The organism is Modicisalibacter tunisiensis (assembly GCF_020148005.1).
GTDB classification, from domain to species: domain Bacteria; phylum Pseudomonadota; class Gammaproteobacteria; order Pseudomonadales; family Halomonadaceae; genus Modicisalibacter; species Modicisalibacter tunisiensis.
The window spans coordinates 2614237-2671048 of sequence record NZ_JAGXFD010000001.1; the positions used below are offsets into that span (position 1 = coordinate 2614237).

Annotated in this window: 52 protein-coding genes and 1 pseudogene (2 of these 53 running past the window's edge); 35 read left to right on the forward strand and 18 right to left on the reverse strand. The window is 66.9% G+C overall.

The features are described from left to right. From tolA to KGQ91_RS12250, 5 genes are all read left to right on the forward strand, one after another. Positions 1 to 126, forward strand: partial view of a cell envelope integrity protein TolA gene (gene tolA / locus KGQ91_RS12230; protein ID WP_224421083.1) — the 3' end only. It extends 966 nt beyond the left edge of the window; only the last 126 of its 1092 coding nucleotides appear in the window; its start codon lies off the left edge, out of view; its stop codon occupies positions 124 to 126. After that, complete coding sequence (tolB, locus tag KGQ91_RS12235) at positions 126 to 1412, forward strand: Tol-Pal system beta propeller repeat protein TolB (RefSeq protein WP_224421084.1); 1287 nt, start codon at positions 126 to 128, stop codon at positions 1410 to 1412. Before tolA ends, tolB begins: the two co-directional genes overlap by 1 nt. A 61-nt stretch (positions 1413 to 1473) precedes the next feature. Beyond that, the gene (gene pal / locus KGQ91_RS12240; RefSeq protein WP_224421085.1) at positions 1474 to 2025 is read left to right on the forward strand and encodes a peptidoglycan-associated lipoprotein Pal; all 552 of its coding nucleotides are present in this window, start codon (positions 1474 to 1476) and stop codon (positions 2023 to 2025) included. 61 nt (positions 2026 to 2086) lie between these two features. Further along, the gene (ybgF, locus tag KGQ91_RS12245; RefSeq protein ID WP_224421086.1) at positions 2087 to 2884 is read left to right on the forward strand and encodes a tol-pal system protein YbgF; all 798 of its coding nucleotides are present in this window, start codon (positions 2087 to 2089) and stop codon (positions 2882 to 2884) included. A 30-nt stretch (positions 2885 to 2914) separates the two neighbouring features. Next, entirely contained in the window at positions 2915 to 3676 is a 762-nt protein-coding gene (locus tag KGQ91_RS12250; RefSeq protein WP_224421087.1) for a YciK family oxidoreductase, read from the forward strand. A 22-nt stretch (positions 3677 to 3698) separates the two neighbouring features. Here the strand turns inward: KGQ91_RS12250 and KGQ91_RS12255 are convergent, their stop codons facing one another. Together KGQ91_RS12255 and ubiG are read right to left on the reverse strand one after the other, a co-directional pair. After that, positions 3699 to 4370, reverse strand: a complete 672-nt coding sequence (locus KGQ91_RS12255; RefSeq protein ID WP_224421088.1) for an HAD-IA family hydrolase — start codon at positions 4368 to 4370, stop codon at positions 3699 to 3701. Next, the gene (gene ubiG, locus KGQ91_RS12260) at positions 4367 to 5098 is read right to left on the reverse strand and encodes a bifunctional 2-polyprenyl-6-hydroxyphenol methylase/3-demethylubiquinol 3-O-methyltransferase UbiG (RefSeq protein ID WP_163648669.1); all 732 of its coding nucleotides are present in this window, start codon (positions 5096 to 5098) and stop codon (positions 4367 to 4369) included. Before ubiG ends, KGQ91_RS12255 begins: the two co-directional genes overlap by 4 nt. A 370-nt stretch (positions 5099 to 5468) precedes the next feature. Here ubiG and galU point away from each other — a divergent pair, with 370 nt between their 5' ends. Continuing rightward, positions 5469 to 6356 (forward strand): UTP--glucose-1-phosphate uridylyltransferase GalU, encoded by an 888-nt coding sequence (galU, locus tag KGQ91_RS12265; protein ID WP_163648668.1) that lies wholly within the window; start codon positions 5469 to 5471, stop codon positions 6354 to 6356. A gap of 3 nt (positions 6357 to 6359) precedes the next feature. Further along, the gene (locus tag KGQ91_RS12270; RefSeq protein ID WP_224421089.1) at positions 6360 to 7646 is read left to right on the forward strand and encodes a nucleotide sugar dehydrogenase; all 1287 of its coding nucleotides are present in this window, start codon (positions 6360 to 6362) and stop codon (positions 7644 to 7646) included. A gap of 107 nt (positions 7647 to 7753) precedes the next feature. On the opposite strand, the gene KGQ91_RS12275 is transcribed toward KGQ91_RS12270, so the two are convergent. After that, entirely contained in the window at positions 7754 to 8332 is a 579-nt protein-coding gene (locus KGQ91_RS12275; RefSeq protein ID WP_224414946.1) for a superoxide dismutase, read from the reverse strand. A gap of 197 nt (positions 8333 to 8529) precedes the next feature. Here KGQ91_RS12275 and KGQ91_RS12280 point away from each other — a divergent pair, with 197 nt between their 5' ends. Genes KGQ91_RS12280 through tamB form a run of 3 tightly spaced genes read left to right on the forward strand, consistent with a single transcriptional unit; the run spans position 8530 to position 15313 of the window. Continuing rightward, positions 8530 to 9324 (forward strand): hypothetical protein, encoded by a 795-nt coding sequence (locus KGQ91_RS12280; protein WP_224414945.1) that lies wholly within the window; start codon positions 8530 to 8532, stop codon positions 9322 to 9324. Positions 9325 to 9380: 56 nt separating this feature from the next. Next, positions 9381 to 11237: an autotransporter assembly complex protein TamA gene (tamA, locus tag KGQ91_RS12285; RefSeq protein ID WP_224421090.1), complete on the forward strand. Its 1857-nt coding sequence runs from the start codon at positions 9381 to 9383 to the stop codon at positions 11235 to 11237. Then, complete coding sequence (gene tamB, locus KGQ91_RS12290; protein ID WP_224421091.1) at positions 11201 to 15313, forward strand: autotransporter assembly complex protein TamB; 4113 nt, start codon at positions 11201 to 11203, stop codon at positions 15311 to 15313. Before tamA ends, tamB begins: the two co-directional genes overlap by 37 nt. On the opposite strand, the gene KGQ91_RS12295 is transcribed toward tamB, so the two are convergent. Next, on the reverse strand, positions 15282 to 15644 hold the full coding sequence (locus KGQ91_RS12295) for a YchJ family metal-binding protein (RefSeq protein WP_263478956.1): 363 nt from the start codon (positions 15642 to 15644) through the stop codon (positions 15282 to 15284). The two genes, tamB and KGQ91_RS12295, sit on opposite strands and share 32 nt — an antisense overlap. A 42-nt stretch (positions 15645 to 15686) precedes the next feature. Continuing rightward, positions 15687 to 15761, reverse strand: a pseudogene (locus tag KGQ91_RS16860) (SEC-C metal-binding domain-containing protein); the annotation flags it as partial. A 14-nt stretch (positions 15762 to 15775) separates the two neighbouring features. On the opposite strand from KGQ91_RS16860, the gene msrA reads away from it, so the two are divergent. Then, positions 15776 to 16411, forward strand: coding sequence for a peptide-methionine (S)-S-oxide reductase MsrA (gene msrA / locus KGQ91_RS12300; RefSeq protein ID WP_224414941.1), 636 nt, complete (start codon positions 15776 to 15778; stop codon positions 16409 to 16411). Here the strand turns inward: msrA and KGQ91_RS12305 are convergent. The 9 genes from KGQ91_RS12305 to can form a co-directional block, all read right to left on the reverse strand. Then, positions 16392 to 17420, reverse strand: a complete 1029-nt coding sequence (locus tag KGQ91_RS12305) for a hydrolase (RefSeq protein WP_224414940.1) — start codon at positions 17418 to 17420, stop codon at positions 16392 to 16394. The genes msrA and KGQ91_RS12305 overlap by 20 nt on opposite strands. A gap of 67 nt (positions 17421 to 17487) precedes the next feature. Continuing rightward, on the reverse strand, positions 17488 to 18798 hold the full coding sequence (gene pepQ, locus KGQ91_RS12310; protein WP_224414939.1) for a Xaa-Pro dipeptidase: 1311 nt from the start codon (positions 18796 to 18798) through the stop codon (positions 17488 to 17490). After that, a complete protein-coding gene (locus KGQ91_RS12315) occupies positions 18776 to 19705 on the reverse strand; it encodes a LysR family transcriptional regulator (protein WP_163648659.1) in 930 nt (309 codons plus the stop codon). Before KGQ91_RS12315 ends, pepQ begins: the two co-directional genes overlap by 23 nt. A gap of 127 nt (positions 19706 to 19832) precedes the next feature. Continuing rightward, on the reverse strand, positions 19833 to 20888 hold the full coding sequence (locus KGQ91_RS12320; protein WP_163648658.1) for an ABC transporter ATP-binding protein: 1056 nt from the start codon (positions 20886 to 20888) through the stop codon (positions 19833 to 19835). Then, the gene (locus tag KGQ91_RS12325) at positions 20885 to 21919 is read right to left on the reverse strand and encodes an ABC transporter ATP-binding protein (RefSeq protein WP_163648657.1); all 1035 of its coding nucleotides are present in this window, start codon (positions 21917 to 21919) and stop codon (positions 20885 to 20887) included. The genes KGQ91_RS12320 and KGQ91_RS12325 overlap by 4 nt, the downstream gene beginning before the upstream one ends. A 4-nt stretch (positions 21920 to 21923) precedes the next feature. Then, entirely contained in the window at positions 21924 to 22871 is a 948-nt protein-coding gene (locus KGQ91_RS12330; protein ID WP_163648656.1) for an ABC transporter permease, read from the reverse strand. Continuing rightward, positions 22868 to 23914, reverse strand: coding sequence for an ABC transporter permease (locus tag KGQ91_RS12335; protein WP_224414938.1), 1047 nt, complete (start codon positions 23912 to 23914; stop codon positions 22868 to 22870). Before KGQ91_RS12335 ends, KGQ91_RS12330 begins: the two co-directional genes overlap by 4 nt. Positions 23915 to 24045: 131 nt before the next feature. Further along, complete coding sequence (locus tag KGQ91_RS12340; RefSeq protein WP_224414937.1) at positions 24046 to 25635, reverse strand: ABC transporter substrate-binding protein; 1590 nt, start codon at positions 25633 to 25635, stop codon at positions 24046 to 24048. A gap of 235 nt (positions 25636 to 25870) precedes the next feature. Further along, positions 25871 to 26527, reverse strand: a complete 657-nt coding sequence (gene can / locus KGQ91_RS12345) for a carbonate dehydratase (RefSeq protein WP_224414936.1) — start codon at positions 26525 to 26527, stop codon at positions 25871 to 25873. Positions 26528 to 26667: 140 nt separating this feature from the next. Between can and gorA the strand changes: the two genes are divergently transcribed. From gorA to yidD, 16 genes are all read left to right on the forward strand, one after another. Beyond that, on the forward strand, positions 26668 to 28029 hold the full coding sequence (gene gorA / locus KGQ91_RS12350) for a glutathione-disulfide reductase (RefSeq protein WP_224414935.1): 1362 nt from the start codon (positions 26668 to 26670) through the stop codon (positions 28027 to 28029). A gap of 298 nt (positions 28030 to 28327) precedes the next feature. Continuing rightward, positions 28328 to 28906 carry a diaminobutyrate acetyltransferase gene (gene ectA / locus KGQ91_RS12355; protein ID WP_163648651.1) on the forward strand — a complete coding sequence of 193 codons (579 nt, stop codon included), beginning with the start codon at positions 28328 to 28330 and terminating at the stop codon, positions 28904 to 28906. An 89-nt stretch (positions 28907 to 28995) separates the two neighbouring features. Continuing rightward, positions 28996 to 30261: a diaminobutyrate--2-oxoglutarate transaminase gene (gene ectB, locus KGQ91_RS12360; protein WP_224421092.1), complete on the forward strand. Its 1266-nt coding sequence runs from the start codon at positions 28996 to 28998 to the stop codon at positions 30259 to 30261. 81 nt (positions 30262 to 30342) lie between these two features. Further along, positions 30343 to 30738, forward strand: a complete 396-nt coding sequence (locus KGQ91_RS12365) for an ectoine synthase (protein WP_224414933.1) — start codon at positions 30343 to 30345, stop codon at positions 30736 to 30738. A 216-nt stretch (positions 30739 to 30954) separates the two neighbouring features. Continuing rightward, a complete protein-coding gene (gene pdhA / locus KGQ91_RS12370) occupies positions 30955 to 32043 on the forward strand; it encodes a pyruvate dehydrogenase (acetyl-transferring) E1 component subunit alpha (protein ID WP_224414932.1) in 1089 nt (362 codons plus the stop codon). Between the two features lie 3 nt (positions 32044 to 32046). After that, positions 32047 to 33027, forward strand: a complete 981-nt coding sequence (locus KGQ91_RS12375) for an alpha-ketoacid dehydrogenase subunit beta (protein WP_224414931.1) — start codon at positions 32047 to 32049, stop codon at positions 33025 to 33027. 13 nt (positions 33028 to 33040) lie between these two features. Next, a complete protein-coding gene (locus KGQ91_RS12380; RefSeq protein ID WP_224414930.1) occupies positions 33041 to 34465 on the forward strand; it encodes a dihydrolipoamide acetyltransferase family protein in 1425 nt (474 codons plus the stop codon). Between the two features lie 28 nt (positions 34466 to 34493). Continuing rightward, entirely contained in the window at positions 34494 to 35921 is a 1428-nt protein-coding gene (lpdA, locus tag KGQ91_RS12385; protein WP_224414929.1) for a dihydrolipoyl dehydrogenase, read from the forward strand. A gap of 344 nt (positions 35922 to 36265) precedes the next feature. Beyond that, positions 36266 to 37774, forward strand: a complete 1509-nt coding sequence (locus KGQ91_RS12390; RefSeq protein WP_224421093.1) for a glucan biosynthesis protein G — start codon at positions 36266 to 36268, stop codon at positions 37772 to 37774. A 76-nt stretch (positions 37775 to 37850) separates the two neighbouring features. Continuing rightward, on the forward strand, positions 37851 to 39119 hold the full coding sequence (locus KGQ91_RS12395) for an acyltransferase family protein (protein WP_224421094.1): 1269 nt from the start codon (positions 37851 to 37853) through the stop codon (positions 39117 to 39119). A 123-nt stretch (positions 39120 to 39242) separates the two neighbouring features. Beyond that, on the forward strand, positions 39243 to 40049 hold the full coding sequence (locus tag KGQ91_RS12400; RefSeq protein ID WP_224414926.1) for an ATP-dependent zinc protease family protein: 807 nt from the start codon (positions 39243 to 39245) through the stop codon (positions 40047 to 40049). 9 nt (positions 40050 to 40058) lie between these two features. Then, complete coding sequence (locus KGQ91_RS12405; protein ID WP_224414925.1) at positions 40059 to 41561, forward strand: UUP1 family membrane protein; 1503 nt, start codon at positions 40059 to 40061, stop codon at positions 41559 to 41561. 4 nt (positions 41562 to 41565) lie between these two features. Continuing rightward, on the forward strand, positions 41566 to 42558 hold the full coding sequence (locus KGQ91_RS12410; RefSeq protein ID WP_224414924.1) for an alpha-L-glutamate ligase-like protein: 993 nt from the start codon (positions 41566 to 41568) through the stop codon (positions 42556 to 42558). Between the two features lie 33 nt (positions 42559 to 42591). Then, positions 42592 to 43044, forward strand: a complete 453-nt coding sequence (locus KGQ91_RS12415; protein WP_224414923.1) for a transcriptional repressor — start codon at positions 42592 to 42594, stop codon at positions 43042 to 43044. Between the two features lie 36 nt (positions 43045 to 43080). Continuing rightward, positions 43081 to 43524, forward strand: a complete 444-nt coding sequence (gene hisI, locus KGQ91_RS12420) for a phosphoribosyl-AMP cyclohydrolase (RefSeq protein ID WP_224414922.1) — start codon at positions 43081 to 43083, stop codon at positions 43522 to 43524. Next, complete coding sequence (gene yidD, locus KGQ91_RS12425; protein ID WP_224414921.1) at positions 43508 to 43876, forward strand: membrane protein insertion efficiency factor YidD; 369 nt, start codon at positions 43508 to 43510, stop codon at positions 43874 to 43876. The genes hisI and yidD overlap by 17 nt, the downstream gene beginning before the upstream one ends. A 10-nt stretch (positions 43877 to 43886) precedes the next feature. Here the strand turns inward: yidD and KGQ91_RS12430 are convergent, their stop codons facing one another. Continuing rightward, a complete protein-coding gene (locus KGQ91_RS12430) occupies positions 43887 to 44300 on the reverse strand; it encodes a SufE family protein (protein WP_224414920.1) in 414 nt (137 codons plus the stop codon). A gap of 62 nt (positions 44301 to 44362) precedes the next feature. Beyond that, positions 44363 to 45547, reverse strand: a complete 1185-nt coding sequence (locus KGQ91_RS12435) for a tyrosine-type recombinase/integrase (protein WP_224414919.1) — start codon at positions 45545 to 45547, stop codon at positions 44363 to 44365. Positions 45548 to 45766: 219 nt separating this feature from the next. Here KGQ91_RS12435 and KGQ91_RS12440 point away from each other — a divergent pair, with 219 nt between their 5' ends. After that, the gene (locus tag KGQ91_RS12440) at positions 45767 to 46732 is read left to right on the forward strand and encodes a DNA-binding protein (RefSeq protein ID WP_163648636.1); all 966 of its coding nucleotides are present in this window, start codon (positions 45767 to 45769) and stop codon (positions 46730 to 46732) included. Positions 46733 to 46811: 79 nt separating this feature from the next. Here the strand turns inward: KGQ91_RS12440 and nfuA are convergent, their stop codons facing one another. Then, positions 46812 to 47402, reverse strand: a complete 591-nt coding sequence (gene nfuA, locus KGQ91_RS12445; RefSeq protein ID WP_163648635.1) for a Fe-S biogenesis protein NfuA — start codon at positions 47400 to 47402, stop codon at positions 46812 to 46814. Between the two features lie 265 nt (positions 47403 to 47667). On the opposite strand from nfuA, the gene metH reads away from it, so the two are divergent. The 4 genes from metH to KGQ91_RS12465 all read left to right on the forward strand — a co-directional run bounded on the left by metH (position 47668) and on the right by KGQ91_RS12465 (position 55038). Then, positions 47668 to 51378, forward strand: coding sequence for a methionine synthase (gene metH, locus KGQ91_RS12450; RefSeq protein WP_377172818.1), 3711 nt, complete (start codon positions 47668 to 47670; stop codon positions 51376 to 51378). Beyond that, complete coding sequence (locus KGQ91_RS12455; protein ID WP_163648633.1) at positions 51375 to 52697, forward strand: MATE family efflux transporter; 1323 nt, start codon at positions 51375 to 51377, stop codon at positions 52695 to 52697. The genes metH and KGQ91_RS12455 overlap by 4 nt, the downstream gene beginning before the upstream one ends. 165 nt (positions 52698 to 52862) lie before the next feature. Next, the gene (locus KGQ91_RS12460; RefSeq protein WP_163648632.1) at positions 52863 to 54515 is read left to right on the forward strand and encodes a nitrite/sulfite reductase; all 1653 of its coding nucleotides are present in this window, start codon (positions 52863 to 52865) and stop codon (positions 54513 to 54515) included. Further along, positions 54508 to 55038, forward strand: a complete 531-nt coding sequence (locus tag KGQ91_RS12465; RefSeq protein ID WP_163648631.1) for a DUF934 domain-containing protein — start codon at positions 54508 to 54510, stop codon at positions 55036 to 55038. The genes KGQ91_RS12460 and KGQ91_RS12465 overlap by 8 nt, the downstream gene beginning before the upstream one ends. 41 nt (positions 55039 to 55079) lie before the next feature. On the opposite strand, the gene smrA is transcribed toward KGQ91_RS12465, so the two are convergent. Then, positions 55080 to 55673, reverse strand: coding sequence for a DNA endonuclease SmrA (smrA, locus tag KGQ91_RS12470; RefSeq protein WP_163648630.1), 594 nt, complete (start codon positions 55671 to 55673; stop codon positions 55080 to 55082). 128 nt (positions 55674 to 55801) lie between these two features. Between smrA and KGQ91_RS12475 the strand changes: the two genes are divergently transcribed. From KGQ91_RS12475 to wrbA, 3 genes are all read left to right on the forward strand, one after another. Next, positions 55802 to 56230, forward strand: a complete 429-nt coding sequence (locus KGQ91_RS12475) for a gamma-glutamylcyclotransferase family protein (RefSeq protein ID WP_224414915.1) — start codon at positions 55802 to 55804, stop codon at positions 56228 to 56230. Positions 56231 to 56307: 77 nt separating this feature from the next. Next, a complete protein-coding gene (arsC, locus tag KGQ91_RS12480; protein WP_163648629.1) occupies positions 56308 to 56661 on the forward strand; it encodes an arsenate reductase (glutaredoxin) in 354 nt (117 codons plus the stop codon). A gap of 39 nt (positions 56662 to 56700) precedes the next feature. Then, positions 56701 to 56812, forward strand: partial view of an NAD(P)H:quinone oxidoreductase gene (wrbA, locus tag KGQ91_RS12485; RefSeq protein WP_163648628.1) — the start only. 509 nt of this gene lie beyond the right edge of the window; only the first 112 of its 621 coding nucleotides appear in the window; the start codon lies at positions 56701 to 56703; its stop codon lies beyond the right edge, outside the window.

The following is a 56812-nucleotide window of genomic DNA, read 5'->3' on the forward strand; positions in this document are numbered from 1 at the left end:
GATCGCTCGGTGCTGCAGGCCGTGGAGCGGGCGGCTCCCTTCCGCGAGATGCAGTCGCTGCCGACCGCCGCCCAACGCCAGTTCCGCGAGTTCAATCTCGACTTCAACCCTGAGGATGTGCGCTGATGAAACGACTGACTCCCCTCCTGTTCGGCTGGCTGCTGTTGTTCAGCAGCCTGGCCAGCGCCGACCTGACCATTCAGATCACCAAGGGCAGCGACCAGGCGATCCCCATCGCCATCGTGCCGTTCGCGACCGATGGCGCCCAGCTCCCCGAGGACCTGTCCGGCATCGTCGAGAGCGATCTGTCGCGCAGCGGCCAGTTCGCGCCGCTGCCCCGGGACACCCTGGTCGCCACGCCCCACAGCGCCGATGAGGTCTACTTCCGCGACTGGCGGTCCGTGGACAGCAATTACGTGCTCGTCGGTCAGGTCACGCCCCAGGGGGATCAGTATCGCATCCGCTTCGAGCTGATGGATGTCTACGGCGAGAAGCGCATGCTCGGCGAGACGCTGACGGTCTCGGCCGGCCAGCTGCGGGCCGGAGCCCACTACGTCAGCGACAAGGTCTACGAGGCGATCACCGGAACGCGGGGTGCCTTCTCGACCCGCATCGCCTACGTCACCGCCCAGGGGGCCGGGGACAAGCGCCAGTTCGCGCTGCATGTCGCCGATGCCGACGGCCACAACAGCCACCAGATCCTGAGCTCCGACGACCCGATCATGTCGCCGTCCTGGTCGCCGGATGGCGGCAAGCTGGCCTACGTCTCCTTCGAGACCGGCAATTCGGCCATCTATGTGCAGAACCTGGCGACCGGCCAGCGCGTGCAGCTGACCGACTTCAAGGGCATCAACGGGGCCCCGGTGTGGTCACCCGACGGCCGGCGCCTGGCGATGTCGCTGTCCAAGGACGGCCAGCCGGAGATCTACATCATGGATATCGCCACGCGCAAGCTCACCCGGATCACGCGCAACGGGGCCATCGATACCGAGCCGGCCTGGGCGCCGGACGGCCGCAGCCTGATCTTCACCTCGGACCGCAGCGGCGGCCCGCAGCTGTACCGTCATGATCTCAACAGCGATCGTACGCAGCGCGTGACCTTCACCGGGGACTACAATTCACGGGGGCGTTTCGCGCCGGATGGCAAGAGCCTGTTCCTGATCCACCGTGACAGTCGCGGATTTCATGTCGCCAAGCAGAATCTGGAGACCGACCGGCTGACGGTGCTCACCGATACCCAGTGGGACGAGTCGCCGAGTGTTGCGCCCAATGGCGCCATGGTAATCTTCGCTACCCAGCGGGGGAATCAGGGCATCCTGGGGGTCGTCTCGGCGGACGGCAAGGCCTCCTATCGCCTGCCCTCGGCTCAGGGCGATGTCCGTGAGCCCGCCTGGTCGCCGTTCCTGAACTGACAATATCCCTGTTTCATGCCCTGAGGGCGTATCTTTTCGTATCCCGAGCAAGGAGATCACAATGAAGTTCGTTCCGTACGCCAAGAGCCTGGCCGTCGCCCTGTCGCTCGCCGTGATGGCGGGCTGCTCCAGCACCGGCGGCACCCAGGATGGCAGCTTCGACGGCAGCGGTGCCGCCGGGGGCGCCGGCATGGGTGGCGGTACCAGCGGTCAGGGAGTGAGCAGCGGCCAGGTCAGCGGCAGCCAGCTGGGCGGCGAGGGCTCCTCGCAGCAGCAGGCCGGCATCCCCGACGTGCGCACCATCTACTTCGGCTTCGACCAGGACACCATTCGTCCCGAGTTCGAGTCGGTCCTGAACGCCCATGCGCAGTACCTGCGCCGTCATCCCGACGCCCACGTGGTGCTGCAGGGCCATGCCGACGAGCGCGGCACCCGGGAGTACAACCTGGGGCTGGGCGAGCGGCGTGCCCAGGCGGTCGAACAGTACCTGAGCGTGCAGGGCGTGTCGCCGTCACAGATCGACGTGGTGAGCTATGGTGAAGAGCGCCCGGCGGTCGAGGGCCATTCCAAGCAGAGCTATGCCAAGAATCGTCGCGTGGTAGTGGCGTACTGATCACGGTAGGCCGGGCCCGGGGCGCGTGTCGCCCCGGGCCGGTATCCGAGCGGAGGCGAACATGAAACGCACCCTGCAGGGACTATGCGGTGCCGGCGTCCTGCTGCTCCCGCTGGCAGTCTGGGCCGCCCCGGTCGTCGAGGATCTCTCGGCCGGAAAAGGCAATTTCTACCAGCAGACCCAGGCGCGCGAAGAACCCGGCGGCAACCTGGTGCTGTTCAATCAGCTGAAGGAAAACCAGCGCACGATCAAGGAGCTGCGAGGCCAGCTCGAGGAGCTGCGTTATCAGCTCGAACAGCAGAAGAGCCTGTCGCATCAGCGCTACCTGGATCTCGAGAAGCGTATCGACGCCATGAGCGGTAGTGGCAGTGGCGCCGGTGGCGCGTCGGGGCAGAGCGGGGCGTCATCCTCCGATACCGGCAATGAACCCACTTCCGCGTCGGGAAGCACAGCGTCCGGCGGTGAGGCGAGCGACTCCAGCCAGGCCGGTCGGCAGGCCTATCAGGCGGCCTTTGCCAAGGTGCAGGCGCGGGATTTCCAGGCGGCGATCCAGGCCTTCGAGGCGTTCGTCAAGGACTACCCGCAGTCACCGCTGCGTCCCAACGGCTACTACTGGCTGGGCGAACTCTACTCGGCACGCTCCGAGCTGGATTCGGCGGCCAAGGCATTCAATACGGTGATCGAGTCCTATCCGCAGAGCGGCAAGGTGCCGGATGCGCTCTACAAGCTGGGGCTGCTCAAGGCGCGCCAGGGGAAACCGGATGCCGGCAAGGAACTGTTGACTCGGGTGGTCAAGGACTATCCTGACAGCAATGCGGCCGGCATGGCCCAGGATTTCCTCAACCAGTCCGGGTTGTAGGCGCGTTCATCGACCAGGAGGGCAAGCTACATGTCCTGCAAGATCGACTACCAGGCACCGCCCGGACTGCTGGCCGGGCGGGTGATTCTGGTCACCGGGGCCGGGGACGGCATCGGGCGGGCCGCCGCCCTGAGCTACGCGGCCCACGGCGCCACCGTGGTGCTGCTGGGGCGTACCCTGGGCAAGCTCGAGGCCGTCTATGACGAGATCGAGGCGCAGGGCGGGGCGCAACCGGCGATCTTCCCTCTCAACTTCGAGGGCGCGACCCACAAGGATTATCAGGAACTCGCCGACCGGATCGGCAGCGAATTCGGCCGCCTGGACGGGGTGCTGCACAACGCCGGCCTGCTCGGTGGCCTGAGGCCCTTTGCCGATTACGAGCCCGAGCTGTGGGAGCGCGTCATGCAGGTCAACATCAATGGCCCGATCTGGATGACCCGGGCCCTGTTGCCGCTGCTCGAGGCCTCGCCGGATGCGTCGGTGATCTTCACGTCGTCCGGCGTGGGACGCAGGGGACGCGCCCTCTGGGGCGCCTATGCGGTGTCCAAGTTCGCCACCGAGGGCTTCGTGCAGGTGCTGGCCGCCGAGCTCGAGGCGGAGACGGCCATCCGCGTCAACAGCCTCAACCCGGGGCGCACGCGTACCGCCATGCGTGCCGAGGCGGCGCCGGACGAGGACCCCGCGACCCTGCGCACCCCGGAGGCGATCATGCCCACCTACCTGTGGCTGATGGGGCCGGACAGCCGCGGCCACACCGGCGAGCGCTTCGACGCCCAGCCCCCCGCCCGGTGAGGCGCCGGGGCGTCGGGCGCTGTCAGCCCAGCAGCGCCGACGCCAGGGCCGCCGGGGTCTCGAACCAGTGGTCGGCCTGCCAGCTCTCGCGATCCTCGCTTTCATCGAGATAGCCGTAACCCACGGCCACGGCGGTCATGCCGGCGGCACGGGCGGCCTGCATGTCGCGGGCATGATCGCCGATGTACCAGCAGGCCTCGGCGGCCAGCCCCAGCCGGTGCGCGGCGGCATGCAGCGGGGCCGGATCGGGCTTCTTGACCGGCAGGTCGTCGGCACACAGCAGCACGCCGGGGGTCAGCCCCAGGGCATCGATCAAGGGTGCCGCATAGGCGCGGGGCTTGTTGGTGACGATGCCCCAGGCCGGCGACGGCCGCGACCAGGCGCCCAGCACGGCCTCCAGCCCGGGAAAGACGCGGCTGTCCACGGCGACGGCCTCGGCATAGCGGTCGAGCAGGAACTGGCGCGCCTCGGCATGTTGCGGGTGGGCCGCCTCGAGCCCCAGCGCCAGCTGCACCAGCGCGCTGCCGCCGTTGGAGACCTGGGCGCGAATCACCGCATAGGGCAGTTCGGGCAAGCCGTGGTGGGCGCGCAGGGCGTTGGTGGCCCGCGCCAGGTCGGGGGCCGTGTCGATCAGGGTGCCGTCCAGGTCGAACAGCAGCCCCGCGGGGCTGCCGGGGCGACGCGAGCCGTTCATGGCGTGTCCAGCGTGCAGTGCATCAGGTAGTTGACCGAGACATCCCGCGGGGCGAGCCGGTAGCGGCGCGTCACCGGATTGTAGGTCAGCCCGCTCTGCTCGCGGATCCGCAGCCCGGTGGCACGGCACCAGTTCGACAGTTCGGAGGGGCGGATGAACTTGCGGTACTCGTGCGTGCCCTTGGGCAGCAGGCCCAGCACGTACTCGGCACCCAGGATGGCGAAGGCATAGGCCTTGGGATTGCGGTTGATGGTGGAGAAGAAGACGTGGCCGCCGGGGCGCACCAGGGTCGCGCAGGCGCGCACCACGGCGGCCGGGTCCGGCACGTGCTCGAGCATCTCCAGGCAGGTGACGATGTCGAACGCCCCGGGGTGGGCCTGTGCCATCTCCTCGGCGCTGGCGTGCCGGTAGTCGACCTCGACACCGCTTTCCTGCTGATGCAGGCGGGCTACCGCCAGCGGGGCCTCGCCGAGGTCGATGCCGGTCACGGTGGCGCCGCGGTGGGCCATGGCCTCGCTGAGGATGCCGCCGCCGCAGCCGACATCGATCACCGTCTTGCCGGCCAGTCCGGCGCGCGCGTCGATGAAGTCCAGACGCAGGGGATTGATCTCGTGGAGTGGCTTGAACTCGCTGTCGGGATCCCACCAGCGGCTGGCCAGTGCCTCGAACTTGGCGATTTCCTGATGATCGACATTGTGGCGGTGCGGGTCGGTCTGCCCCTGGGTCATTGCGCCTCTCCCGGTTGGCTGGTGACGGCCTGAATGCCTGGCGGGCCGGGGGCGAGTTGCCGGATCCCGGAGCGCCATGCAGAATGCGATGCGCAGGCGGGTATCGTCTGCCATGTGGGTCGCCTGCGTCGCGTGCCCGCATTCTACTCGTTATCGGTCGACTTTGGGGATGCCGGGTGACGAATCGCCCCGGGATGTCGGAGGCGGTCATCCAGTCTCGGCCCATCCCCATTCGGCCGTAACGATGTTATCGTTCGTGAACCACAGGGTGTGGACTGGCATCTGCATCCTTGATGGCGGCTCTTGCAGGACGCAGCGAGCCGCATGCCGCTCTGGCATAATCGATTCATTGATCCATGAGGAGGGACCCATGATCCGCAAGGCAGTTCTCCCCGTCGCCGGTCTCGGCACCCGTTGTCTCCCGGCCTCCAAGGCCATCCCCAAGGAAATGATCACCATCGTCGACAAGCCGGTGATCCAGTACGTCGTCGAGGAAGCCGTCAAGGCCGGCATCAAGGAGATCGTCCTGGTGACGCACTCCAGCAAGGGGGCGATCGAGAACCACTTCGACAAGCACTTCGAGCTGGAGTCGATGCTCGAGGCCAAGGGCAAGGACGAGCTCCTGGCCGAGGTGCGTGCCATCGTGCCGGACGACGTGAGCATCATCGCGGTGCGTCAGCCCGAGGCGCTGGGGCTGGGCCACGCCGTGCTGTGTGCCCGCCCGGTGGTCGGCGACGAGCCGTTTGCGGTCCTGCTGCCCGACGTGCTGGTGGACGACGAGGGCATGGCCCGCAATGACCTGGCCGGCATGATCGAGGCCTACGAGAGCAGCGGTGCCGCCCAGATCATGGTCGAGAACGTGCCCCGCGAGATGACCCACAAGTACGGCATCGTCGCGCTCGACGGCGACACGCCGGCCCCGGGTGGCAGCGCGCCGATCACCGGCATGGTGGAAAAGCCCAGTGTCGAGGAGGCGCCGTCCACCCTCGCGGTCATCGGCCGCTATCTGCTGCCCGGCGAGATCTTTGCGCTGCTGGCCGAGACGCCGCCCGGCGCCGGCAACGAGATCCAGCTGACCGACGCCATCGATCGCCTGCGCGAGACGCAGCCGGTGGCCGCCTATCGCATGCAGGGCGCCACCTACGACTGCGGTCACCAGCTCGGGTATCTCGAGGCGACGCTGGTGTACGCCAAGCGCCACCCCAAGTTCGGTGAAGGGTTCCAGGCGCTGCTCGCGCGCTACGCCGGCGAGGAGTAAGCCATGCGAATCCTTCTTCACGGAAGCGAACTCGCCGCGGCCACCGCCGCCGCGGCCCTGTCCTCGGTGGGCCATCAGGTCACCTGGCTGCCCCATCCGGATGCGCCCTGGCAGCAACTGGCCGAGGCCGACTGGCTGGCCCGCGAACCCCAGGTGGGTGAGCAGCTGGAGGCCAGCCGGCGTTCGGGCACCCTGCGCCTGGTCGAGGCGCCGCCGGCCGGCGAGGAAATGGACATCGTCTGGCTGGCCCTGGCCCCGGATCAGCGCGAGGCGGCCGAGCGTTTCGTCGATACCGTGGCCGGCCAGCAGCACGCGCCGCTGGTGGTGGTCAACAACTCTACCTTCCCGGTCGGCCAGACCGAGTCGCTCGAAGGGCTGCTGCGCCATGCTTCCCAGGTGGCGGTGGTGCTGCCCGACATGCTCGAGGAAGGCCGGGCCTGGCAGGTCTTCACCCGCCCCACGCGGTGGCTGCTCGGCTGCGAGGATGACTGGGCGGGCGACCAGGTGCGCGAGCTGCTGCGGGCCTTCAATCGCCGCGCCGAGGTCTTCCAGCGCATGCCGCGGCGCGCCGCCGAGCTGACCAAGCTGGCGATCAACGGCATGCTGGCGACGCGCATCAGTTACATGAACGAGGTTGCCGGCCTGGCCGACTCGCTGGGCGTGGACGTGGAGCATGTTCGCCAGGGCATGGGGGCGGACACGCGCATCGGCTACGAGTATCTCTACCCGGGCTGCGGCTTCGGCGGGCCCAACTTCTCGCGCGATCTGATGCGCCTGGCGGACGTCCAGCACGAGACGGGGCGCGAGTCCCAGCTGCTCGAGCAGGTGCTCGATATCAACGAGCACAAGAAGGAAACGCTGTTCCGCAAGCTGTGGACCCACTTTCACGGCCAGCTGCAGGGGCGCACCGTGGCGATCTGGGGTGCGGCGTTCAAGCCGGGCACCACGCGCATCGACCACGCGCCGGTGCTGACCCTGCTGCGGGCGCTGTGGGCCCAGGGCGTGCACGTGCGCCTGCACGACCCGGCGGCCCTGCCGGCATTGCGCCAGGTGGTCGGCAATCATCCGCTGCTGACCCTGCTCGATCAGGATCCCTACGAGGCCTGCGAGGGTGCCGATGCGCTGATGCTGGTCACGGAGTGGAAGTGCTACTGGAATCCGGACTGGCGACGGCTGGGCGAGACGCTGTCGGCGAGGCTGGTGCTCGATGGCCGCAATATCTACGATCCGGTCTACGTGGCCGCGCGTGGCCTGGTCTATCGGGGAATCGGCCGTCGCGCCGACCCGTGAGGCGGATCAGGCAGCGAACGCCCGAACGAACAGCGCCCCGCAGAAGATGCGGGGCGCTGTTGTTTGGGAGCCCGGCCGCGATGGCCGGGCGGGCCGATGCATCGTGATCAGCCGAAGTTCTGGGCGACAAAGTCCCAGTTGAGGATGTTCCACACGGCATCCAGGTACTTCGGACGCGCGTTGCGATAGTCGATGTAGTAGGCGTGCTCCCAGACATCGATGGTCAGCAGCGGCGTCTGGCCGTGGGCGATCGGGGTGTCGGCGTCATCGGTGTTGACGATGTCGACGCCGCCGTCGGCGGTCTTGATCAGCCAGGTCCAGCCGGAGCCGAAGTTGCCGGCGGCCTTGGTGTTGAACGCTTCCTTGAACTTGTCGAAGGAGCCGAACTTGGCGTTGATGGCCTCGGCCAGGGCGCCGCTCGGCTCGCCACCGCCATTCGGCGACAGGCAGTGCCAGTAGAAGGTGTGGTTCCACACCTGGGCCGCCTGGTTGAACAGGCCGCCGGAGGCGGACTTGACGATTTCCTCGAGCGACTTGTTCTCGTCGTCGGTGCCCTTGGTCATGTCGTTGAGCTTGGTGACATAGGCCTGGTGGTGCTTGCCATAGTGGTACTCGAGGGTTTCCGCGGAGATGTGCGGTTCCAGCGCGTTCTTCTCGTAGGGCAGGGCGGGCAGTTCAAATGCCATGGTCAACTCCTTGTCTTGAATCACCGTGGAATACAGACCTTGATAAAAAACCTTACAATACCAAGCATCTGCGTTAAGTGTTGTCGCATCATATTAGCAGCCTGGGGTATGCTCGCCAATTCCGATAATGCGACTCGGGATTGACGGACACCGGCGCCGGCCATGGTGGCGCGCCCCCCAACCGACGAGGAGACCGCATGGCGGATCATGATCAAGAACCCCGTCTGACCGCCCCCATCGTGCCGGGTCCGGAAGATGAGCTCAGCCCCCGCCATCGTGCCGCCGTCAGCGGCCGCCGGCCCCGGACCTGGCCGTTGTGGCTGCTGTGCCTGCTGCTGCTGGCCGGGCTGGCGGCGCTGGCCGGCCGCTACTGGCTGGATCGTCAGGCCTGGCAGGCGACCCAGCGTGAGCTGGGCGGCCAGGTGTCCAATCTGCATGCGCGCCTCGACAGCCTCGATGACAGTCAGGGCGTGTCGAGTGCCACCTTCGAGAAGCGCATGGCGTCGGTCGACGACGGACGCGCCAGGTTGCGTGACCGGCTGGATGAATTGACATCGACCCTGAAGAGTCTAGATGAACGCACGCCGAACCGCGCTTCTCTGGACGCCGTGAACCGGCGTCTCGACGACGCCGACCAGCAGCGCTCGACGCTGGCCGATACCCTGAACGCCGTGCAGCGCTCGATGACCGCGCTGGAACAGCAAAGCGGCACCGCGCGCCAGGCCCTGGCCACACGGCTGTCCAGCCTGGAGACGGCACGCCAGACCGTGGCCGAGCGGCTGGACACCCTGAAGCGTTCCCAGGACAGCGCCACGGGCCGGCTCGATACCCTGGCCGGACGCATGGATTCGCTGGCCCAGTCGGCACAGACCCGACAGTCCCAGCTCGACAAGCTGGCCTCTCAGGTGGATGACCTGCGTGCGTCCTTGACCGAGCTGCGTCAGAATCAGGTGGCTCTGAGTGCCTCGCTCGAGGCATTGCGTGGTGGTTGATGCGTCGTTCGTCCCGGGGCAGGATGACCGGTCGCCGGCAAGGGAGGCCTGATCTCATGCGCTATCCGCGACTGGCCCTGTACGGGGCGGCCGTGGCGTTTGTCTGGAGCACCTCGGTCCTGGCGCTGGACGCCAGGGTGACGGGCATCGACGGGGAGCCGGCCGACAACATCCGCCACTATCTGGCGTCCATGACCGCCGGCGACTACAGTCGCGACCGCCTGACCCACGACATCAAGCAGCGTGCCGCCAAGGCGCTCAAGGCCTATGGCTACTATTCGCCGTCCTTTCAGGTGGTCCTGGAGGGCAAGCCCGACGTGGAGCGCGCCCGCATCGAGGTTTCCCCCGGCAAGCCGGTGATCATCCAGCATCTCGAGGTGTCGATCGAGGGGGAGGCCAGAGACGACAAGACCTTCACCCAGGCGCTCGAGGCGTTTCCGCTGCATGAAGGAGACCCGTTGCGCCATGCGCCCTACGAGGGACTGCGCAGCCGCCTGTCGACGCTGGCGCTGCAGCGGGGCTATTTCGATGCCACCTTCACCCGCCATCGCATCGAGGTGCGGCCCTGGCAGAACAGCGCTCGCATCTACCTGACCTTCGACAGCGGTCCCCGCTACCGTTTCGGCGACATCCGCTTCAGTGGCAGCCAGATCGATCAGGAGCGGCTGGTCAACCTGCTGCCCTTCGCCACCGGCGAGCCCTATCTGGCGGACAGCCTGGCCGAATACAATCAGCGCCTGGGACAGACGGGGTGGTTTCGCAGCATCGGCGTGCGCCCGCAGATCGAGCGGACCCAGCCCGTGGCACTGGCCCATCGAGGCTGGTGGGAGGCCGTGGATCATCGGCCGGCAGGCGGCGAGGCCGCGGTCTCCGGCAGCGAACCGCTGCTGTCGGCCGACGCCATCGTCGCGGCGCGTGGCGTGGGCACCGAGGGGCCACCGCGGGTGCCGGTCGATGTCAGCGTGATTCCTGCCGACCGTCACCAGTTCGAGATCGGGGTCGGCTACGCGACCGACGTCGGGCCGCGCACGCAGTTCTCCTGGAAGCAGCCGTGGATCAACGCGGACGGCGACAGCCTCGATCACGCGCTTTATCTGTCGGCTCCCGAGCAGACCTTCAGCGGCACCTACACCATGCCGCTGGAGAACCCGCGGCGTGACAGCTACGAGCTGCAGTACGGCCTGAAGAACCAGGACAACAAGGACACCCGCAGCCTGGAGGCGTCCGTGGAGCTGGCGCGGCGCTGGACCTTCGACAACGACTGGACCCAGCGGGTGTTCGTGCATGCCACCTACGAGGACTTCCGCCAGGCCAACCAGAAGGATCAAGTGCTGCTCTACTACCCCGGGGTGAGCTGGAGCCGCACGCGGACCCGCAACCCGCGCTTCCCCACCTGGGGCGACCGGCAGCGGTTGTCGCTGGCAGCCTCCGACACCGTCTGGGGCTCGGATGCCAGCTTCCTGCGAGCGACCCTCGATTCGCAGTGGATCCGCTCGCTGGGCAGCGACTATCGCTTCATCGGACGCACCAGCCTGGGCGCCATGACGACCCCCGACTTCGACAAGATCCCCCCGTCGCTGCGCTTCTTCACCGGCGGTGATCGCAGCGTGCGGGGCTATGCCTACGAGAGCCTGGCGCCGACCAACGCCGACGGCGACCTGGTGGGGGGGCAGCAGCTGTTCGTGGCCAGCGTCGAGGCGCAGCGTCGCCTGACCGGCAACTGGTGGGGCGCCGCCTTCGTCGATACCGGCAACGCCTTCAACACCTGGTGGCCGCAGGATCTTGCCACCGGGGCGGGGCTGGGGATCCGCTGGGTGTCCCCGGTCGGGCCGATTCGCCTGGATATCGCTCACCCCTTCGATGACAAGGAGTCTTCGTGGCGTCTGCACTTCGCCATCGGGCCCGAGTTCTGACGGGCCTGCTGCGACTGCTGGTCTGGTTGCCGCTGTGGCTGCTGGGGCTGCTCTTCCTGCTGCTGGGCCTGGCGCTGTCGCCCTGGGGGACGGCATGGCTGCTCGATCAGGGGCAGCAGCGCCACTGGCTGAGCTACGATGCCGTCGCCGGGGCACCGCTGGACGATTTTACCCTGCGCGGCCTGCACCTGACGGCCGGCCCGGCGGATATCGCCATCGATCGCCTGCACCTGGTCTGGGCCGATGACTGCGTGCTGAAAGGCCGGCTGTGTCTCGACAGCCTGCAGGTCGCGGGCGCCGACATCCAGCTGCAGTCCGGCGACGCGGCACCGCCGCCGGCGGCCTCCGAATCGAGCGGCCTGCCGCCGGTCGTGGTGCCGTTTCCCGTCGAGGTGCGCGAACTGGCGCTGGATGACGTCGACCTGCAGCTGGCGGATGGAACCCGCCTGAGCTGGCAGCACTTTCGCACCGGGGCGCGGCTCGACCGGCAGGCCCTGACACTGAAACCGACCGAGCTGGCCGGGGCCCGGCTGCACCTGCCGAACGCGGCCGACGTCACCCTGACGCCGGCCGGCGCCCGAAGCGCCGGGGGGCTGTCCCCGGCAGCCGTCACGGCGAGCCGGGCACTGCAGGCATCGCGTGCCGAGGGGGCGCCACCTGCGCCGGACGTATCCACGTCGGACGTATCCACGCCGGACGTAGCCACGCCGGATGAAAAGGTAGCCGAGACTCGGATGGCGGCGGTGTCCGGCGACGCCGCCGATGACGCTCCCGACGGCGCGTCCGGTGCGGCCTCCGGCGGCTCGCCCGCCAGTGCCGATACGCCGCAGCCGCGCCAACTGCCGGACATCCGGCTGCCGCTGCCGATCCGCATTCCGGAATTGGTCATTCGGGATTTTCGCCTGGAAGGGGCCCAGCCGCAGCGCATCGATCGCCTGTCACTCAGCCTGGAGGGCCAGGCGCATCGGGTGACCCTGAAGCACCTGACGGTGAAGGCCCCGCAGGCCGATGCCGAGCTGACGGCGCAGGTCCGGCTGCAGGGCGACTATCCGCTGAGCGCGCACCTGACGGGCACGCTGCATCAGGCGCCGCTGGCCGGGCAGCACATCGACCTCCAGGCAAGCGGCTCGCTGAGCGCCCTGAAGGCGACACTGACCGCCGACGGCCCGGTCTCGGCGCGGCTCGAGGCCGCCGCCAACGTGCTGGCGCCCGAGCTGCCCTTCGATGCCACCCTGACGGCGTCGTCGCTGGCCTGGCCCCTGCCGGATGCCGCGGCGGACACGAATCAGGTGCCGCAGTATCGGGTACGTGATCTGACCCTCCAGGCCACGGGGCAGCTCAGTGACTACCGGGTGGCGCTCCAGGGCCAGGTGTCCGGCCGCGACCTGCCGGACACCGTCCAGGTCGGCCTGACCGGCCACGGTGACAGCGAGCACTTCAACTGGCTGCCGCTGTCGCTGGCGGCGAATGGCGGCTCGCTGGTCAGCCGGGGCGAGGTGCGCTGGTCGCCGGCGCTGGACGTGACGGCCCGGCTCGATCTGAGTCGCTTCAATCCGGGCCTGCTGACCCCGGCGGTCGAGGGCAGCCTGAACGGTCAGGCGCAGGCACACTTCGCTATGGCGGACGGCGGCTGGTCCCTGACGGTCCCGAAACTGGCCGTGGACGGCAGCCTGCAGCAGCGTCCATTGTCGCTTCAGGCTGTACTGCAGGGCGACAGCGCTATGCACTGGCGCATCGATACGCTGGACCTGCGCCAGGGCCGGAATCGCCTGACCGCCGAGGGTACCGTCGGCGACACCCTGGACCTGCGCGGCCGGCTGGATGCGCCGGCGCTGGAGTCGCTGTTGCCGTCCCTGGGCGGGCAGGCCAGGGGGCAGCTGTCCTTGGGGGGCACGATGAAGAAGCCCCGGGTCGACGCGACACTGACGGGCAACAGCCTGCGCGTTGCCGACAACCGGATTGCCGAGCTGGCGCTGGACGCCCGGGTGAGCGGTGTCGAGGATCCCGATCTGGACGTGACCTTGCGGGCCTCCGAGGTTCACGCGGCGGGTCAGCAGCTGACCCGGGCCGAAGCCCGTCTGAAGGGCCGCCTTTCCGATCACCACCTGACGGTGAGCGTGGATGCCGCCCCGGGCATGCCGATGTCCCGGGCGCAGCTGGCGCTCACCGGCGGGCTCAACGCTGCCCGCGATGCCTATCGCGGCCGGCTCGAGGCCCTGAGTCTCGAAACCGACCAGGCCCATCTGCAGCTGGCGCAAGCCACGGCGCTGAGCGTCGATCTCAACGCGCAAAAGGTGCAGCTGCAGCCGTTCTGCCTGGCGCGTCGGGAAGGGGGGCGGTTGTGTGCCACGCGCCCCGTCGAGGCCGGCGCCGACAACGGTGCCGTGGCACTGTCCCTGCAGGCCCTGCCGCTGGATCTCGCCAACGCGGCACTCCCGGACGGCTGGGCGACCGGCGGCCAGCTGGATGGCACGCTGGGCCTCGACTGGTCGCAGGGCGGGCAGCAGTGGAAGGCCGATGCGGATCTGAATGGCCGGGTGAGCCTGGACGGACAAAATGCCTATGGCCAGCCCTGGTCCCTGCCAGTCACGCGTCTTTCCCTGTCGCTGGCGGCGTCGCCGGCGGCCGCCGATGTGACCCTCAAGGCCAATGTGGGCGAGGCCGGGCGGCTCGATCTGCAGACTCGCATCACCGATCCGGCCGGCGAGGCCACGCTCTCCGGGCAGCTGGCGCTGGACGGCTGGCGGCTGGCGCCTTATCAACCGCTGGTCACCAGCCTGCAGACGCTCGAGGGGCGCCTCGATGGGCAGCTGGCGCTGTCGGGCGCGCTGGGCAATCCGTCGCTGGATGGACAGCTGACCCTCGCGGACCTGAAGGCCGGCGGGCGTGACCTGCCGCTGAGCGTGACGGATGGGCGGGTCACTGTCAGCGTCGCCGGCCATTCGGCCGACCTCAGCGGCTTCGTGGCAGGCGATCGGGGACGCCTGACGCTGACCGGCCAGCTGGGCTGGCCGAGCCTGGATCAGTGGCGTGCCGATGTCTCGCTGAGCGCCGTGAAGGCGCCGCTGCGGCTGGCGATGCCGGAGTTCGGGCGGCTGGATGTCGCGCCGGACCTGCGGATCCTGGCGACCCCGCAGCGCCTCCAGGTACGAGGCGATGTCACCATCCCCTGGGCACGCCTGGAGGTCGGGAAGATTCCGCCCTCGGCCGTGTCGCCGAGCAGCGACGAGGTGATCATCACCCGTGAGGACGAGGCGCGTGCCCGGCAGCAGGCGCGTCAGGCCGCACGGCAGGCAACCGACGATGCCAGCAAGGCGACCGCCCAGGCACTTTCCCGGGTCGGCATGCAACTGGATGTCAGCGTGAATCTGCACATCGGCCCGGATGTGAAACTCGAAGCCTACGGGCTCAGTGCCTCGCTGCGCGGCGACCTGCAGGTCCGCCAGGGCAACGGGCCGGTCCAGCTGTTCGGTGACGTCAACCTGCTCGACGGGCGCTACAGCGCCTTCGGCCAGGACCTGGTGATACGCCAGGGCAAGGTGCTGTTCAGCGGTCCGGCATCGGAGCCGCGGTTGCAGTTCGAGGCGATCCGCAACCCCGACACCACCCAGGATGGCGTCATCGCCGGGCTGCGGGTGACTGGCCCGGCCGCGCAACCCGATCTGAGGGTGTTCTCGGAGCCGGCGATGGCGGAGAGCCGGGCGCTGTCCTACCTGCTGCGGGGGCGGGCGCCCGAGGATACCGGCGGCGGCGACGGGGCGTTGACCTCGGCGCTGATCGGCCTGTCGCTGTCGCGTACCGGTGGTGCCATCGGGCAGCTGGGACAGGCGTTCGGCGTGCAGGACCTGAGTGTCGATACCTCCGGCAGTGGCGCCGACAGCCAGGTGGTGGTCAGCGGCTATCTGTTCGACGGTCTGCAGGTCAGTTATGGTGTGGGCATCTTTTCGCCGATCGCCGAGCTGACCCTGCGCTACCAGCTGTGGCAGAACCTGTATGTGGAGGCGGTTTCCGGCGCGGCCCAGGCGGTCGACCTGATCTATTCCTTCAGTCTCGGGCGCAGCAGCGCTTCGCCTTGAGGCCGCTGCCGCAGGGACAGGGGGCGTTGCGGCCCGTGTCGAGTCGCTGCCAGGTCGCGTCGCCATCCACGTAGAGCCAGTGCGCAAGGGAAGCGTCGAAGCGAAAGCGGCTGGTCTCGCTCAGGGTGAAGAAGTGCCCCGATTCCCGGCCGATGGCGGTGAAATGGACCTCGCCCCGGTCGCCCTCGGCATGGCTGTGTGCCACATCGAGACGACACCAGCGGGGGCCGGGATCGCGCAGCGTTTCCAGCGCCGGCCGGTGGACGGGGTCCCAGGTCGCATGCAGGAACTCGGCGGCGCCGGTGACGAAACCGCAAAAGCGGGCGCGCATCAGGGCTTCCGGATGGCCGGCCCGGTGCGCATCGTCGAGCACCGGGGCGCAGCAGTCGCCGAATGGGTGCCGGCTTCCGCAGGGGCAGGCCGAAGAACGAGCAACATTCGCTAGCAAGAGAGACAGACTCCATGTGGATCAGTGACAAACAGCGCATGCCGACACCTGACGAGGCACTGCCCGGACGCGATGCGCCGCTCTCCATCAGCGGGGTGCATTACGTCAACGGCCGTTCGATGCTACCGCCTTTTCCCGAGGGGCTCGAGGAGATCGTGCTGGGCCTGGGCTGTTTCTGGGGGGCCGAGCGGCTGTTCTGGGAGTTGCCCGGCGTGCATGTCACGGCGGTGGGCTACGCCGGCGGGTATACACCTAATCCCACCTACGAGGAAACCTGTACAGGCCGGACCGGGCATGCGGAAGTGGTGCGCGTGGTCTTCGACCCTACCGAGATCGGGCTGCCCGAGCTGCTGCAGGTGTTCTGGGAAGCCCACGACCCCACCCAGGGGATGCGCCAGGGCAATGACGTGGGCAGCCAGTATCGCTCAGCGATTTATACCGTTACCTTCTCTCAACAATCCATTGTTACAGACAGCTTGAAACGTTATCAGGCTGCTCTGGAAGAGGCTCGCAAGGCATCGATAACGACGGAAATTGCGCCATTGCATCAATTTTATTACGCCGAAGAATATCACCAGCAGTATCTGGCCAAGAATCCGGGGGGTCACTGCGGCCTCAAGGGGACCGGCGTCAGCTGTCCGATCGGCTGACACAGGATTCGCCGGCCGGCCGGGGCATGCCGGCCCAGGCCGCCAGCTGATGGGCGACGCGGCGTGACAGCCAGCTGACCAGTCGGCGCTGGTGAGTCTCCAGAAAGCCCACATGTCCGCCATGACGGGCAATCTCGACACGCACGGCGTCACTGGGTACCGGCAAGCGCTCGAACAGATCCGGCGGCATGAAGGGATCATCGGCAGCGTGCAATACCAGCAGCGGCAGTTCGACGTCACCCAGCAACTTTCCGGCCGACGCTCGGCGATAGTAGTCACTGGCCGAGCCGAAGCCATGCAGCGGGGCGGTAACCTCGTTGTCGTAGGCCCAGAAGGTAGTCAGCTGACGCAGCCGACCTGCGGTCATGTCCGGCAGCAGGCCGGCGGCCATCTTGAGCATGACCTTGCGTTTCAGCGCGCTCAGCAGGTGACGCTGGTAGACACGTGAAAAGCCGCGGTTGAGGGCATCGGCACTGGCGGCCAGGTCGAGCGGGGCACTGATGGCGATGGCGCCGGAGAGATCGAGGCCATCGCCGCCTTGCTCGGCCACCAGCTTGACCAGCATGTTCCCGCCCAGGGAGACACCGGCCGCGATCTTGATGGCCTGCGGGTAGCGTCTGGCCAGCTGGCCGAGCACCCAGTAGGCATCCGCCGTGTCGCCGCTGTGGTAGGCCCTTGCCAGGCGGTTGGGCGCCTGGCCGCAGCCGCGGAAGTGCATCAACACCGCGCGGTACCCCAGCCGGCTGGCGGTGGCGAGCAGGTCGCGGGCATAGGGCGAGTCGAAGGATCCCTCGAGGCCGTGGAACAGCAGGAATAGCGGGGCGTCCGGTCGGGCCGGTGCCGGTTGCACCCAGGCCAGCTCTACGAAATCGCCATCGGGCAGGTCGACGATTTCGGTCTCCCGCTCGACGCGTGTCAGGGACCGCAAGCGGGGCAGCAGGGTCTGCACGTGGCGGTTGCGCAGCCCCGGGGCGGCCACGAAATCGGCCGGTACGATATTGCGTGGCATGAGACTCTCGACAGACGGCTTCCTTTCCAGCATATCCTGCCAGCGCAGGCTGGCAAGCGCTGGCCGTTCACGTCTCGCGCGTCAGGTTGTCGGCGCCCGTCTCGGTCACGGCCACGTTGTCCTCGATGCGGATGCCGCCATGCTCGTAGAGGCTGGCGACCGCGTCCCAGGCAATGTCGCGCCCGGCGGATGTATCGCGCAATGGCTCCAGCAGCATCGGGATGCCATACAGGCCGGGTTCCACGGTCACCACCATTCCGGTCTCCAGTGTTCGGGTCAGCCGCAGGGCCGGGTCCTGGCGGGGCGGCGGCAGATAGCGTCCCTTCGCATCACGGCGTCCGCCGACATCGTGCACCTGCAACCCCAGGGAGTGCCCCAGCCCGTGCGGGCAGAAGGCGCGGGTCATGCCGCGCTCGACGGCGGCAGCAGCACTGCAGCATACCAGTCCCTGGTCGACGAGCAGCTCGCCGAGCTGCTCGTGCATGCGCCGATGCAGGTCCGGAAAGGCGACCCCGGGGGCGATCGCGTCGATCAGGGATTGCTGCAACTGCGTGACCGCCTCGATCAGCGCCGCGAAGCGCGGGTCGGCATCACGGCCGGCCCAGGTGCGGGTGATATCGGCGCAGTAACCGGCGTCGCGTCGCCCGGCATCCACCAGCAGGCTGAGCTGTCGCGCCGGCGGCTCGAGATCGTAATGCTGGTAATGGAGGACGCCACCGTGCGCGTTGAGGCCGACGATGTTCTGATAGGGCACGTCGGACTCGCGCTGGCGACTGGCGGCCAGATAGGCGAGCTGGATATCCAGTTCGGCACCGCCGGCCTCGAAGGCATCCCGGGCCGCCCGGTGTCCGGCCAGCGCCAGCCGGTTGGCATCGCGCAGGCGGTCGATCTCGTAGGCACTCTTGCGCAGACGCAGTTCATCGAGGGCGGCGAGCAGGGCGGGCGGATTGAGTTCGGCGCCGAGTTCGCGGGCCAGCGAGGGCTCCACCTCGCCGAGCAGGGCGACCCGTCCGCCGCCGGTGGCCGGCGGCCCCGTCTCGGGCGTCGGTTCGATGGCAAAGCGGTGTGTCCAGGCCGCCGTGGGCGGCTCGGGGGCGAGATGCCAGAAGTCCTTTGGCGCATGAAAGCGCAGGAGAGGCGCGTCCCCGGGACGTATCCGCAGCCAGCTGTGCTGGATGCCGGGCTGCGGCACCCAGTGCAGGAAGTGGCCGAAGGGCGCGAAGCTGGCCTGCTGGTCGTCGGCGAAGAAGGTGTGCGCCTGGCCGCTGTACAGCAGCACGGCGTCATAGCCGTGGCTGGCCAGAATGTCGGCGTAGGCGTGCTCGAGGGCGTCGAGATGGGCCGCGTGCCGGGTGTTACGAACTGAGGCTCGGGTCATGTCGGGTCTCCTGTAACTGGTGCCAGAGGGCATCGAGGCCGGGGTGCAGGTTCTGGCGGCTGCGGAAGAGGCGAATGGTCAGCGCCACGTCCCAGCGCTCGTCGCCGGCGCGGACCAGCTCGCCGCTTTCCAGCGAGCGGCGGGCGGCGCGCCAGGGAAGCCAGCCGAGACCGTAGCCCAGGGTGACCAGTTCCTTGATGTTGGCGGTTTGCACGTTTTCGTTGAGCGTGACCAGGTGAGCGGCCTGGGAAAGCCGGGTCAGACGAGCTTCGATCACGCGCTGGATCAGCCCCCGCGGGTGATAGGCGATGCACGGCAGCGGGTGGCGACGCTGGCCCGGCAGGGCGAAGCGGGGCCGGCCGGTCTCGTCGGGCGCACAGACGGGCACCAGGGTTTCCGTGCCGATTTCCAGGGACTCGTGGTTCGTGAGATCGATGTCCAGCGCCACCCGCTCGCGGGGCCAGTAGCAGAGCGCCAGGTCGCACTCGTCGCGCTCCAGGGCCTGGAAGTAGTCGGCCAGCAGCCAGCTGGTGGCCCGCAGGTAGGGCTCCACGCGTCGGGTCAGGTCATGACGCGCCAGCCATTCGGGCAGCACGTAGGAAAGCAGGCTCTGGGGCGCGGCCACGACGATGCGGCGCGCCTGGTCGTCGGCGATCTGCTGGATGCGCTCGCGCGACAGGCGCACCCGTTCGGTGACCTGTTCGCACAGGCGCAGGAATTCCTCGCCGGCCGGCGTCAGCGACAGCGGCAGCGTCTGGCGATTGACCAGAGTGGTGCCCATCTCTTCCTCGAGCAGCTTGATCCGGCGCGAGAAGGTCGGCTGAGTGACGTTCTGCGTTTCGGCGGCCCGCGAAAAGTGACGGGTATGCGCCAGCGCGATGAAGTCCTCCAACCAGCGAATCTCCATCCAGTACCTCGTCTACCGGTGGGCTTCGGGCCTCGGCGGCGTCGTCGACCGGGCCGACGCCATCCCCGGGTATCGGGGTGGCATCGGCATTGTGGCATGCGCGGTGCGTCGTGCCATCACCGTGGCGTCAGAGGCGCCCCTCCTCGACACCGTGACAGGCGACCCGGGTGCCTTCGGCCGCGATGAGCTCGGGGACCTCGCGACGGCAACGGTCGTTGGCATGCGGACAGCGGCCGTGGAAGACACAGCCTGAAGGGAGATTGACCGGCGTGGGGACTTCACCCTCGAGGCGGATGTAGTCCGGACGATCGTCCTCGAGACGCGGAATCGCCGATAGCAGGGCCTGGGTATAAGGGTGGCGGGGCGTCGAGAACAGGGTGTGCGTCTCGGCAACCTCGCAGACCCGCCCCAGGTACATCACCACCACCCGCGTGCCGAAATGCTCGACCACCGCCAGGTCGTGGGTGATGAACAAGTAGGTGAGATGATGGGTTTCCTGGGCGTCCATCAGCAGGTTGAGCACCTGAGCCTGGATCGACACGTCGAGCGCCGAGATCGGTTCGTCGGCGACGATGAACTCGGGATCGACGGCCAGGGCGCGGGCAATGGCGATCCGCTGACGCTGGCCGCCGGAGAACTCGTGGCCGAAGCGCTTGCCCCATTCGGGATCGATGCCCACCGAGTCCATGACCTCGGCGACCTTGTCGCGAACCTGCGGCGTCTTCCAGTCCGGATGGTGGAAGCGCAGCGGCTCCTCGAGTGTCTGCTGGATGGTCATGCGCGGGTTCAGTGACGCATAGGGGTTCTGGAAGATCATCTGCATGCGCCGTCGATAGGGCAGCAACTGGCGCGGCGAGAGGTGGTCGATGCGCTCGCCGTCGTAGCGGATCTCGCCGCCGCTGGGACGCAGCAGTCCCATCACCATGCGCGCCACCGTCGACTTGCCGCAGCCGGATTCCCCCACCACGCACAGCGATTCGCCACGCCTGACGTCGATGTCGACGCCGTTGATGGCGTGCACGAACTCCTGACGGCGAACCAGCCTGCCGCCCTTGAAGCGCAGTTGCTCGAGGAAGTCGCCGGACAGCGGAAAGTGCTTCTCGAGGTTGCGGATCTCGACGAGCGTATCGCCCGCCTGGGCCGAGGCGGCCTGCGGCGCGCTCCTGGCCTTCACCTGAGTCATGGGGCCTCCTGGATTTCGACGGGGTCACGGGCATCCGAGTCGTTCTCGACCAGATCGCGGACCATGTGGCAGGCGACGTCGCAGTTGCCCGAACGAACGAAGCCCGGGATCACTTCCCGGCAGTCGCGCCGCGGCGAACCGTCGTCGTTGAACGCGAAGCTGCAGCGCGGGTGGAAGGCGCAACCGGGCGGGATCTTCGCCAGCGTGGGCATCGCCCCGGGGATCTGGTTGAGCCGGCTGCCCGGCGTGGCCATCTGCGGCAGGGCATTGATCAAGCCCTGGGTGTAGGGATGCTGGGCGTCGTTGATGATCTCGCGGGTCGGCCCCTGCTCGATCACCCGGCCGGCGTACATCACCAGGGTGCGCTGGGTCACCTGGCTGACCACCCCCAGGTCGTGGGTGATCAGCACCAGCGCCACGTTGTGCTTTTCGCACAGCTCGAGCAGCAGCGACATGATCTCCGCCTGGATGGTCACGTCCAGCGCGGTGGTCGGCTCGTCGGCGACGATGATGTCCGGGTCGAGCAGCAGCGCGATGGCGATGATGATGCGCTGACGCATGCCGCCGGAGAGTTCGTGCGGGTACTGGTCGAGGCGCTTTTCCGGCGAGGGAATATGCACCTGGCGCAACTTGTTCAGCGCGATCTCGCGGGCGGCCCGGGTGCGGATGCGCCGGTGCGCCTTGAGACACTCGACCATCTGCTCGCCGATGGTGAGCACCGGATTGAGCGTCATCATCGGGTCCTGGAAGATCATCGAGATCTTGTTGCCGCGGATCTGCTGCAACTGGCGCGGCTTCATGGTGGTCAGCTCGCGATCGTCGAAGCGGATGCTGCCGCCGGCGATGTAGCCCGGCCTGGCGATCAGGTTGAGGATGGTGAAGGCGGCCACCGACTTGCCGGCGCCGGACTCGCCGACGATGCCCAGGCGCTCGCCGCGATCCAGCGTGAAGCTGACGTCGCGCAGCGCCTTGACCTCGCCCTGACGCAGGGCGAAGCGCACGTCCAGATTGGAGACTTCGAGTAATGCCATGACGTCAGCCCTTGTAGAGTCGCGGATTCATCACGTCGCGCAGCCAGTCGCCGAGCAGGTTGATGACCAGCACCAGCACCACCAGCACGGCGCCGGGGATCAGGGTGATCCACCAGGAGCCCGACTGCAGGTAGTCGAAGCCCGACTTGATCAGCGAGCCCAGCGAGGGCTGGGTCTCGGGCATGCCCAGGCCGAGAAACGACAACGCGGCCTCGGAGATGATGGCGTTGGCGATCTGCACGGTGGAGATCACGAAGATCGGCGACAGGGTGTTGGGCAGGATGTGGCGGAACATGATCCGCTTGGCGCGAAAACCCATCACCCGGGCGGCATCGACGTACTCCTTGCTGCGCTCGGCGAGCACCGAGGCGCGCACGGTACGGGCGTACTGCGGCCATTCGGCGAGGCCGATGATCAGCACCAGAATGATCACCGCATACTCGCTGTAGATGGCGCCGCCGAAGGAGGCCTTGATCACCGCACCGACGATGATCGCCACCATCAGCGTGGAGAACGACAGCTGGATGTCGGCCAGGCGCATCAGGAAGGCATCCACCCGGCCGCCGAGATAACCGGCGAGCAACCCGAAGGTGACACCCAGCATGGCCTGGAGGATGACCGCGCCGAAGCCGATGATCAGCGATACGCGGGCGCCATAGAGAATGGTCGACAGCAGATCGCGGCCCTGGGCGTCGGTCCCCAGCACGTAGGTGGGGTCGCTGCCGTCGATCCAGAAGGGCGGCAACTCGGACGCCATGATGTCGATCTGGGCCAGGTCATAGGGGTTCATGGGCGCCAGCCAGGGTGCCAGCACGGCGGCCAGCACCATGGCCACGAAGGTTGCCAGGCAGACCTGGGCCACCAGATCGCGCTTGAAGCTGTAGACCAGGTAGGAGTCGCGGAAGCGGGCCCAGCGCGAGGGGACCGGGGAAGCTTGGGTCGTGGTCGTCATGCGGGTTTACCTGTGAGCTTCACGGTGGGGTTGACCAGTCCGTAGATCAGGTCGACCAGCGTGTTGGTGATGACGAAGATCAGGCCGACCACCATCAGATAGGTGACGATCAGCGGAATGTCGGAGCGCTGGATGGCGTCGAGGAACATCAGCCCCACGCCCGGCCACTGGAAGACCGTCTCGGTGAGAATGGTGTAGGCGACCAGGGTGCCGATCTGCACGCCGCCGACGGTGATCACCGGCAGCATGGTGTTCTTCAGGGCGTGCAGGAAGTAGATGCGGCGCATGCTGATGCCCTTGGCCTTGGCGAACTTGATGTATTCGGACTGCAGGACCTCCATCATCTCGGCACGGATCAGCCGTATGAACAGCGGCAGCATGATCGAGGCCAGCGAGATCGCCGGCAGCACCAGATAGGTGAGCCTGCTCAGCGAGGCGAAGTTGGTGTCCCAGGTGCCGAACACGTGCGTCACGTCGCCTCGGCCGTAGGCGGGCATGCCACCGCTGGTGGACAGCAGGTCGTTGAGCCAGGCGCCCCAGGCCGTGTCGGCCGGGAACAGCGAGACATGAATGCCGATGGCGAAGATCTGGATCAGCACGATGGCGGTGAGAAAGACCGGGATGGAAATGCCGACGATCGACACCCCCATGAACAGTCGCGACAGCCAGGCCCGGGGTCGAATGGCGCTGTAGACGCCGATCGGCACCGACAGCAGGATGATCAGCAGGGTGGTCGCGAAGACCAGCTCCAGCGTGGCGGGCAGGTGGCGCATGATCACGTCGGTGGTCGGCTCGTTGTAGAAGTACGAATAGCCGAAGTCGAAGTGCAGGGCGTTCTCGGCGAAGCGCAGGTACTGCACCAGGAAGGGGTCGTTGAGACCCAGCTCCTCACGCAGTTCGGCGCGCTCGCTCTCGGGCACCGACTGTCCCACCATCTGCTGGATGGGATCGCCCAGGTTGTCCTGGATGGCAAAGCTGACCACGCTGATGACGAACATCACCAGCAGGGCGTGAAAGAGTCGCTTGATCAGAAAGGCAATCATGGATTGCGGCCCTGTTGGATACGAAAGCCCCAGTCGACACCCCCGCGGGGGTGTCGAGACGCTTTCCATGGCTTCGGGAACGGGTGACCGGTGACGGCGGGCTCAAGACGCGCCGTCACCGCTGTCGTGCGTCAGTCCTGCTCGACGACCACGTCACCCAAGTAGGGGAAGTTCATGACATTGAGCACCGGCTTGATCTGCACCTCGTTCTTGGCGGCCCAGGCCAGATCCTGCCAGTGCAGCGGAATGAAGGCGGCATCGTCGTAGAGCCCCTTTTCCACGGCCTGCAGCATCTTGGCGCGCTTGTCACGATCGGTCTCGAGGTTGGCCTTCTCGACCAGCTTGTCGAGCTCCGGGTTGCAGTAGTTGCCGCTGTTGTACTGGCCGGCCCCGGTATCGGGGTCCGGGCACTCGGTCAGGTACTGGTAGAAGTTGGCGGAGTCCTCGGTGTCGGCGTGCCAGCCGATCATCATGATATCCGCGGCGCGATCATCGAACTCGCCCCAGTACTGCGCCTTGGGCAGGGTCTTGAGATCGACCTTGATGTTGATCCGCGCCAGCATGGCCGCCACCGCCTGGGCGATCTGGGCATCGTTCACGTAGCGGTTGTTGGGCGCCATCATGGTGATGCTGAAGCCGTCTTCGTAGCCGGCGTCCTTCATCAGCTGCTTGGCCTTCTCGAGGTCGTAGCGCGGCTCGAGATTCGGGTTGTGGCCCGAGTAGCCCTTGGGCGAGAGCTGGGCGGCCGGGGTGGCGAAGCCCTTCATCAGGCGGTCGGCGATCGCCTCCTGGTTGACGGCGTAGGCGATGGCCTGCCTGACCCGTGCGTCCTTGAAGGCCTCGACACGCTTCTCGTTCATCTGCAGGGTGATGATCCGCGTGCCGGACATGGTGACCAGCTTGACGTTCTTGTCGGCGCGCACGCGCTCCAGGTCGTTGGGCGGCACCGGGGCGATGAAGTCGACGTCACCGGAGAGCAGGGCGGCCACGCGGGTGGCATTCTCGCTGATCGGCGTCATGACGATATGGTCGACGTTGCCCGGGGAGTCCTTGTCCCAGTAGTCATCGAAACGCTCGAACTCGACCTTCACCCCCTGCTGACGGGCGGTGACCCGGTACGGCCCCGTGCCGGACTCGTGCCGCGAGGCGAAGGAGTTGCCGTTCTTGACGATCTCGCCCTTGTCCTTGCCGGCTTCTGTGGTGCCGGAGTAGAACTCGCTGTCCATCGGGAAGATGTAGGTGGCCAGGTTGAGCAGCAGCGGATAGGGGCGCTTGGTATGGATGTCGACGGTGTGGTCGTCGACGGCCTCGGCGCTCTCGATGGGCTCGAAGATCGCCTTAAAGTCGGGGCTGCGCTTGAGGCGGTCCACGGTCCAGACGACATCCTTGGCGGTGAAGGGGTTGCCGCTGTGGAACTTGACGCCCTGGCGGAGGTGCAGGCGCATGGTGGTATCGTCGACCTGCTCCCAGTCCGTGGCCAGGCGCGGTTCGAAGGTGAAGTCCTGGGTCCAGCGGACCAGCGGGTCGAAGACCAGGTGGGAGAGTTGCAGAATGCCGCCGGACAACTGCTCGTGGATGTCCAGGGACACCGGGTCGGCGTCGTAGGCGACACGCAGGGTGACGTCCTTCCCGTCCCCATTGACGTCCTGGGCGAGGGCGGCCATCGGCAGCGTCAGCGACGCACCGACCAGGGTGGCAAGCAGCGTTTTCTTGAATGTCATGTGTTAACCCATGCATGGCTGATTGTTCGTTGTTTGACCCTTGGGTCCACCATCCAACATAGGGAGGCCGGGGGCGGGGCACAATCGAAAAACTGACAGGTCTCATGCGCTAGGCGTATATGCGGCCGTCTCGGCACGGAAAAGGGGCGGGAAAACCGGGGCAGGCAGGGCCTGAAAACGGGCCGTCGCGGCAGTCACGACAGCCAGAATTTAGCCGGCAGGCGACCGGAAAGGCTCAGTCGTCGGAGGGCAGGGGATCGACGCGATCGACACGGTAGAGTTGCGAGACCTGATCGAGCCCCTCGACGGTGCAGTCGAGGTCGGTGACGCGACCGTCGTTCAGGCCATAGACCCAGCCGTGGACGGCCAGCGGCTGCTTGCGCAGCCAGGCGCGCTGGATGATCTTGGTCTGGCAGAGATTGGCGACCTGTGCCTTGACGTTGAGCTCGCACATGCGGTCGACCTGATCCTTGAGCGGCAGGTCCTGAAGGGCCTCGCGATGCTGGCTGTAGAGGGCCCGGATCGGGTGCAGCCAGTAGTCGACGATGCCGAACTCGCCGCCGGTGATCGAGGCCTTGACCCCACCGCAGCCGTAGTGGCCGACGATCAGGATGTGCTTGACCTTGAGCACGTCGACGGCGAACTGCACCACCGACAGGGCATTCATGTCGCTGTGATTGAGGACATTGCCGACATTGCGGTGGACGAAGACCTCGCCGGGCGGCAGATCGATGATCTGGTTGGCGGGCACGCGACTGTCGGAGCAGCCGATCCACAGATAGTCCGGGTTCTGCTGTTGTGACAGGCGGGTGAAGAAGTCCGGATCCTGCCGACTGACCGTCTCGGCCCAGTCACGGTTGCGTTCCAGCAGGCGTTTCATTTCGTTTTTCATGTCGAGGACTCCTTAATGGTCAGACCGCACGGCGGATAGCATTCTTTATCAATGGCATAGAGAGGGTCAATGGAGCGGGTCTCCCGAGCGGCCGGCACGGCTGTTATCATCGCCCCATTGCAGACAGGAGAGACATCAACGTGGCTGAATTCGATTACGACCTGTTCGTCATCGGGGCCGGGTCCGGCGGGGTGCGTGCAGCGCGCACGACCGCGGCCACCGGGGCTCGCGTCGCCATCGCCGAGGACCGCTATCTGGGCGGGACCTGCGTGAATGTCGGGTGCGTACCCAAGAAGCTGTATTCCTACGCGGCGCATTATCACGACGCCTTCGAGGAAAGCGCCGGTTTCGGCTGGCAGCTGTCTGAGGCGCCGCGTTTCGAATGGGCGACCCTGCGTGACAACAAGATCGCCGAGATCAAGCGGCTCAACGGCATCTACGCTCGCCTGCTCGACAACGCCGGGGTGCGACTGATCAATGGTCGCGCCCAAGTGGTCGGCGAACACGCCGTCGAGGTCAACGGCGAGACCCATACCGCCGAGAAGATCCTGGTGGCCGTGGGCGGCTGGCCGTGGATCCCCGATTTCCCCGGCAACGAGCATGTCCTCGATTCCAACCGTGTCTTCGATCTCGAGGAATTCCCCAGGCGTTTTCTGGTGCTGGGCGGCGGTTACATCGCCGTCGAGTTCGCCAGTATCTTCAATGGCCTGGGCAGCGACACCCACCTGGTCTATCGCGGCGAGCTGTTCCTGCGCGGCTTCGACCACGAGGTCCGCGAGTTCACCCGCGACGAGATGGCCAAGAAGGGCGTCGATCTGCATTTCGAGACCACCATCGAGGCGATCGAGAAGCAGGCCGACGGGCTGGCCGTGACCCTGACCAACGGCGAGACGCTGGTCGTCGATGCCGTGCTGTCGGCGACCGGGCGCCGGCCGCACCTGGCCGGGCTGGGCCTGGATGCCTTCGATATCGCGCTCAACCCGGATGGCACCATCAAGGTCAACGAGCGCTACGAGACCTCCGTTCCCTCGATTCTCGCCCTGGGGGACGTCACCGGCGGCCCGGAGCTGACGCCGGTGGCGCTCGCCGAGGCGATGCACATGGTGCAGCACCACTTCACGGCCGAGCCGCCGGGGCCGCTCGATTACCGCAACATCGCCACGGCGGTGTTCTGTCATCCCAACATCGGCACCGTGGGACTCAGCGAGGAAGCCGCGCGCGCCGAGTGCGGCGAGATTCGCGTCTATACCGCCGACTTCCGTCCCATGAAGCACACGCTGTCGGGCAGCGAGGAGCGTTGCCTGATGAAGCTGGTGGTGGATGATGCCAGCGACCGCGTGGTCGGGGCGCACATGGTCGGCGAGGAAGCCGGCGAAGTGATCCAGGGCATCGCCATCGCCGTGCGCGCCGGGTTGAGCAAGACCGATTTCGACGCCACCGTGGGGATCCACCCTACCGGGGCCGAGGAGTTCGTCACCATGCGCACGCCGAGCCGGCGCTGATCGCAATCCGCCGTTTCCCGCTACATGAAGCCGCCCCCGAGGCGGCTTCGTCGTTTTCTGCATCCCGAGTTAGCACGGCTTCGCGTCGCCGCCTAAACTCAATGACGAGACGAGAGTGGTCGATTGTCGGAAGCCGGCCATCAGTTGGAAAGACAGTAGCGTCGCGTTCGGCGGCTGTTTCGCTGCAATCGCACATAACCAGTCTTTATGGACTATGCGTAAAGCAATAACCGTTTCTTTGATTTATTCATAAACGCCTGTTAAGGTTGAAAACAAATTCGCAACGGCGAACCGTTCCATGACCATGACAACGCAATCCTTCACGCCTTCGGCGGACCTGGCCAAGCCCAGTGTCGCGGATGCCGTGGTCGGCAGTCAGCAGACGCCGCTCTTCATCCGCAAGCCGACGACCGATGATGGCTGGGGCATCTACGAACTGGTCAAGTCCTGCCCGCCGCTGGATGTCAACTCCGCCTATGCCTATCTGCTGCTGGCCACGCAGTTTCGTGACAGCTGTGCCGTGGCCACGGACGAGGAGGGCGAGATCGTCGGCTTCGTCTCCGGCTATCCCAAGCGCAACTCGCCGGAAACCTACTTTCTCTGGCAGGTGGCCGTCGGTGAGAAGGCGCGTGGCACCGGCCTGGCGCGGCGCCTGGTGGAAGCCGTGATGCGTCGCCCGGAAATGGCCCACGTACGCCACTTGGAAACCACCATCACGCCCGACAACCAGGCATCCTGGGGGCTCTTCAAGCGCCTGGCCGATCGCTGGCAGGCGCCACTCAACAGCCGGGAATACTTCTCCACCGATCAGCTGGGTGGCGAGCACGATCCCGAAAACCTGGTGCGCATCGGTCCCTTCGACCCCGAGCGTATCTGAGCCAGGCGGCGACGCCTGTTTCCTGCCGTTATATTGCGTCGCCGTTTTTCGTTACTCACGTTTTCTTGTTACCGACCTGGAGGTCGTCAATGCAGACGCAGATTCTTGAACGCATGGAATCCGAGGTCCGGACCTATTCGCGTTCCTTCCCCGTCGTTTTCACCAAGGCACAGAACGCTCGCCTGACCGATGAAGACGGTCGCGAGTACATCGATTTTCTGGCCGGTGCCGGCACGCTGAACTACGGGCACAACAACCCGCACATCAAGCAGGCGCTGCTCGACTATCTGTCCAGCGATGGCATCGTCCACGGCCTGGACTTCTGGACCGCCGCCAAGCGCGACTATCTGGAAACCCTCGAGAACGTGATCCTCAAGCCGCGCGGTCTCGACTACAAGGTGCACCTGCCGGGGCCGACCGGCACCAACGCGGTCGAGGCGGCGATCCGCCTGGCACGCGTGGCCAAGGGCCGGCACAACATCGTCACCTTCACCAACGGCTTCCACGGCGTCACCATGGGGGCGCTGGCCACCACCGGCAACCGCAAGTTCCGCGAGGCGACCGGCGGCATTCCCACCCAGGGCGCGGCCTTCATGCCGTACGACGGCTACATGGGGGAAGGCAACGACACCCTGAGCTACTTCGAGAAGCTGCTCGGCGACAACTCCGGCGGCCTGGATCGGCCGGCGGCGGTGATCGTCGAGACCGTGCAGGGCGAGGGCGGCATCAATGTGGCGGGCCTCGACTGGCTCAAGCGCCTCGAACGGATCTGCCGCGATCATGACATCCTGCTGATCATCGACGACATCCAGGCGGGCTGCGGACGCACCGGCAAGTTCTTCAGCTTCGAGCATGCCGGCATCACGCCGGATATCATCACCAACTCGAAGTCGCTGTCCGCCTATGGGCTGCCGTTCGCCCATGTGCTGATGCGCCCCGAGCTCGACAAGTGGAAGCCGGGCCAGTACAACGGCACCTTCCGCGGCTTCAACCTGGCCTTCACCACGGCCGCCGCGGCGATGCGTCAGTACTGGAGCGACGACAAGTTCGAGCGTGACGTGCAGCGCAAGGGACGCGTCGTCGAGGATCGCTTCCAGAAGATCGCCGCCTGGCTGACCGAGCAGGGCGTGCCGGCCTCCGAGCGGGGTCGCGGCCTGATGCGCGGCATCGATGTCGGCACCGGCGACGTCGCCGACAAGATCACTGCCAAGGCCTTCGAGAACGGCCTGGTCATCGAGACCAGCGGTCAGGATGGCGAAGTGGTCAAGTGCCTGTGCCCGCTGACGATTTCCGACGAGGATCTGATCGAGGGGCTGGATATCCTCGAGGCCAGCACCAAGCAGGCCATCGGCTGAAACCCGGGCCTGACGGCCGGGAATCCGGGGCGGCCCGGCGAGGGCTACCCCTGTCAATCGCTTGTCACAAGGGACACCATCATGATCGTTCGCAATCTCGAAGAAGCCCGCAAGACGGATCGCCTGGTCACCGCGGCCAACGGCAACTGGGACAGCACGCGGCTGAGCCTGGCCGACGACGGCGGCAACTGCTCGTTCCACATCACGCGGATCTTTGCCAATACCGAGACCCATATCCACTACAAGCATCACTTCGAGGCGGTCTACTGCATCGAGGGCAAGGGCGAGGTGGAGACCCTGGCCGATGGCAAGATCTGGCCGATCGGGCCGGGCGACATCTACATCCTCGACCAGCATGACGAGCACATGCTGCGTGCCTCGGAAACCCTGGTGCTGGCCTGTGTCTTCACCCCCGGGTTGACCGGCAAGGAAGACCATCGCCCTGATGGTTCCTACGCGCCGGCGGAAGAGCTCTGAGCCAACGCCTCGGAAAATCTCAGTCACGATGCCCCCGCGTACCCGCGGGGGCATTTTCGTTGATGCTGTCCGTACGGACCGCCATGACCACAGCGTGGTTGATAGCCCGATAACGATTGGCAATGCCTCGGCAGGGTTTCTACAGTCACTAGACGTTCAATGGTCATATGGAGTATGGCCGACACCCGGAATTCACTGAATCCGTGGAGGGGCGTCATGCCGAGGAAGCGAGTCAGGCTGGAACATGCCGTCGAGTATCTCTCGATACTCGATGAAAAGGGACGCGTCGACGAGAAGCTCGAGCCGCAGATCGACAAGGAGACCCTGCTCGATATTCATCGAACGATGCTGCTCAGTCGGCGTCTGGATGAACGCATGCTCACCCTGCAGCGCCAGGGACGGATCGGTACCTTCGCCCCGGCCAAGGGGCAGGAAGCCTCCCAGGTCGCCGCCATGGCGGCCCTCACCGGCAACGACTGGTTCGTGCCGGCCTTCCGGGAAACCGCGGCCATGCTGTGGCGCGGCACCCCGCCGGAAAACCTGCTGCTCTACAACGCCGGCTACAGTGAAGGCGGCGCCATCGAGGAGGGCACCCACGACCTGCCCATCTCCATCCCCGTGGCCTCCCAGATCCCCCACGCCGTGGGTATCGGCTACGCTTCCGGACTGCGCGAGCGCGACGAGGTCACCATCACCTTCTTTGGCGACGGCGCGACGTCGGAGGGCGACTTCCACGAGGCGCTGAACGTTGCCAGTGTGCTCAAGACGCCGGTGATCTTCCTGTGCCAGAACAACCACTGGGCGATCTCGATGCCGCGCGGGCGGCAGAGCGAGTCCAGGACGCTCGCCCAGAAGGGGCTGGCCTACGCGATCCCCTCGCTGCAGGTCGACGGCAACGATGTGCTGGCCGTCTACAGCGCCGTTCAGGAGGCCGCCCAGCGCGCCCGTGACGGCGAGGGGCCGACCCTCATCGAGTGCGTCACCTATCGCCTGACGGTACACACCACGGCCGACGATCCCAGCAAGTATCGTGACGAGGAAGAGGTCGAGAAGTGGCAGGAGCGTGAGCCGATCACCCGCCTGCAGACCTATCTAAAGAAGAAGCGCTGGCTCAGCGACAAGCAGATCGACAAGCTCGAGAAGGAGATCGAGGAACAGGTCGACGAGGCCTGGAAGACGGCACACGAACGTATCGAATCGCTGAATGATTCGCAGGTGATCTTCGATCATGGCTACGCCGAGATGCCCGACTATCTCGAATCGCAACGGCAATCGTTCGCCGATCGACTCAAGGAAGGAGAGTGACCGATGGCCGAACTGAACATGGCGGATGCGCTCAATCTGGCGCTGAACCAGGAAATGGAAAATGACGAATCCGTGGTCGTGCTCGGCGAGGACGTCGGCGTCGACGGCGGGGTCTTTCGTGTCACCGATGGGCTGCTGGAGCGCTACGGCGAACGGCGGGTCATCGACTCGCCGGTGGCCGAGACCGCACTGGCAGGCGTATCGGTGGGGCTGGCGATCAATGGCCTCAAGCCGGTCTGCGAGATGCAGTTCTCGGGCTTCAGCTACCAGGGCTTTCACCAGATGGAGGCCCACGCCGCGCGCATGCGCTGGCGGACCCGCGGCGGGCATACCGTGCCCATGGTCCTGCGCATGCCCTACGGGGCCGGCGTGCATGCCCTGGAGCACCACTCCGAGAGCAAGGAGGTCTTCTATGCCCACACGCCGGGGCTGAAGATGGTCATTCCCTCGACGCCGCGCAATGCCCGCGCGCTGCTGGTCAGCGCCATCCGCGACCCGGACCCGGTGGTGTTCTTCGAGCCCAAGGCCGTCTACCGGGCTTTCCGCGAGGAGGTGCCCGACGAGGAGGAGACCCTGCCGCTGGGCGAGTCGCGCATCGCCCGGGAAGGCGATGACCTGACGATGATCAGCTACGGGGCCATGCTGCACCGGACCCTGGAAGCCGCCGATACCCTGGCCGAGGAGGACGGCGTCGAGGCCGAGGTGATCGACCTGCTGAGCCTGTCGCCGCTCGATCACGCGCGGTTCGCCGAATCCGCGCGGCGTACCGGGCGGGTGGTGATCGTCCACGAGGCGCATCGCAGCTTCGGTCCGGCAGGCGAAATCATGGCCCGGCTGATCGAGGACGCCTTCTATTATCTGGAGGCTCCTGTGCGCCGCGTTACCGGCTTCGACACCATCGTGCCGCTGTTCGCCCGGGAGCAGGCCTATCTGCCGGATCAGGAACGCATCCTGGCGGCCGCCCGGGGCGTGTTGAACGATTGAGGGACAAGGAACCATGAGCGAAGCGTTCAGATTTTCCGACCCCGGGGAGGGGCTCGAGGAAGCGGAAGTGCTCGAGATTCATGTCAGCGAGGGCGATCACGTCAACGACGGTGACACCGTGCTCACCGTGGAGACCGACAAGGCGGCCACCGATATCCCCGCACCATTCAGCGGTACCGTCGAGACGGTTCATCCCGGCACCGGTGATCGCGTCCGGGTCGACGATCTGCTGATCACCTACCGGCCCGATGACGAGTCAGGCGGCGGTGAGGAAGAAAAGGGGGCCTCGGCGGCAGAATCTCGGGATGAAGCAAGCCGGGAAGACGCCTCGCATGACCGGGACGAGAGTGCCTCGTCTGGCGAGAGCGACGACGAGACGCCGGAAACTGATGGCGAAGCGCCGCAGAAGGATGCCGAGGAAAGCGCTGGAGCAGGGAGCGGCCGCCAGGATCAGGGGGCTCGAAAAGAGGACGAGACCCGCGGCCCCGGCAGGCAGACCGACCGGCGTCAGCCGGTGCCGGCGGCGCCCAGCACGCGGCGAATCGCCCGCGAGAAGGGGGTGGACCTTCACGAGGTCGAGCCCAGTGGCCCGCAGGGCCGGGTCACGGCGGAAGATGTCGAGGCCGCGGCGAAGGCAGAGCCAGGCGACGCCTCCCGGAAGGCGGCATCCACCGGGCAGGAGTCGCGGCAGGGATCCGTTGAACTGCCGGACTTCTCGCGCTGGGGCGAGACCGAGCGCGAAGCGATGCGCTCGATTCGTCGCGCCACCGCCCGGCGGATGAGCCAGTCCTGGCAGGCGATCCCGCACGTCTACCATCAGGACGTGGCCGATATCACCGCACTCGAGCGGTTCCGGCGCGACTACGAACCGAGCGCCGAGACCAACGGTGGCAAGTTCACCATGACCGTGCTGATGCTCAAGGCGATGGTCTACGCCCTGAAGCAGTATCCGCGCTTCAACGCCAGCCTGGATGCCGAGAACGACGAACTCATCCTCAAGCGCTATTTCCACATCGGCGTGGCCGTCGCCACCGATCAGGGCCTGCTGGTTCCGGTGCTCCGTGACGTCGATCGCAAGAACCTGATCGACCTGACCGCCGAGCTGAAGGAAACCATCGACAAGGCCAAGGCGGGCGAGCTGGGGCGCGACGACATGGAAGGCGGCTGCATTACCCTGACCAACCCCGGACCGATGGGCGGTACCTCGTTGTCGCCACTGATCAACCCGCCGGAGGTCGCCATCCTGGGCATGGGCCAGGCCCGGCTCGAGCCCGTGGTTCATGGCGATCTCGATGACTACGAGGTCAAGCCGCGGTTGATGCTGCCGCTGTCGCTCGGGTTCGACCATCGGGCCAACGATGGCGCGGATGCCGCCGGCTTCGTGACGACCCTGATCGGCGCCCTCGAGGATCCGCATTCGCTGCTGCTCAAGATCTGACCCACGCTGCCGGAGGTAATGGACGACCATGGCAAGAAAGCACGAATCATCCAAGCTGCCCGACAGCACGCAGCTGGCCGTGATCGGTGGCGGGCCGGGCGGCTATGCTGCGGCCTTCGAGGCGGTCAGGCAGGGCCTGGACGTGACGCTGATCAACGACGAGACGCCGGTCGGCGGCGTGTGCCTGCTGCGCGGCTGCATTCCCTCGAAGACGCTGCTCGAGGTCACCGAACTGATACACGCCAGCGAATCGGCAGAGACCATGGGCCTGCGCTTCGCCAGGCCGGAGATCGATGTTGATGCGCTTCGCCAGTGGAAACAGAAGGTGGTGAAGACGCTCACCGACGGCCTGGAAGGGTTGTGTCGTCAGCGTGGCGTGCGCCTGGTCAGGGCCCGTGCGCGCTTCGCCGACGAGCAGAACCTGACGGTCGAAGGTGACGACGTCTCGGGCACGTTGCGCTTCGAGCAGGCGATCATCGCCAGCGGGTCGCGACCGGCCACCTTGCCGGACGTGGATATCGCCGAGAGCCGCCGGATCATGGATTCCACCGGCGCGCTCGAGCTCGAGGAGGTGCCCGAGTCACTGCTGGTCATCGGCGGTGGCTATGTCGGCCTGGAAATGGGCATGGTCTACCAGTCGCTGGGCAGTCAGGTCACCGTGGTGGAGATGGCCGAACGGCTGATGCCCAATGCCGACGAGGATCTGGTCAAGCCGCTCGCCAGGGCACTGGAGTCGCGCTTCAAGGCCGTGCACCTCAGGACGCAGGTCTCGGGGCTGCACGAGACGCCGCGGCAGGTAACGGTCACCCTGGAAGACGCCGACGGCTCGCGCGAGCATCGTTTCAGCCGCGTGCTGGTCGCGGTGGGTCGGCGTCCCAACAGCGACGGGCTGGGTCTCGACGGGGTCGGCGTGAGCCGTGATGACGCCGGCTTCATCGAGATCGATGCGCAATGCCGCACCAACGTGTCGCATATCTATGCGATCGGCGACGTCGCCGGCGGCATGCTGCTGGCTCATGAAGCCATGCACCAGGGCAAGGTGGCGGCACGCACGGCGGCCGGCCGATCGGCGGCTTTCGATGCCCGCGCGGTGCCCGCCGTCGTGTACACCGTGCCGCAGATCGCCTGGTGCGGCCTGACCGAAGCCCGGGCCCGCGACGAGGATCGCGAAGTCAAGGTACTCAAGTTTCCCTGGCAGGCTGCCGGGCGCGCCTTGTCGCTGCAGGCCGATGACGGCCTGACCAAGCTGATCGTCGAGCCGGACAGCGGGCGCCTGCTGGGCGCCGGGATCGTCGGCCCCCAGGCGGAGTCGCTGATCGGCGAAGCCGTGCTGGCCATCGAGATGGGCGCCGTCGCCGAGGATCTGGCGTTGACCGTGCATCCGCATCCGACGCTCACCGAGACCCTCGGCGAGGCCGGCGAGCTGTTCCTCGGCGGTTCGACGCATTACGGCTGAAGTGCCGAGGCAGAAAAGCCAGGAAGGCCACCTGAATTGGCCAGGGTGTCTAGGCTGTCGGGGCGTCCGATTCAGGTGGCGGTGTTGACCGCAGGCTGGGAAATCGCCATCAGGGCTTGGTAACCGTCGCGGCATCCTTTATTTCGCATAATGTATATTATGTTAAATTGGGTCAGTGTTTGTGTCTCGAGGAAATTCATACTTCTGTCATGGCACCGAGGACGGTAGGCTCTCGTGGACCGGAAATGGCTGCAAAGGAATGACCCGTGAACCGGAAGACCGCCGTGGCCTCGTGCCCTGCCCCCCAATATGCCTGTCGCCCTCGCCTCGTGGCGTCGATCCTGATGGGACTTGCCCTGGCCCTTGCCGTATCGGCCTGTTTCGGCTTCGGCTTCGAGGATGTCGCCAAGCGCGCGAAGGCCCTGGCCGACAAGCCCTATCAACCGCCGGAAAGCAACACCACGCCGCGGCTGCGCAACCTGGAATACGAACAGTACGCGCAGATCCAGTACCGCATGGACCACGCCGTGTGGCGGGATGAGGGCCTGCCGTTCAATCTGAGCTTCTTCCATGAAGGCATGCACTATACCAGCAGCGTGCAGATGAACATCGTCGACGGTGACCAGGTGCATCGCATCGCGTTCGATCCCGACGATTTCCATTATGGGGATCTCAAGCTGGACAAGGCGGACCTCGACCAGCTCGGGTTTGCCGGGCTCAAGATTCACTTTCCCATCAACGACCCCGACAACATCGATGACGAGATCATGGTGTTTCAGGGTGCCAGCTATTTTCGCGTGATCGGGCGTGACCAGATCTACGGCCTGTCGGGGCGCGGCCTGGCCATCGATACCGAGACTCCCTCCGGCGAGGAGTTTCCGGACTTCCGCGAATTCTGGATCGAGAAGCCCGCACCGGACGCGGAGTCGCTGACGATCCATGCCCTGCTCGATTCACCTAGCGCCACCGGCGCCTATCGCTTCGTGCTCACGCCGGGCGACGACTCCGTGGTGGACGTGAAGTCCCGCGTCTTTCTGCGCAAGCCGGTCGCCAAGCTGGGCATCGCCCCCTTGACCAGCATGTTTCTCTACGGCCCTTCCCAGCCGGCCGAACAGGCCAACTACCGCCCGGCCATCCATGATTCGAATGGCCTGCTGATGCATGGTGCCGATGCCGGCTGGACCTGGCGGCCGCTGGTCAATCCGGCCGGTGTCGAGGACAACGACTATGCCGTTCAGTCGCTCGAAGGCTTCGGGCTGCTACAGCGCTCGCATGACTTCCACGATTACCAGGATCTGGTCGACCGCTACGACCGCCGGCCGAGCGCCTGGGTGGAACCGACCAACGACTGGGGTCCGGGCTCCGTGGAGCTGCTGGAGCTGCACACCCCCAACGAGACCTACGACAACATCGCCGCTTTCTGGCGGCCCGACAACGTGGCAAGCCCCGGCGAGCCGATGGAGTTCGACTACCGGATTCACTGGACCCGTCAGGAGTCGAAGCTGCTCGATCCGCGGCTGGCCTGGGTGGATCAGACCCGGCGCTATCCCGGCGAGGTGCGCCGGGACGACCTGGTCCGTCAGCCCGACGGCTCGATCGGTTTCGTCGTCGACTTCACGGGGGGCGAAGCGGCAGGCAAGAGCCCGCCGCAGCCCCGGATCGAAACGGGGGACAATGGCGAACTGGTCGAGAGCCGGCTCATGCCGAACACGGCCGAGGGTGGCTGGCGGCTGAAGTTGCGGGTCAAGCGGGACGATACGGCGAAGCCGCTGGAGCTGCGCGCCCGGCTGCAGGACGAGGATGGCCAGCCGCTGTCCGAGACCTGGTTCTACCGGCTGCCGGCCGACGGCTGATCGCTCCGGCCCGTCGTCAGGGACTGGCGACGGGCCGCCCTTTTCCCCTGTCACGGCTTTCATGGTGGTTCACGTCATGGATGATTCACGTTCCTCCGCGGCTTCACGCACGCAGCGCTTCTACGGACTGGAATGGCTGCGCTTCCTGCTGGGGCTGTATATCGTCATCTTCCACACCCTGCACACCTACCCGTCGATCAGCGACTGGTCCGGGTATGTGACGAATGTCGGCTTCTTTTCCACCAGCGCCTTCTTCGTGCTGTCCGGCTTTCTGCTGACGCATGTCTATTTCGGTGCCACCGGCGCCATGCGCGAACCGGCGCGCAGCTTCTGGGTCAAGCGCTTTTCCAATCTCTACCCGCTGCATATCGGCTCGGTGCTGCTGGCCATGGCGATCTCCTCGCTGGTGGGCTATCTGGCGATCACCGACCAGGATGCCGGCGCCTCGATCCGTTTCGTGCTCTACGATGTCAACGACGGCTCCAGCATGGCCAGTATCACCCACTACATGAGCAACCCCGAGCTGGTGCTCAACATCCTGCTCAATCTCACCCTGCTGCATGCCTGGAACCCCTTCTACCTGACCTTCAACCCGGTCACCTGGTCGATCTCCACGCTGTTCTTCTTCTATCTGGTGTTTCCCTGGATCGCCCCTCGCCTGCTGAAGATCGCCGCGCTGCGACGAGCCCTGGCGATCACCAATCTTGTCTATCTGATACCGCCGCTGCTGGTGATCGCCCTGACCGACTTCGGTGCGCCGGAGACCGGCCTGCTGCACCGCAACCCGATCATCCGGCTGCCGGAGTTCGTCGCCGGCATCCTGCTGTACGCACTGTACCGTCAGCGCAGCCGCGAGGGCCGGCTGCTGAGCCCCGGGCAGCAGGCCCTGCTGCTGGGCGGCGTGGCCGTCGCGGTCGTGATCGGCTCCTGGCTCTTGCAGCATGGCGCTCATGCCTGGTATTACCTGCTGCACAACGGCTTCTTCCTGCCGGCGCAGCTGGCATTGATCTACGTGGTGGCCCACTGGCCCTCGCCGGAAAGCCACCGCGTGAAGCGTCTGGCGACCCGGCTCGGCGGCGCATCGTTGCCGATGTTCGCCCTGCACGTGCCGCTGTTCGTGATCTTCACCCGCGCCGAGCGCGTTCTGGCGGGTGAACCGTCGCTGTGTCTGACGAGTGTTTCCCGCTGCATGGATGCCGCCGGCCCGGCCTCGCTGTGGGCGTATCCCGTCTTCCTGGCCGTGACCGTGGTGTTCTGCATGCTCTTCCAGGAATGGGTTGTGGTCCGGATCCGCCACTGGCTGCAACGCCGGCTGCTGCCGCTGGTGAAGGCCGAGTCCCGCTAGTGCGGCCGCTCGCCTCGGCGGCGTGGACAGCCGCCGGGGCCCTCCTTATCATCGGCAGCTTTTGGTTGCATCCTGCCGCCCTCCAGCGGCGGAATCGATGCGTTGCACAAGGAAGTCGAGATCATGTCAATTCCCACGGCCCGCTGGGCGCTGGTCTTCAGCCTGGCGTTGCTGACCGGCGGCTGCGCCTGGCAGAACAGCGATACGGTGGAGCGCCTTGACGCGCTGGTGACCACCTCGCGCTTCGAGGCACGGCTGGGCCGTCTGGAAACCAGCCTGGCCGCTCGCTGCGAGGCGCTGGACGGCGCGCAGGCGGATCAGCGGCAGGCGCTCACCGGGTTGCGCCGGGCGGTCCAGGGCGTGGGCCGCCGGGTCAGCCGCCTGAACGATGACGTCACGCGGCTGACGCGCGACACCGTCGTCGAGGTGCCGGAATGCCCGGCGCCGCGCTCCCCCGAGCTGGCCGACAAGGAGGTGCTGGGGCGCAGCGAGTGGATCGGCCTGCCGACCATCGGCACTTTCCTCAAGGCGCGGATCGACACCGGCGCGAATACCGGCTCGCTGTCCGCGCGCGAGATCACCGAGTTCGAGCGGGACGGCGAGGACTGGGTGCGCTTCAAGCTCGCACTCGACGACGAAGCCGTCGTGGCGGACGCGGCGCGCGACACCTGGATCGAGGCCCGGATCACCCGCCGGGTGCGGATCATCCAGGCCGCCGGCGAGGAGAGTCGCCCGGTGATCAGCCTGCCGCTGGCGCTGGGGCCCATCGAGCAGAATGTCGACTTCACCCTCAATGACCGCAGCCACCTCACCTACCCGGTGCTGCTGGGCCGCCGCTTCCTGATGGATATCGCGGTCGTTGACGTAGCCCGCGAGTATCTGCACGAACGCCCCGAGTACCCGAGCGAACCGCCCGCCGACGCCACCTGAGGAACCCGCATGTCCCGCATTCCCTTCTACGGGCTGGTCGGTCTGCTGCTGCTGGCCGGTATCGCCCTGACCCTCTATCGTCACCTGGCCTTCGATGTCCCCTGGTCGCCCGGCGAGCAGCGCCAGGTCTGGGAGGTCGAGGCCCAGGTCAACTTCATCGCCGACGGCGGCCCGGCCAGGGTCGAGCTGGCACTGCCCGTGACGCAGCAGGGCTACCGCGTGCTGACCGAAAATACCGCGTCCTCCGGCTATGGGCTCAGCTTCCTCCAGGAACAGGGCGTCCGGCACGCGCAATGGGCGATTCGCAAGGCGGCCGGCGCCCAGCGCCTTTACTACTCGGTCCAGGTGCTCGTCGATCCGCGTGCCCGGGCGACGCCGGCCCCGCCGCCAGTCATCGAATCCCCGGTGGCCTGGGAGCCGCCCTACGATACGGCGGCCCGCGAGATCATCGATCAGGCGTGGCGCCATTCGGCCGATCCCTTCACCTTCGCTCACCGGCTGGTCGAGCGTTTCACCGACGCGCAGAGCGAGAACGCCCGCCTGCTGCTGACCCAGTACGACCGGGCCACGCTGCTGGTGCGCCTGCTCAACCAGGCCGGGGTGGCCGCCCGTCAGGTCAGCGGGCTGAGCCTGGAGGATGGCCGCCGCCGACAGCACCTGACGCCCTGGCTCGAGGTATTCGATGGCCGCGAGCGCATCCTGGTCGACCCGGTCACCGGCCGGCGGGGGCGCCCCGACAACCTGCTGCTGTGGGGCGCGGGCAGCCCTGCCGTGCTCGAGGTTCAGGGCGGCAGCCGCTCGCAGGTGAGCTTCTCGATGATTCGCCATAACGAGCCTGCCGCGGTGGCGGTGCGCAATCAGCGGGCCGAGGACACCCTGCTCAACTTTTCGATACACAGCCTGCCCCTGGAGGAACAGTCGCTGTTCAAGACGATCCTGCTGATCCCCATCGGGGCGCTGGTGGTGGTCATCCTGCGGGTGCTGGTCGGCATCAAGACCTCGGGGACCTTCATGCCGGTGCTGATCGCCCTGGCCTTCATACAGACCTCGCTGCTGACGGGCGTGGTGGGGTTCCTGCTGGTGGTGGCGGTGGGCCTGGTGATCCGCAGCTACCTGTCGTACCTCAACCTGCTGCTGGTCGCGCGAGTGTCGGCGGTGATCATCACGGTCATCGCCATCATCTCGCTGTTCTCGGTGCTGGCCTACCGGCTGGGCCTCAATGCCGGGCTGACGATCACCTTCTTCCCGATGATCATCCTCAGCTGGACCATCGAGCGGATGTCGATTCTCTGGGAAGAGGAAGGCCCCCGGGAGGTGCTGATACAGGGGGGCGGCAGCCTGCTGACGGCGGTGCTGGCCTTCCTGGCCATGAACAATCCCTGGGTGCGCCATCTCACCTTCAACTTCATCGGCCTGCAGCTGATCCTGATGGCGCTGATCCTGACGCTCGGCAACTACACCGGCTATCGCCTGCTCGAGCTGCGCCGCTTCAAGCCACTCGCGGAGGATTGAGAGCATGTGGGCACCGCCTTCCCGCCTGCGCGCCAGTGGCGTCATCGGCATGAACCGACGCAACATCCGCTACATCGGCCGCTACAACGACCGCCGCCACTACCCGCTGGTCGACGACAAGCTCAAGACCAAGCTGCTGGCCCAGCAGCACGGCATCACCACGCCGGCGCTGATCGGCACCGTGACCAGCCAGTTCGAGGTCAAGCAGGTCGCCGCCCTGGTGGCGGCGCAGGCCGGCTTCGTCATCAAGCCCGCCAAGGGCAGTGGCGGCAAGGGCATCCTGGTCATCGAACATCAGGACGGCGACGGCTACGTCAAGCCCAGCGGGCATCGCCTGCGGCGCGAGGATCTGGAGCGCCACGTCTCGAACATCCTCTCGGGGCTGTACTCCCTGGGCGGATCGCCGGATGTGGCGGTCATCGAGTCGCTGATCGCCTTCGACGAGACGCTGGCCCGCTATACCTACGAGGGCGTGCCGGACATCCGCGTGATCGTCTTCCGGGGCTATCCGGTCATGGCCATGATGCGCCTGTCCACCGCCGCCTCGGACGGCAAGGCCAACCTGCATCAGGGCGCCGTCGGGGTGGGACTCGACATGGCCTCGGGCCATGCCCTGCGCGGGGTGCAGCATGATCGCCCGCGCCACGACCATCCCGACACCGGCCATCCCCTGGCCGGCCTGCGTGTATCGCACTGGGACACCCTGCTGCACCTGGCCGCCAGCTGCTACGAGATGACGGCGCTCGGCTATCTGGGCACCGACATGGTGCTCGATCGCGACCACGGCCCCATGCTGCTCGAGCTCAACGCCCGTCCCGGACTGGCGATCCAGATGGCCAACGGCGAAGGGCTGCGGCGGCGCCTGGACACCGTCGAGCGTCAGGCGACAGGGATGAGTGTCGCACAGCGCGTGGCGTTCGCCCGCCGGCATTTCGCGCGGCACGGCGAGCTTCAGGACGCCGGGGGGCGTCTGGCTCGCGAGGAGGCGGACGCGTAGAATGTGTGTCCCTCGCAGCCGACGCATGCCGACATGCCCGATATCCAGACATTGACCCGACAGGCCGAACGCCAGTGCCAGCAGCGCGGCGTGCGCTTCACGCCGATTCGCCGCCGGGTGCTGGAGCTGATCGCCGACTCGTCCGGCGGACTCAAGGCCTACGACCTGCTCGACCGCCTGGCCGTCGAGCACGGCGCCGCGCGGCCGCCGACGGTCTATCGGGCCCTCGACTTCCTGATCGAGCAGGGGCTGGTGCATCGCATCGAGTCGCTCAATGCCTACGTGGCCTGCCCCTGCCCCGAGCATCATCACGGCTTCCAGCTGCTGATCTGCCGGCATTGCGGGCGTGTCGAGGAGCTGCATCTGGATGACGTCAGCGCCCAGCTCGGCGCCCGGGCGGCGGCGCTGGGGTTTGCGGTGGACCGCCAGACCATCGAGCTGCTGGGTGCCTGCGATGCCTGCCGGACCTCGGCGGCCGACGGCTGATCATTCCCTCGACCCGCGACGACACAGGCCGACCCCATGAACGATCTCTTCAAGACCCTGGAAACCGCCGAGCGCGGTGACACCCGCCCCGCCGAGAGCCTGCTGGCCGCCATGCGCTGGAATGCCGACGGGCTGGTGCCGGCGATCGCCCAGCAGCACGACAGCGGCGAAGTGCTGATGATGGCCTGGATGAACCGTCAGGCCCTGGAGGAAACCCTCAAGACCGGCCGGGTCTGCTACTGGTCCCGGTCGCGCGGCAAGCTGTGGCGCAAGGGCGAGTCATCCGGGCAGGTGCAAAAGCTCAAGCGCGCCTATCTGGACTGCGACGGCGATACCCTGCTGCTGGCGGTCGATCAGGCGGGGCCGGCCTGCCACTCGGGGCGGCGCAGCTGCTTCTACGTGGCCCTGGGTGAGACGCAAGGCGAAGTCGTCAGCGATCCGCTGATCGACCCGGCCACCCTGTATGGCGCCTCGCACTGACATCCGGGCCGGCCGCTGGCTGGCCTGGCCGCTGATCGGCCTGATCAAGGGCTATCAGTGGCTGATCAGCCCCCTGCTCGGCCCGCGCTGCCGTTTCTGGCCGAGCTGTTCCCGCTATGCCATCGAGGCCCTGCGCACCCACGGGGCGTTCAAGGGGAGCGCCCTCGCCGTGCGGCGCATCCTGCGCTGTCACCCCGGCTCGGCGGGCGGCATCGACCCGGTGCCGGGCGGGCCCAGCGAACAGCTGTGTCGTGACGATCCCGAGCTCGATGCGACCTTCCGTCCCCGAGACGCCGGCGATGCCCGTGAGGAGGCGGCCGCGCGGCGGGAGGGGCCGGGCGGCAGGAACTAGCCGGGGTCGTTCAGGCGGCTTCCTGCTCGGCGACGGCGTAGATGCGCTTGAGCATCGCGTGCAGGCCGTTGGAACGGGTCGGTGACAGATGCTTGTCGAGGCCGAGCTCCTCGAGGAAGGCCGGTGGCGTCGCGACGATCTCCGTGGCCGGGCGATCGTTGTAGATGCGCATCAGCACGGCGATCAGCCCGGAGACGATGGCGGCATCGGAGGTCGCCTGGAAGTGCAGCACGTCTCCCTGGCGCTCGTGATGGATCCACACGTTCGACTGACAGCCCTGGATCTTGTTCTCCGGCGTCTTCAGCGTCTCGGGAAAGGTCGGCAACTGCTTGCCCATGTCGATGATGTACTGGTAGCGGTCCATCCAGTTGTCGAAGAAGCCGAATTCCTCGACCAGTTCCGCCTGGGCTTGCTGGGCACTCATGTTCTCTCCTCCTGACTCGTCGGCGGCATTATAACGGCTCGCCGGCGCAGCGTCGTCCACCCTCAGGGCATGTCGCTCAGCCGGTGGGCGCCGATCTGGCGCTGCCACTCCTCGGCTTCGGCATGCAGGTAGCGGGCCGTGGTGTCGAGCCGGGAGTGGCGTGCGGTTCGGGCCAGGTAGCGCAGCTCCACGCCGGCCTGGGCCTGATGGGTAATCGCCGTGTGGCGCAGCCAGTGGGGCGTGGCCTCGGCCAGCCGGCCGGCCAGACGGGCCACGGCCTCGGGCGCCTCCGGGTCCGCTGCCAGAGCCTCGGCGGCCCGGGCGAAGGTCGCCTTGATCAGCCGGTAGAGCTGGTTGTCGCCGACGCCGCGCGTGCCGTCCAGCGCACGGATCACCGGCGCGTCCTCCTCCCCGGCGTCGGGCCTCGAGGGCAGGCCCAGATGCGCCCGCCACCTGCCGAGCAGCGTCATCATGTCCTCGGGTACCGGGATACGCGCGAGCTTGCCGCCCTTCCCCACTACCTGCCACCACCACAGCCCTTCCCGGCACTGGAAGTCCGCCATGCGGGCGTCGGTCATCTCGCGGATGCGCGGGGCCAGCAGGTAGCCGAAGCCGAAGACCAGCCGCCGACGCTGCCACAGCCGCCACTCGCGGAGTGTCGCGCCCTCCTCGGGCGGCCGGTTCAGCCAGCCCCAGAACCACTGCCAGAGCGGACGCTCGAGATAGCGTTCGATGCCGGGCTGGCGGTTGTCCAGACGGCGGCGCTTGTCGCGCATCAGGCGAAACGGGTTGTGGTCGATCCACCCCGCCTCCACCAGCCAGCTGCACAGCCCCTGCAGGATCGTCAGGCTCTGCCGGCGGCTGGCGGCGGACAGCGGCCCGCGAAACGGCCGCCACGCGGGGTGCGAACGACCACGCGGCGGACCGATCCAGCGTGACGCGGGCTGCGGATCGGTCAGGAAGGCCTCGAAGGCCTGCAGCGCCTGGCGATCGAGATCGGCCAGGCGCATGTCGCGCTCGGCGAGCCACAGCAGCAGCCGTTCGCCTTCCTTGCGGTAGGCGCGAAAGGTCTGCGGTGTCGCCCGGTACTCCTCGAGCCAGCGTCCCACGGCCTCGGCATCCGTGGTCGCCGCGATGCGCGAGAGGCGCGTGGCCAACGCCCCCTGTCGTGCCGTGGGTGACGCTTCGTCCAGGTGCGTCACGTCCAGCGACGTGATGGCCTGCGGCCCTGTCTCGCTGTCTGCCATGTCCTTTCCCGCCGCCTCCCCTGCCTCGTGGCTTTCCAGGATGCCCAGTGTCGCCACTACGGCCATGATTATCAAGATAAGGCGCGTAATCTTGAATTTCTTCCGAACAATATGCGTAGAATTCGTAATTACATAATACGTAAAATGGCGACAGGTCTATCGCGCTTGCAGTAAACTGCGTTGCACAAGCAGGATCGCGAATCGCTCGGGAGGAAAGGCATGGCACGCAGCGGAGTGCAGTACGCGGATGTACGGCAGGCCATCGAGGTGCTGCTCAAGCGCGGCGAGACGCCGGGGGTCCAGAAGATCCGCGAGGTGCTGGGCACGGGCAGTTTCACCACCATCAGCGAGCACCTGCGGGAATGGCGCACCCGCTGCGAGGAGAATCGTGACGAGCCGGCGACCAGCGAGCTGCCCGAGTCCATCACCGCGCTGATGCAGACACTCTGGGAGCAGGCACAGGCGGCGGCCGCCGACGAGCTGGCGCACTACCGCGAGGCGGCCGACAAGGCGGTTGCGGCGGCACGGGAAGAGTCGGCACAGGCGCGCCGCGAGGCGGAAGATGCCCGCGAACGGGAGAAGGCCCTCAACGAGCACCTGACCCAGGCACAGCAGCAGTTGCAGGCGCAGAGTGCGGAGCTGGCAAGGCAGCAGGCGGCCCGCGAGGCCGCGGAACGACACGGCGAACAGCTCGCCGAGCGCTGCGCGCAGCAGCAGGCCGAGCTGGCCGATGAACAGGTGCGCCGGGAGCGTCTTGCCGAGACGCACCAGGCTGCCCTGGAAGAACAGCAGGCCGAGTGGCGCAAGCGGCTGGATCAGGAGGAAACGCGCAACGAGACGGCCGAGGGCCGGCTCATGACCCTGCTCGACGAGGCGCGCCAGGAACGCCAGCGCAATGAAAGGCAGCTTCAGCAGCGCCTGTCGTCGCTGGAAACGCGGCTACGGGAGGCGGATGAGGCATTGCGCGAGGCGCGGCGGGAACAGGCGGAAGCCCAGGCCGCACAGCGCGAGGCCCAGTGGTCACTGCAGCAGGCCGACGCCGCGCTGCAGGAGGCCCGGCGCCGGGAAGAGGCCCGCGAGGCGGATGCCCAGGGCTATCGGCAGGAACGTGACGAGGCACGCGAGAAGCTGCGCGAGACGGAGGCGCGGCTGGCTCGATTGCCGCTGCCACCCTTCGTCTACTGAAGTGCCGATGGAGGCAACGGGTCCCGGCACCGTGCGGTGCCGGGGCCTTGCGCTGTCAGGCGGCCGGCGTCGCGGCGCTTCAGCGGTAGTAGGCGTTGGTGTTGTCGGTGTGGTCGGTCACGTCACGGATGCCGGACAGTTCGGGAATGCGCTCCAGCAGGGTCTTCTCGACGCCCTCCTTGAGGGTCAGGTCGACGGCCGCGCAGCCCTGGCAGCCCCCGCCGAACTGCAGCACGGCGTAGTTCTCGTCGGTGAGCTGGATCAGGCGGATCTCGCCGCCGTGGGCCGCCAGGCCGGGATTGATCTCGCTGTAGAGGATGTAGTTGATGCGATCCTCCAGCGGGCTGTCGGCATTGACCTTGGGCATCTTGGCGTTGGGCGCCTTGATGGTCAGCTGGCCGCCCATGCGGTCGGCGTTGAAATCGACCACCGCCTCCTCGAGGAACGGCACGCTGTGGGTGTCGACGAAGACGGTGATCTTGTCCAGCGTCATCTTCTCGTCGCTCGGCTCTTCCTCACCGGGGCGGCAGTAGGCCAGGCAGGTCTCGGCATAAGGCGTGCCCGGCTGGGTGATGAAGATGCGCACCGCGATTCCCTCGACGTTCTGCTTGGCCAGCAGTTCGGCAAGGTAGTCCTGGGCGCTGTCGGTAATCTGGATGCTCTCGCTCATCAGTCGGGTCCCGTCAGGGTTGAAGATTTTCCTGACATGGTAAGAAAAAACCCCGGCAGGCACAATCCTGACTGAAATACTGGGTTTTAGGCGGCGAGTCCCGCCGCCGTTACGAGTCTGGTAGGATGTGGCACCCGACAGGGCCGGCCCGCGGGGCGCGAGCCCTGACCGCAAGGTGGCCTTGCCGCCCCTCGCGACAGGACATACCGAAAAACGACGCTGCTGGAGACACATGCCGACCATGGCTGCCGCTACGCTCACTTCGATGCTTTCGCCCAGGGTGGCCGCGTGCCTGCCCGAAACGCTCGCCCGGACGCTCGAACAGCGCATCCTGCTGCTCGACGGCGGCATGGGGACAATGCTGCAGAACGCCCGGCTGAGCGAAGCCGAGTTCCGCGGCGAGCGTTTCGGCGACTGGCCGAGCCAGCTGCAGGGCAACAACGACCTGCTGGCGCTGACCCAGCCCGAGCTGGTGTGCCGGATTCACCGCGACTACCTCGAGGCCGGCGCCGACATCGTCGAGACCAACACCTTCAACAGCACGCGGCTGTCCCAGGCCGATTACGGCATGGAAGCGCTGGTCGTCGAGCTCAACCGAGAGGCCGCCCGCCTGGCGCGCTCGGTGTGCGATGCGGTGGGCGAGGAAACCGGTGTGCCGCGCTATGTCGCCGGGGTGCTGGGGCCGACCAGCCGCACCGCCTCGCTGTCGCCGGACGTCAACGACCCCGCCAAGCGCAACGTGACCTTCGACGCCCTGCGCGAGAACTACTACGAGGCCGCCGAGGCGCTGATCGACGGCGGCGTCGATGTCATCCTCATCGAGACCATCTTCGACACCCTGAACGCCAAGGCGGCGATCTATGCCCTCGAGGAGCTGTTCGCCGCACGCGGCGCGCGGTTGCCGGTGATGATCTCGGGCACCATCACCGATGCCTCGGGGCGCACCCTCTCGGGCCAGACCACCGAGGCGTTCTGGAACTCGATCCGTCATGCCTCGCCGCTCTCGGTGGGCCTGAACTGCGCGCTGGGCGCGGCCGAGCTGCGCCCCTACCTCGAGGAGCTGTCCGCCAAGGCCGACACCCTGGTCTCGGCCCACCCCAATGCCGGGTTGCCCAACGAATTCGGCGAGTACGACCAGACGCCCGAGGAGATGGCGGCGATCATCCGCGAGTTCGCCGAAAGCGGGCTGGTCAACGTCATCGGCGGCTGCTGCGGCACCACGCCCGAACACATCGCGGCGATCCGCGAGGCGGTCGACGGCGTCGCGCCCCGGCGCCTGCCCGAGCGTCCAAAGGCCTGCCGGCTGTCCGGCCTCGAGCCGTTCAACATCGAGGCCGACTCGCTGTTCGTCAACGTCGGCGAGCGCACCAACGTCACCGGCTCGGCGCGTTTCAAGCGGCTGATCAAGGAAGAGGATTTCACCACGGCGCTGGAAGTGGCGCTGGAGCAGGTCGAGAACGGCGCCCAGGTGATCGACATCAACATGGACGAGGGGATGCTCGACTCCCAGGAGGCGATGGTCCACTTCCTCAACCTCGTCGCTTCCGAGCCGGACATCGCCCGGGTGCCGATCATGATCGATTCCTCCAAGTGGTCGATCCTCGAGGCCGGCCTCAAGTGCATCCAGGGCAAGGCGGTGGTCAACTCGATCTCGCTCAAGGAGGGCGAGGACGCCTTCCGCGAGCAGGCCACCGTCTGCCGTCGTTTCGGCGCCGCCATCGTGGTGATGGCCTTCGACGAGCAGGGCCAGGCCGACACCTTCGAGCGCAAGACCGAGATCAGCGAGCGCGCCTATCGCCTGCTGGTCGACGAGATCGGCTTCCCGGCCGAGGACATCATCTTCGATCCCAACATCTTCGCCATCGCCACCGGCATCGAGGAGCACGACAACTACGCCGTCGACTTCATCGAGGCGACCCGCTGGATCACCACCCACCTGCCCCATGCCATGGTGTCCGGCGGGGTGTCCAACGTGTCGTTCTCGTTCCGCGGCAACAATACCGTGCGCGAGGCGATCCACTCGGTGTTCCTCTACCACGCCATCCAGGCCGGGCTGACCATGGGCATCGTCAACGCCGGTCAGCTGGCGGTCTACGATGACCTGCCCGAGGAGCTGCGCGAGGCGGTCGAGGACGTGGTGCTCAACCGTCGCAGCGACGGCACCGAGCGGCTGCTCGACCTCGCCGAGCGCTACAAGGGTGACGGTTCCGGCGGGGCCAGGAAGGAAGATCTCGAGTGGCGCGGCTGGCAGGTCGAGAAGCGCATCGAGCATGCGCTGGTCAAGGGCATCACCGCCTACATCGAGGAAGACACCGAGCTGGCCCGTCAGCGTGCCGAGCGCCCCATCGAGGTGATCGAGGGGCCGCTGATGGACGGCATGAACGTGGTCGGCGACCTGTTCGGTGCCGGCAAGATGTTCCTGCCCCAGGTGGTCAAGTCGGCGCGCGTGATGAAGCAGGCGGTGGCCTACCTGATTCCCTACATCGAGGCCGAGAAGAGCGAGGATTCCCAGGCCAAGGGCAAGATCGTCATGGCCACGGTCAAGGGCGACGTGCATGACATCGGCAAGAACATCGTCGGCGTCGTCCTGCAGTGCAACAACTACGAGGTCATCGACCTCGGCGTGATGGTGCCGGTGGAGAAGATCCTGCAGACCGCCCGCGAGGAAAACGCCGACATCATCGGACTTTCGGGGCTGATTACCCCCTCGCTGGACGAGATGGTGCATGTCGCCAAGGAGATGCAGCGTCAGGGCTTCGACATTCCGCTGCTGATCGGTGGCGCGACCACCTCCAAGGCGCACACCGCGGTGAAGATCGATCCGGGCTACGAACATCCGGTGATCTATGTCACCGACGCCTCCCGCGCCGTCGGCGTGGCCGGCCGGCTGCTCTCGCCCGGCCTCAAGGCGGCCTATGTCGACGAGATCCGCGCGGAGTACGAGACGGTCCGCGAGCGCAACGCCAGGCGCCGCCCCAAGGCCGCCGACATCAGCTACGCCGAGGCCCGCGAGCGGCGCTTCCAGCCGGACTGGTCCGCCTACACGCCGCCCGCGCCGACCTTCACCGGCCTCAAGGCGTTCGATGACTACGACCTCGAGGAGCTGGTCGAGCGCATCGACTGGACGCCCTTCTTCATGAGCTGGCAGCTCAGCGGCAAGTACCCAAAGATCCTCGATGACGAGGTGGTCGGCGAGGCAGCGCGCAACCTGTTCGCCGACGCCCGGGCGATGCTGCGCAAGCTGATCGACGAGAAGCGCCTGACCGCCCGCGGCGTGATCGGCTTCTGGCCGGCCAACGTCGTCGACGATGACGTCATCGAGGTCTACGCCGATGACGCTCGCGAGACGGTGATCGAGCGGCTGCACCATATTCGCCAGCAGACCACCCGCAACCGCGACGGCGTCTGCTACAGCCTGGCCGACTTCATCGCGCCCAGGGACAGCGGCCGGTCCGACTGGATCGGCGGCTTTGCGGTGACCACCGGCCACGGCGCCGACGCCCTCGCCGCCGAGTACGAAGCCGCGGGTGATGACTACAACGCGATCATGGTCAAGGCCCTGGCCGATCGGCTGGCGGAGGCCTTCGCCGAGCGCATGCACGAGCGGGTACGCAAGGAGTTCTGGGGCTATGTGCCCGACGAAACACTCGACAACGATGCACTGATTGCCGAGAAATACCAGGGCATCCGGCCGGCCCCGGGCTACCCGGCCTGTCCGGATCACACCGAGAAGGCCACGCTGTTCCGCCTGCTCGATGCCGAGGCCAATTCCGGCCTGGAACTGACCGACAGTTTCGCCATGTGGCCGGCGGCCGCGGTCTCGGGCTGGTACTTCGCGCACCCGGAGTCGAAATACTTCTCCACCGGCAAGATCACCCGGGATCAGGTCGAGGCGCTGGCCGAGCGCAAGGGCATGACGCTCGGTGAGCTGGAGCGCTGGCTGTCGCCGGTGCTGGGGTACGACCCCGCGGAATGATCGACGCCGCCCGCAGCCAGGTGATTCTTCGCCTGGCGCTGCCGATCATCGGCGGCATGCTCTCGCAGAGCCTGCTTAACCTGGTGGATGCCGCCTTCGTCGGCACGCTGGGCGAGGTGCCGCTGGCCGGCGTGGGGCTGGGCGGCTATGCCATGTTCCTGATCACGGCGGTGGTGTTCGGGCTGTCCTCGGGGGTGCAGTCCCAGACCGCCCGCCGCCATGGCGAGGCTGCCTATGCGCGCCGCGCCCAGCCCCTCGAGGCCGGGCTGCTGATCGCCCTGGCGCTCGCCCTGCCGCTGACCGCGCTCTGCCTCTGGCAGGCGCCGCGGCTGATCGGGCTGCTGACCGGTCAGCCGGACGTCGCGGCGGTCGCCGTGGCCTATCTGCGCTGGCGCCTGGTGGGGCTGGTGCCGATCGCCCTGATCTTCTGCTTTCGCGGCTACTGGAACGGCATCCAGCAGACCCGCATCTATCTGGGCATCATGCTGGTCACCCATGCCCTCAACGTGGCGGTCAGTGCCGGGCTGATCTTCGGCCTGGCGGGCTTGCCCGATCTGGGCGCCGCCGGCGCCGGGGCCGGGACCACCGTGGCCCTGATGGTGGCCCTGCTGCTGTGGGGAATCAGCAGCTGGCGCCACACGCAGCGCACCCGCGAACGCTGGCGATGGCCTCGCCTCGCCGTCATACGCCGCACGCTGGCACTGGCCACCCCCCACTCCTTCCAGCAGATGTGGTTCGCCGGCGGTTACGCGGCCCTGTTCTGGATTCTCGGCCAGATCGGCACCGCCAGTGTTGCCGTGGGACATGTGCTGGTCAACCTGTCACTGCTGCTGATCCTGCCCGGGGTCGGCCTGGGACTGGCGGCGATGAGCCTGGTGGGCCAGGCGCTGGGCCGCGACACCCCGCATGATGCCCACCGCTGGGGCTGGGACGTGGTGCGCGTGGCCTGGGTCTGCCTGTCGGTGCTGGCCCTGCCGATGCTGATCTTCCCCGACACGGTGCTGGGCGTCTTCCTCCCCGCGGATCTGGTCCCGCTCGGCCGCCTGCCGCTGCGACTGACGGCGCTGATGATCGTGCTCGACGCCGCCGCCATCGTGCTCGGCCAGGCCCTGCTGGGGGCCGGTGCCAACCGCACGGTCATGGCGCTGACCCTGGCCCTGCAGTGGCTGGTGTTCCTGCCCCTGGCCTGGTGGGTCGGCGTCCACCAGGGAGCCGGGCTGCTCGGTGTCTGGTGGGCGCAGCTCGGCTACCGGGGGCTCAACTCGCTGTCGTTCGCGATGGTCTGGCAGCGTCGTCGCTGGCAGCAGGTAGTCGTGTAGCGGCAGCGCAAGAACGGTTCGGCCCCTTACCGGCGCCAGGCACCTTTTAATAACCATAAAATCAGAAAGTATGATTATTTATTCTTTCATAGAATAAACCCGGCGGAGTATGGTCAGGGCATGGCATGGATCCCATTTCGCCCTGACTAGCAGGACAACTCCGGTATGTATCGGTACGACTCTTACGACCAGACACTTGTCGACGAGCGCGTCGCCCAGTTCCGCGATCAGATGCGTCGCTATCTCGAAGGCAAGATCAGCGACGAGGAATTTCTGCCGCTGCGCGTGCAGAATGGCCTCTACGTCCAGCGTCATGCGCCGATGCTGCGCATCGCCATCCCCTACGGCATGCTGGCGTCCTACCAGCTGCGCAAGCTGGGGGAAATCGCGGCGCGTTACGACCGCGGCTACGGCCACTTCACCACGCGTACCAACCTGCAGTTGAACTGGCCGAAGATGGAAGACGTGCCGGATATTCTGGCGGAGCTGGCCAGCGTGCAGATGCACGCCATCCAGACCAGCGGCAACGACATCCGCAACACCACCACCGACCAGTTCTCGGGCATCGCCGCCGATGAAGAGGTCGACCCGCGGCCGTGGTGCGAGCTGATCCGCCAGTGGTCCACCTTCCACCCGGAATTCGCCTATCTGCCGCGCAAGTTCAAGATTGCCGTGACCGGCGCCGCCGAGGATCGTGCCGCCATCCAGGTTCACGACGTGGGCCTGCGCCTGTGGCGCGACGACAACGGCGAGGTCCGCGTGCGCGTGCTGGCCGGTGGCGGCCTGGGCCGCACGCCGATGATCGGCGACGTGGTGCGCGAGGACCTGCCCTGGCAGCACCTGCTGACCTATCTCGAGGCCATCCTGCGGGTCTACAACCAGTTCGGCCGCCGCGACAACAAGTTCAAGGCGCGCATCAAGATCCTGGTCAAGGCACTGGGCATCGAGGAGTTTCGCCGGCGGGTCGAGGCCGAATGGGCGCACCTCAAGGAGGGGCCCCAGACGCTGACCGACGAGGCGGTCGCCGCCGTCGCCGCGCACTTCGTCGACCCCGAGCGCCGCGCAATCTCCGATGACGCCATCGCCGACTTCGAGCAGCTGCGCCGTGACAATCGGGCCTTCGCGCGTTTCGTCAGCAACAACGTCACCGACCACAAGGTGCCGGGCTACAAGGCCGTGACGCTGTCACTGAAGCGGCGTGCCCATTCGCCGGGGGACGTCACCTCCGAGCAGATGGCCGCCATCGCCGACCTGGCCGACGAGTTCGGGTACGGCGAGCTGCGCGTCACCCACGAGCAGAACCTGGTGTTCACCGATGTCCCGGTGGACCGGCTGGAAGACCTCTGGCAACGCCTCGATGCGCTGGGCATGGCCAACCCCACCGTCGGAACGCTCGCGGATCTGATCTGCTGCCCCGGCGGCGACTACTGCTCGCTGGCCAACGCCAAGTCGATTCCCGTCGCCCAGGCCATCCAGGAACGCTTCGAGGACCTGGACTTCCTCTACGACCTGGGGCCGCTGGAGCTCAACATCTCCGGCTGCATGAATGCCTGCGGCCATCACCATGTCGGCCACATCGGCATCCTGGGCGTCGACAAGAAGGGCGAGGAGTACTATCAGGTGTCGCTGGGCGGCAGCCAGGGCAACGCCTCCTCGCTGGGCAAGATTCTCGGCCCGTCCTTCTATCGCGAGGATGTGCCGGCCGTCATCGACAAGCTGCTGCAGGTCTATGTCGGCGAACGCACGCCCGAGGAAACCTTCCTCGACACCTATCGCCGCATCGGTATCAAACCCTTCAAGGAGCGTGTCTATGCCTGAGTCACAGACCGATCGTCCGCTGATTCTCGATCGCCGCATCGCCACGGATGCCTGGACCCTGTGCGAGAGCCTGGCCGAGCGCCCTGCCGGTCGTCCGGCGATCGTGCCGCTGGAGGAGTGGCTGGCCGCCGACGAGCGCGCCGAGCTGGCGCCCTGGCTGCCGAGCGATACCGAGGTGACACCGGCACTCGCCGAGAGCCTGCGCATGGCGCCGCTGGTGGCCATCGACTTCCCGAAGTTCACCGACGGCCGGGGCTACAGCATCGCCCGGCTGCTGCGGGAACGGTTCGGCTATCTGGGCGAGATTCGTGCCGTGGGCGACGTGCTGATCGACCAGCTGTTCTACATGAGTCGCTGCGGGTTCAATGCCTTCTCGCTGCGTCCCGACCAGATCGTCGAGGATGCCCTGGCGGCGCTCAACACCTTCAGCCTCAGCTATCAGCCGGGCACCGATATCGGCGAACCGCTGTTCCGGCGCCGGTTGCGTGAACGCACCCGGCACGCGGAAGCTGCGCTCGCCTGAATCACCCGAGCGGCCCTGACGGGCCGCTCTCTCGTTGCGGGCTAGCCGCGGCGCTTCTGCTGGCGTTCGCGGTTGGCGGCTCGCGCTCGCTCGGACTTGCGCAGCATGACATAGGTGGCCCCCAGCCCGCCGTGGAACGGCTGGGCGGAGACATAGGCCTGCACCGTCTCGAACTGGGCGAGCCACTTGGCCACGTAGGAGCGCACCACGTTGGCATGGCTGTCCACCGCCTTGCCGCGACCGTGCACCACCAGCAGGCAGCGCAGGTCGTGCTCGCCCCCCTCCTGAATGAAACGGAACAGCGCCTGGCGGCATTCGCGCACCGGCCGGCCGATCAGGTGCAGCCGGGCTTCCGGGGCATACTCGCCCTGGCGCAGCCGGTCGGCGACGCCGGTCTGCACGCCGGGCCGGCGATACTCGACGGGATCGTCCTTCGGCAGCAGGTCGACGAACTCGTCGCTGAGAAAGTTGGCGGCCTCCTCCTCGGCCTGGGCGCTGGCGCGCCGTGCCAGCTGGGCCTCGTCGGGTTCCGGTGCGGGCGTCGACACATCCGCCCTGTCGCGCCCCTTGGTCAACGGGCGCACCTTGCCGCCCATCAGGGCCGTGAAGTCCGCATCCTGGTGATGCTGCTGCATGGCGACACCCTCCCTCTTGGTCCGAATCTCGATGTTAGCAAAGGAACGAGGCCAGCCTAAGCTTCCCGGCTTGGGAAAGTGGAGACAGCTGTGGCAGGGTCCGGAGAGCAATCGACAAGGAGGCGCGCGTGAAACGATGGCTGATCCTGGCGCTGGCGGGGCTGCTCGCTCTCGGCGCCATGACGGCGGGCTATGCCTGGTACACCTTCGCCAGCCCCTGGGGCTATGCGCGCCCGGCCGGGATGGCAGCGATCGCGCCGGGCGAGCATCGGGTCTTCGTCTATGGCACCCTGCGTCATGGCGTGGTGCGCTGGCTGGTCTACGGCGACTGGGGCGATCCCGCCTCGGCGACCCTGCCGGGGTACGTTCGCGATGAACTGGATATCGTGCCGCAGCCCGGCGGGCGCGTACCGGGGGCGCTGCTCAGGGTCGATGCCGGTGAACTGGCGCGGCTGGATCGCTACGAGCGGCTGGGTGTGCGCTACCGGCGGGTGCGCGTCACCCTGGCCGATGGCCGACAGGCCTGGGTCTACGACCGCCTCGACCCCGAGGAGTAATGCCGTCGACTCTCCCGGTTCTCGGCGCATGGGGTAGAATGAGGATTCCATCCACCACGGCAGACAAGGACTTACGAGTGACGACCCTGACTCTCCTGCACAACCCGCGCTGCTCCAAGTCCCGTGAGGCGCTCGCCCTGCTCGAGTCACGCGGCGTCGATGTCACGGTACGGCGCTACCTCGATGACCCGCTCGATCGCGAGGAACTGCAGGCACTGGCCGCCCGCCTCGACGCCCCGACCGAGACCCTGCTGCGCCGCAACGAGGCGGAATGGAAGGCGCTCGGCCTCGAGGCGCCCTCCGAGGCGCAGATGCTCGAGGCGATTGCCGAGCATCCGCGCCTGCTGCAGCGCCCGATTCTCGACCGCGGCGACAAGGCCGTGATCGGCCGCCCGCCGGAAGCGATCCTGGCCCTGCTCGAGACTCGCTAGACCGCCGCTTTCCCCATTGCCTGCTGACAAGGAACGCCCATGAGTGCAACACGTCCCTACGTGCTGGTCCTCTACTATTCGCGCCACGGCGCGACCCGCACCCTGGCCGAGCAGGTCGCCGCGGGGGTCGAGAGCCTGGGCGACATCGATG

Coding starts and splice junctions, on each gene's coding strand:
- tolB (WP_224421084.1), top strand. CDS start 126: ATGAAACGACTGACTCCCCTCCTGTTCGGCTGGCTGCTGTTGTTCAGC.
- pal (WP_224421085.1), top strand. CDS start 1,474: ATGAAGTTCGTTCCGTACGCCAAGAGCCTGGCCGTCGCCCTGTCGCTC.
- ybgF (WP_224421086.1), top strand. CDS start 2,087: ATGAAACGCACCCTGCAGGGACTATGCGGTGCCGGCGTCCTGCTGCTC.
- KGQ91_RS12250 (WP_224421087.1), top strand. CDS start 2,915: ATGTCCTGCAAGATCGACTACCAGGCACCGCCCGGACTGCTGGCCGGG.
- KGQ91_RS12255 (WP_224421088.1), bottom strand. CDS start 4,370: ATGAACGGCTCGCGTCGCCCCGGCAGCCCCGCGGGGCTGCTGTTCGAC.
- ubiG (WP_163648669.1), bottom strand. CDS start 5,098: ATGACCCAGGGGCAGACCGACCCGCACCGCCACAATGTCGATCATCAG.
- galU (WP_163648668.1), top strand. CDS start 5,469: ATGATCCGCAAGGCAGTTCTCCCCGTCGCCGGTCTCGGCACCCGTTGT.
- KGQ91_RS12270 (WP_224421089.1), top strand. CDS start 6,360: ATGCGAATCCTTCTTCACGGAAGCGAACTCGCCGCGGCCACCGCCGCC.
- KGQ91_RS12275 (WP_224414946.1), bottom strand. CDS start 8,332: ATGGCATTTGAACTGCCCGCCCTGCCCTACGAGAAGAACGCGCTGGAA.
- KGQ91_RS12280 (WP_224414945.1), top strand. CDS start 8,530: ATGGCGGATCATGATCAAGAACCCCGTCTGACCGCCCCCATCGTGCCG.
- tamA (WP_224421090.1), top strand. CDS start 9,381: ATGCGCTATCCGCGACTGGCCCTGTACGGGGCGGCCGTGGCGTTTGTC.
- KGQ91_RS12295 (WP_263478956.1), bottom strand. CDS start 15,644: ATGCGCGCCCGCTTTTGCGGTTTCGTCACCGGCGCCGCCGAGTTCCTG.
- msrA (WP_224414941.1), top strand. CDS start 15,776: ATGTGGATCAGTGACAAACAGCGCATGCCGACACCTGACGAGGCACTG.
- KGQ91_RS12305 (WP_224414940.1), bottom strand. CDS start 17,420: ATGCCACGCAATATCGTACCGGCCGATTTCGTGGCCGCCCCGGGGCTG.
- pepQ (WP_224414939.1), bottom strand. CDS start 18,798: ATGACCCGAGCCTCAGTTCGTAACACCCGGCACGCGGCCCATCTCGAC.
- KGQ91_RS12315 (WP_163648659.1), bottom strand. CDS start 19,705: ATGGAGATTCGCTGGTTGGAGGACTTCATCGCGCTGGCGCATACCCGT.
- KGQ91_RS12320 (WP_163648658.1), bottom strand. CDS start 20,888: ATGACTCAGGTGAAGGCCAGGAGCGCGCCGCAGGCCGCCTCGGCCCAG.
- KGQ91_RS12325 (WP_163648657.1), bottom strand. CDS start 21,919: ATGGCATTACTCGAAGTCTCCAATCTGGACGTGCGCTTCGCCCTGCGT.
- KGQ91_RS12330 (WP_163648656.1), bottom strand. CDS start 22,871: ATGACGACCACGACCCAAGCTTCCCCGGTCCCCTCGCGCTGGGCCCGC.
- KGQ91_RS12335 (WP_224414938.1), bottom strand. CDS start 23,914: ATGATTGCCTTTCTGATCAAGCGACTCTTTCACGCCCTGCTGGTGATG.
- KGQ91_RS12340 (WP_224414937.1), bottom strand. CDS start 25,635: ATGACATTCAAGAAAACGCTGCTTGCCACCCTGGTCGGTGCGTCGCTG.
- can (WP_224414936.1), bottom strand. CDS start 26,527: ATGAAAAACGAAATGAAACGCCTGCTGGAACGCAACCGTGACTGGGCC.
- ectA (WP_163648651.1), top strand. CDS start 28,328: ATGACCATGACAACGCAATCCTTCACGCCTTCGGCGGACCTGGCCAAG.
- ectB (WP_224421092.1), top strand. CDS start 28,996: ATGCAGACGCAGATTCTTGAACGCATGGAATCCGAGGTCCGGACCTAT.
- KGQ91_RS12365 (WP_224414933.1), top strand. CDS start 30,343: ATGATCGTTCGCAATCTCGAAGAAGCCCGCAAGACGGATCGCCTGGTC.
- pdhA (WP_224414932.1), top strand. CDS start 30,955: ATGCCGAGGAAGCGAGTCAGGCTGGAACATGCCGTCGAGTATCTCTCG.
- KGQ91_RS12375 (WP_224414931.1), top strand. CDS start 32,047: ATGGCCGAACTGAACATGGCGGATGCGCTCAATCTGGCGCTGAACCAG.
- KGQ91_RS12380 (WP_224414930.1), top strand. CDS start 33,041: ATGAGCGAAGCGTTCAGATTTTCCGACCCCGGGGAGGGGCTCGAGGAA.
- lpdA (WP_224414929.1), top strand. CDS start 34,494: ATGGCAAGAAAGCACGAATCATCCAAGCTGCCCGACAGCACGCAGCTG.
- KGQ91_RS12390 (WP_224421093.1), top strand. CDS start 36,266: ATGGGACTTGCCCTGGCCCTTGCCGTATCGGCCTGTTTCGGCTTCGGC.
- KGQ91_RS12395 (WP_224421094.1), top strand. CDS start 37,851: ATGGATGATTCACGTTCCTCCGCGGCTTCACGCACGCAGCGCTTCTAC.
- KGQ91_RS12400 (WP_224414926.1), top strand. CDS start 39,243: ATGTCAATTCCCACGGCCCGCTGGGCGCTGGTCTTCAGCCTGGCGTTG.
- KGQ91_RS12405 (WP_224414925.1), top strand. CDS start 40,059: ATGTCCCGCATTCCCTTCTACGGGCTGGTCGGTCTGCTGCTGCTGGCC.
- KGQ91_RS12410 (WP_224414924.1), top strand. CDS start 41,566: ATGTGGGCACCGCCTTCCCGCCTGCGCGCCAGTGGCGTCATCGGCATG.
- KGQ91_RS12415 (WP_224414923.1), top strand. CDS start 42,592: ATGCCCGATATCCAGACATTGACCCGACAGGCCGAACGCCAGTGCCAG.
- hisI (WP_224414922.1), top strand. CDS start 43,081: ATGAACGATCTCTTCAAGACCCTGGAAACCGCCGAGCGCGGTGACACC.
- yidD (WP_224414921.1), top strand. CDS start 43,508: ATGGCGCCTCGCACTGACATCCGGGCCGGCCGCTGGCTGGCCTGGCCG.
- KGQ91_RS12430 (WP_224414920.1), bottom strand. CDS start 44,300: ATGAGTGCCCAGCAAGCCCAGGCGGAACTGGTCGAGGAATTCGGCTTC.
- KGQ91_RS12435 (WP_224414919.1), bottom strand. CDS start 45,547: ATGGCAGACAGCGAGACAGGGCCGCAGGCCATCACGTCGCTGGACGTG.
- KGQ91_RS12440 (WP_163648636.1), top strand. CDS start 45,767: ATGGCACGCAGCGGAGTGCAGTACGCGGATGTACGGCAGGCCATCGAG.
- nfuA (WP_163648635.1), bottom strand. CDS start 47,402: ATGAGCGAGAGCATCCAGATTACCGACAGCGCCCAGGACTACCTTGCC.
- metH (WP_377172818.1), top strand. CDS start 47,668: ATGCTTTCGCCCAGGGTGGCCGCGTGCCTGCCCGAAACGCTCGCCCGG.
- KGQ91_RS12455 (WP_163648633.1), top strand. CDS start 51,375: ATGATCGACGCCGCCCGCAGCCAGGTGATTCTTCGCCTGGCGCTGCCG.
- KGQ91_RS12460 (WP_163648632.1), top strand. CDS start 52,863: ATGTATCGGTACGACTCTTACGACCAGACACTTGTCGACGAGCGCGTC.
- KGQ91_RS12465 (WP_163648631.1), top strand. CDS start 54,508: ATGCCTGAGTCACAGACCGATCGTCCGCTGATTCTCGATCGCCGCATC.
- smrA (WP_163648630.1), bottom strand. CDS start 55,673: ATGCAGCAGCATCACCAGGATGCGGACTTCACGGCCCTGATGGGCGGC.